The sequence below is a fragment of the Paenibacillus sp. sg306046 genome (assembly GCF_059821225.1).
This window is the reverse complement of record NZ_JCAMRT010000007.1, coordinates 173,014-230,684: the sequence shown is the minus strand read 5'-3', so window position 1 is coordinate 230,684 and position 57,671 is coordinate 173,014. Positions and strand designations below refer to the sequence as shown.

Below are 57,671 nucleotides of genomic sequence, written 5' to 3'. Positions count from 1 at the left end.
TGGCTGCCTGCCGCTCGCCCGCTACACGCCAGGAATCGGCGCGCGCTTATGCTCGGTCTTCAAATATTGCTTTTCCAGCTTCGCTTTGGCTTCATCCGCAATCGTCTTGCCCTCCAGATAATCGCTGTTGTCGCCATAGGTGATACCGAGCTCCTGCTCGTCGGTCTGGCCGTCCCACAATCCGGCGGTAGGCGCTTTGTCCAGTACGCTCTGCGGGACACCAAGTGTCTGCGCCAGCTGGCGCACCTGACGTTTGTTCAGCGTGCTGAGCGGCGTCAGATCGACAGCTCCGTCACCATATTTGGTGAAGAAGCCGGTAATCGCTTCCGAAGCATGATCCGTGCCGACAACAAGCAGGTTCAGCTCAAACGCAAGCGCGTATTGCATCACCATCCGCGTTCTCGCCTTCACATTTCCTTTGCCGCCGCGGCTCAAATGCTTGTGAACGCCAATTGCCTTCAAGCCATGCTCGGCCTCCAGTGCAATTTCATTCACAGCCTCCTCGATGTTCGTCTCGATCCGGTAGCTCAGCTGGAACGCCTCCGCTACTGCGTAGCTGTCGGCAATATCGCTTTGCTCGCCGTAGGGCTGGAACACACCGACCGTCTTGAACTCGCGTCCTCGCTCCGCGGTCAGCTCATCGGTAGCCCGCTTGCACAGCCCCGTCGCCACCGCGCTGTCGATCCCGCCGCTGATCGCGATCAGCAGACCGTCCACGCCGGCCTTGTCCACATACGATTTCAGAAAATCAACCCGCTTGCGAATTTCTGCTTCTACTTCGATTTCCGGCTGCACGCCAAGCTTGGCGATAATGTCCTGCTGCAAACTCATCATATCCCACTCCTGTCTTCATAGGTCGCGTGATGAACGGTCAGCCTTGGACTGAGCCCGTCCTTGTCAATTATGCTTACAAGTATACCACGATGAAGGGATAAGGAAAAACAGGAATGACGCAAGCAGGCAGGGAGCAGCCTCGTTTATTTCACCGCGCCCTGAGTGATGCCCTGGATAATAAACCGCTGTGCGAACAGGTAGACGACGAGAATGGGGAGAATATTCATGAGAATAGCCGGCAAAAATTTCTCGTAATCCGCCGAATACGTGCTGATGAATACTTGAGCGGCAAGCGGAAGCGTCAGGTTTTCCATGCCTGCGTTCTGCAAAATGATGACCGGCAGCAGAAAATCATTCCAGATCCACAATACGTTCAGAATTCCGATCGTGACGGAGGTAGGCGTCAGAATCGGCAGCACAATGCTGAAGAAGGTCTGGAGGCGGGTGCAGCCGTCGATCAGGGAAGCCTCCTCCAGTTCCAGGGGAATGCTTTTGATGAAGCCGTGGTAGATGAAAACCGCCAGCGCCGTACCGAAGCCGATGTACATATAGATGAGAGTCAGCTTGGGATTGGCTTGAATCCATCCCAGCTTGCTGCCGTATATGGATACGAGCGGGATCATAATCGCTTGAAACGGAATGATCATGGAGGCAACCATCACAAAAAACAGGTTTTGATTGAGCTTCGTATTGTTCCTGACGAAATAGTGAGCTGCCATGGACGAAAAAATCCAAATCAGTGCTACGCTGACGACAGTAATGACCATGCTATTGCCAAAGCTGCCCCAATAATTCATCTGCTTGACGGCAACCGCGAAATTGTCGATGCTGAAGGAGGTCGGCAAGGAAAAGGGCGAAGCGATCATTTGGGCATTGGTCTTGAATGCATTAAACACCAGCAGCACAAACGGAAAAACAAACAGGATCAGAGAGACCGCCAGCACCGTATAGACGGCAGCCTGCCGCAGCAGCATACGTGTTCTCATCAGGCGGAAACCTCCCATTTTTTGCTGAAATAAACCTGTAAAATCGTAGCTCCCGCTACCAGAAAAAAGAGCGCGAACGCCTCTGTTTGGCCCAAGCCGTAGTCGTAGCTGATAAACGCCTTGTTGTAAACATGCATGGAAGCCATTACCGTGCTGCCAAAAGGTCCGCCCTTGGTCAAGGCATAGTTCAGATCGTACACCATAAAGCCCCGCTGTAGCGTGAGAAAAACGGTCACAATAAAGGAAGGAACCATAAGCGGAATAATCATCCTGGTCAGCTTCGTCCAGGCATTCGCCCCATCGAGAGTGGAGGCTTCCTGAATGTCGTGGGGGACAGCCATCAAGCCAGCCACAAAGATCACCATCATATAGCCGGAATATTGCCAGACGGATACGACGACCATGGCCCAGAAGGCTTTGGTTTCATCGCCAAGCCAGGAGGTTTCAAACAGGGCAAGCCCCAGCTTCTCGCCGATGCCCGTAAAGAAGCTGTTGAAAATAAACTGCCAGATAAAGCCGAGCACAAGGCCGCCGATCAGATTAGGAGCAAAAAAAGTGGTCCGAAAAAAGTTTTGTCCTTTTATGCCGGACGTAACCAGATACGCCAGACCAAAAGCAATCACATTTGTCAGCGCAACCATAATAACCACATATTTGACCGTCAGCCACAGGGAAATCCAGAAGGCTTTATCCTTAAAAATCGAGATGTAATTCTCCACGCCGACAAAGGGCATGTGAGCCGCTATGCCGTCCCAACGGAAGAATGTTAAATATATGCCGTAAAGGAACGGGATGATGACAACGGTCGAAAAAGCCAGAACCGCAGGACCTGTGAAAATAAGCTGATTCTCCAAACGCTTGAGCGGACTCTTCTCAGCGATCATGATGGTGCTCCTCCTCCTCTTCCGCCGATGGAACCGGTAAGCCGATGGACGGATGAATCCAATCCACCGGCTTACCGGTTCACCCGCTTATCGTTTCATGCCGGACCGCAACCGGACCGCTGTATTACTTGACATTTTTCCAATAATCTTGAATTTCGCCGGCAAGACCTGCACGGTCGATTTTGCTCACCAGATATTTCTGCATGGAGGCGCCCAGCACTTTCCAATGGTCTCCCGGCACGTAGTTGCCTGCGAAGGGAAGCGACTTGCCCGCATTACTGTAGGCTTTAATGGATTTCGCCAAGGAATCCTTCGGCTCCAGGGTGATGTTCTTGAATGCGGGAATTACGCTGGCCTTATTCACCAGAAAGTCCTGTCCCGCCGGATCATACACGATCCATTCCAGAAATTTCCTCGCGGCCGCCTGCTGCTCCGGCGTATTGACGGATTGATCAATAAAAATTTGCTTGGTCGCTCCGATGGCAACCGACTGGTTCGCCTTGTCCCCTGCATGGCCGCTGACCGGAACCGGCATGAAGCCAAATTCGCCATTCGGACTGGTCTTCTGAATTTCCCCTGCCGTCCAGTTGCCGTTGAACGTCATAGCGGCGCTTCCTTTGGCTACCTCCGCCGCTGTCTGCTCATACGTAACGGTCAGCGGGGCTTTCTTGGCGCTGTTATACTTTGCCATAATATCGAAGGTATCCAGCAAGCCCGTAAAGGCAGCATTGTCGGCAAGCTTCGTTTTGCCCGCCTTCAGGGAAGCCAGAAAGCTGGCGACGTCTCCGTCAGGCTGGTTGGCATAGGCAAGAGCCAGGTAGTGATTGCCCAAGGACCAGTCCATGCTGCCAATGGTGAGCGGAGCAACGCCGGAATCTTGAATTTTCTTGAACAATTCCTCCAATGCTGCCGGGGTGTTGACGCTGGCAGGGTTGAAGGCTTCTCCTGTCGCCTTGTCAAGAACCGCTTTATTGTAAATAAGGCCGTAGCCTTCAATTGCAAAAGGAAACGTAACGATTTTGCCGTCGATGGTTTCTTTCTGGGTCAAATCCGCTACCCACTTCTCACCGGAGAGGTCCGCGGCCTTATCCTTGAATTTCAGAATGTCGCCGGTATCCATCATGGCCAAGGTAGCAGGAGCGCCGGAGGAGTACAGCACCGATGCCTTCTCGAAGGGGGATTGTCCGGTGTTCGTCCCCAGCACTTCGACGGAGATGCCCGGATTCACCTTCGTGAAGGCGGCTGCCGCCTCCTGAAACTGCGTCTGGATTTCAGGCTTGGAGTTTAACAAGGTGATCCTCACCGCCTTGTCCGCCGGTTTGTCGCTTCCTTCTCCGGCGGCCGGCGCATTGTCCTTGGAGCCGCAAGCGGAAAGGATCATGGACAACCCCAATGCCATAGCTAATGCCGCGAAACCTGCTTTTTTCATGCTCATCCCTTTTCCCCCTAAATGTAAGTAAAAATGACTGGAAACCATGCCGGCCAATTTCCGGAACGAGCCTTGCTGCAAGTTTCTCCGGCCTCTCCGGAAGCACAGGCTTGTCAGCGTGCAGCGCTTATGGAACCGCTCTCAATTCGGAACGAACATTCCTGTTCAAAGCTCTATTCACGCTATCCCGTGCAGCTGGAGACGAATATCCCGCTCTTCCCGCAAATCGTATGTCAAAGGTTTGTCATACGCCCATCTTACATCAGGACCCGCCGTATGTCAAAGGATTGACACAAAAATTTTCGTCCCGTATACTAAACCCAAATTGACCGTTTGATAACGCTTTTATCAGAAAGGGAGACTGTTTCAGTGGCTATTAAAAACGAGATCATGCTGATCACCTACGCCGACAGTATGGGGAAAAACCTGAAAGAAACGTCCGAGCTTCTTTCCAGGCATTTTAAAGGAATTATCGGCGGCGTTCATCTGTTGCCCTTCTATCCCTCCTCCGCGGACCGGGGGTTTGCGCCGATGACGTACGAGGAAGTGGATGCTGCCTTCGGCAACTGGGAGGAAGTGGCCAAAATCGGCCAGGACTTCTACCTGATGTACGACTTCATGATCAATCATATTTCTCGCAGCTCCGTCTATTTCCAGGACTTCGCGGAAAAGAAAGACGCCTCTCCGTACGCGGAGCTGTTCATCCGCTACAAGGATTTTTGGCCGCATGGCGCGCCTACCCAGGAGGAGGTGGACCTGATCTACAAGCGCAAGCCGCGGGCGCCTTCCGTAGAGGTTGCCTTCCCGGACGGAACCGTCGAGGAGGTGTGGTGCACCTTCGACGAGGAGCAGATCGACTTGAACCTGCGATCCGAGACGGCCAAGGCCTTTGTCCGCAAAAATCTGATCGACCTGGCCCAAAACGGCGCTTCCGTTATCCGCCTGGACGCCTTCGCCTATGCGACCAAGAAGCCCGGAACCACTTGCTTCTTTATCGAGCCGGATATTTGGGAGATGCTGGACGAAGCCAAGGCGCTGCTGGAGCCGTACGGCGTTGATGTCCTGCCTGAAATTCACGAGCATTACTCCATCCAGCTGAAGCTGGCGGAACAAGGTCATTGGGTCTACGATTTCGCGCTTCCGATGCTGGTTCTGCACGCCTTGTACGCAGGCACTAACGAGAGACTGTCCCACTGGCTCAACATTTGTCCGAGAAAGCAGTTCACCACCCTGGACACCCATGACGGAATCGGCGTTGTCGACGTTCGGGGTCTGATGAGTGACGACGAAATTGAGGAAACCAAGGAATACCTGTTCACCAAGGGCGCCAATGTCAAGAAAATTTACAATACCGTGGCGTATAACAATCTGGATATTTACCAGTTGAATTGCACCTATTATTCCGCTCTGGGCCATAACGACGATGCTTATGTATTGGCCCGCGCTATCCAGTTTTTCGCGCCGGGTATTCCACAGGTTTATTATGTGGGCTTGCTGGCCGGTGAGAACGATATTGAGCTGCTGGAGCAAACGAAGGTCGGCAGGAACATCAATCGCCATTATTATACGGTTGAGGAAGTGGAGCAAAATCTGGAGCGTCCGGTGCTGCAGCGCCTGTTCCGGCTGATGCGTTTCCGGAATGCCCATCCGGCTTTCGACGGAGACGTCGCCATCGTTCCGCAAGCGGAGAAGAGGCTGCTGGAGATCAGATGGACCAAGGACTTCCATTATGCCGTACTCCGGGCCGATCTTGGCGCCCATCAGTTCAAAATCGAATACACGGATCAAGAACGCGGCCAGGTTGTGGAGCTGGCGGGGATACACAACGACTAAGCGCCGCCCTCAGGTTTACCTGTCCTGCAAAACGTGCTATCCTTCCTGTAGCGCTTTCCATATTTCTTCAGGCAGAGGGATAAGTTGATGCCAACTATACATGATGTAGCACGCCAGGCAGGCGTTTCCGTCACAACAGTTTCGCGTGTGTTGAACAACCGGGGATATATCAGCGAGGAAACCCGCAGGAAGGTCTACGAGACGATGGAGGAGCTGAATTACCAGCCCAACGAAATCGCCAGGTCTCTGTTAAAGAAGCAATCCAATATTATCGGTCTCATTGTTCCGAACGTGTCGAATCCGTTTTTCGGCCAGCTGGCCGCTTACGTGGAGTTCTATGCTTACCAGTTTGGCTTCAAGCTTCTCTTGTGCAACTCCCATATGGACCCCTCCAAGGAGCGGGAATACATCGAAATGATGAAGAAAAATCGGGTGGACGGCATCATTATGGGCAGCCATACGCTGGAGGTCGACGATTACCGAAATCTTCCCCACCCTATCGTTACCTTCGACCGGAAAATTGACCCGAGCATTCCCTGCATTTCCTCCGATAACTACACGGGGGGCCGCTTGGCCACCCAATTGTTACTTGATCAGGGCTGCGCCAAGCTGGCCCATCTATGCGGCAATCTGTCCCTCGATATGCTGGCAAACCGTCGGACGGATGCCTTCACCGAGATGGCGTCGGAGCGGAGCGTGGAGCATGTGGTCATCCAGACGGATATGAACGTATTCGATTACCTGCAATACGAGCGGATCATCCACCAGCTATTCCGCGAGCACCCGGATATCGACGGCGTATTCGCCACCAGCGATGTCATCGCATCTTTTGTCTGCAAAATTGGCCGCGCCTTGAACCGCCCCATACCGGAACAGCTAAAGGTAGTGGGATACGACGATATCCAGCTTGCCTCCTGGTGCTCCCCTTCCATTACAACGGTCCGGCAGCCGATTGAGGAGATGGGCAAGCTTGCCATCGAGCTGATCCGCAGCCAGATCGACGGACAGGACGTCCGAATGGACAACGTGCTTCCCGTTCAGTTGGTCCAGCGGGAAACAACCCTATGATTGCCAAATACCGGAGGGAGGCGGCTTCCTATGACAACCATCTATACGATAGGCGAAGCGCTGATTGATTTTATTCCGACTCAAAAAGGCGTGCAGCTTAAAGAAGTGGACGGCTTCGAGAAGGCGGCTGGAGGAGCTCCGGCCAACGTGGCTTGTGCAGTAGCGAAGCTTGGCGGCTCCAGCGCCTTTATCGGCATGCTCGGCAAGGACGCCTTCGGCGATTTTCTCTTGGATACGCTGGCGCATAACGGCGTGAACACCAGCTACGTATACCGTACGGGCGAGGCAAAAACAACGCTGGCCTTCGTCAGCCTGAAGGAAGACGGCGACCGGGATTTTTCCTTCTATCGAAACCCGGGAGCGGATATGCTGCTGTCGGAGGAGCATGTGGCCGATGTGCCTTTTCGCTCGGGCGACATCCTCCATTATTGCTCCGTCGATCTCGTCGAAGCCCCCGTCAAGCACGCCCACCGGAAGGCAATCCGCTCCATCACGGAGCAGGGGGGCATCGTCAGCTTCGATCCGAACGTCCGGCTTCCCCTATGGCCCGATCCGGAGGCATGCAGGCGTACGATTCTGGAATTCATTCCAATGAGCCACCTTCTAAAGATCAGCGACGAAGAGCTAGCCTTCATCACCGGTATCGAAGAGGAAAACGAGGCGCTGGCCTCACTCTTTACGGGATCGGTACGGCATATTATCTATACCAAGGGCGCGGCCGGCGCCGTTTGGGTATCCCGGGACCATTCGCTTGCCGTCCCCGGAACGAAGGTGGAGGCCATTGATACGACGGGAGCGGGAGACGCCTTTATCGGCGCGGTGCTGTATCAGCTGCAGAGCCGCGGCCTGGCTCTCGAAGACTGGAGCCGCGATACGGCAGCGGAGCTGCTGTCCTTTGCCAATGCCGCCGCCGCTTTGACAACTACCCGTAAAGGCGCTATTGCTTCATTTCCAAAGCTTGCGGAAATTTCGTTGCTGCAGCATCCGCACTTATAAATCACTTCGTGACAGGTGAGACGTGCAACAACGAGTTGTCCAAGCGGCATGTCATGCATTTCAGGAACGGGACCACATCCGGTGAAAGGAACGGCGGAAGACGGCCCTTCCCCGGTCTTCCGCCTCGGTGTTGGCTGCTAGGCAAGCCTTTAGCCGAATCCCGTATTCGGGTATACGGACATGGCTTCCTCTCCCGGAGCGTTCCTTGATCCCAAGCGTTCCCGGCCGCCTCGCGTACCGAAAATACTATCTGCCCAACGACGAAAGACCCGCTCTCTCCGCCTATCTGTCCTCCACTTGCTCCTATGGCACATTCTTAACCAATTCCCCCCCTTGCTCGTGTAGCCACAGGAAATTAAAAAAACGCCTCCGAGGAGAAGCCTCGGAGGCGCGGAAGATCATAACGATGATCAAGATAAGCTGCCTGATCCGTCGCCAGCCTGGACAAAACTGTCTTGTCCATCGGACGGCGCTCGGGCAGCAGGTGTCCTGACTTCGTCTTATTGCTCACTGGATACGAGGCTAATAGCAAATGGCGCCGTCGCGTTGGCATGCTCCCCGTTGCCGATCAAACCAAACGCGTTGTAGCCCCAAGCATAGCGCTGGCCTTGCAGCGTTACAGCTCCTGCGCTCATATAACCTGCGCTGATGGACGCCGCCGATCCATTCAGCGGCAGCAAAGCCGGCAGAGCGCGGTTCGTTTCGCCGCTGGCAGCGAGCTGCGCTTCGTTGTTCGCCCCCCACAGCCAAACGGCCCCATCAGCCGTCAACGCCATGCTGTGCAGCGCCCCAGCTGCGATTTGCGTAACCGCTCCAAGCGCCGGAACGGGAGCAGGCGTCAGGCGATCCTGGAAGGTTCCATCGCCCAGCGTCCCTTGACTGTTATTGCCCCAGGCATAAACCGCGCCATCCTCCTTCAGCGCCAGACTGTGTAAAGAGCCGGCCGCTACCGCTGCGACGCCCTCCAGCCCGTTCAGCTTCACCGGTACTTGCCGATCGGTCGTTGTGCCATCCCCCAGCTGACCATAGGCGTTGAAGCCCCAGCCATAAACTGCGCCGTCCTGATCGACAGCCAGGCTATAAAAGCTGCCCGCCGAAATGGACGTCACCGAAGCCAGTCCGCTGACCTGGACAGGCACAGCGCGGTTTTCCGCCGTCCCATCGCCCAGCTGCCCGTACCCGTTAAAGCCCCAGCTCCAGACCGTGCCGTCGGCCTTAAGCGCCAGCGAATGCTGCTCTCCAGCCTGAATGGCTACGACATCGGCCAAGCCTTGCACCTGGACAGGAGCCAGTTGATTATCAACGGTTCCGTCACCCAGCTGTCCGGCTGCATTGCCGCCCCAAGCCCAGACCGTCCCGTCCTTGGCTAGCGCAAGCGTGTGATGCTGCCCAACCGCAGCTGCACTTACCGGAGGCAGCCCATGAATCTGTACAGGCGTCAGACTCAGTCTGACGTCCTTCAACCCCAGTTGTCCCTGTTCGTTGCTTCCCCATGTCCACACTGTGCCGTCCGGCTGAATCGCTACCGTATGGTTGGCTTGTCCAGGCCCCATAATCAGGCTGTGGCCGGTCGTCTGCCGGGCCGCAACCGTGCTGGCTGTCACGCTATTGCTGAACGGGGACAGCTTGCCTTCCGCATCCCGGGCTCGCACGGTGAAGGTATAGGTTTGCCCGGAAGCCAGACCGCGGACGGTAGCCGCTGTCTGACCGTAAGTCACTTGGGCCACCGTTGTATGATCCTGAACAACTTCATAGGAAGCCGCTGCCGCGCCATTGTCAGCAGCCGTCCAGCTCAGGCTGATCGTGCCGGTTGTGCGATGCTTCAAGCTCAGCTCCGGCGCACTCAGGGCAAGCTGCACAGGCAGCGGCGCGACAGGCGCGTACACATTGCCTGCAACTGTATCCGCTCCATACACCTGCTGTGTGACCGCCGACGAAGCGGCAGGCGCTGCTTCACTATGGGCGGAGCGATTCTCTCCTGTCTCCGTGGCTGCTGCCGGAGCTTCCGCACCCGCTCCCGGCAGCACGGCATTGCCGTCCGCTTGCCCGGCCGATACGAGCGGGCTGTACGCCTGCAGCAGGACAATCAGCGCCAGCACGAGGCATCTTTTTTTCATCGAACCTGAATGATCCGCCAATTCCTTCGCTTCCTTTCGCTATAAGCTCATGATCTGATGAATCTATGTCTGGATGACAGTACGGGTTTACGACTACTGAATCACCACGCCGCCGCTTGCGTAGCCTGTCACGGTATTGATCATAGTTAATCCGGTAGCAGAGCTGGAGTAAACCAGCAGCAGCCGATCACCGGCGCTTACTGGAATGTTCAGACCTGCTGCGATACCACTGCTTGTCGTACCGAGAGTAAGGACTCCCGTCAACCCCGGAGCCATGGTGACTTCCGCGCCCGGAACAGGAGTAAACGTATTGCTTCCTGCCGGTGCCGAGAACAACTGTGCCTTTACGCTGACGGTCGTTCCAACCAATGACATAGCTTGCGTAGTACTGAAAAAGCCCGACAATGAGGTAATGGTGCCTGCGCGCGGAACGCTGAAGGCGTAGTTCAGATTAGTGCCTGCCGCTCCGGTCAGATCAATGGTTGACCCAAGTACGGTTGATCCATTCACGGAGCTGCCGAAGCCGATAAAGCTAGGGATGCCAGAAAGTCCGCCCACGAGCGTCGTCATGGCAATCGGCGTGCCTGAGCTGAACGGAATGATGCTTCCTGCTCCGTCTGCTCCGGCGGCTCCTGTCGCTCCGGTATCTCCAGTAGGGCCTGTGGCTCCTGTGAATCCAGTAGCTCCTGTTGCACCTGTCGCACCCACTGCTCCGTCTGCTCCTGTCGCGCCCGTTGGACCTGTCGGACCTGTTGCGCCGGTCGCTCCTGTGGCTCCGGTCGCCCCCTTGCTCACCAGCAGCGTATAGTCAGGGGATGTACCCGGCGTGCCCGTTGGAGAAGTGACATTTGCGATAAAGACATTACCGTTATAAAGAACCACTGTTCCAAAAGAATACGTTGGAGCAACAGCCGGATCGAACATTACTGCGCCGTCCAGGCCAGCTCCTGTAGCTCCCGTTACGCCTGTAGCTCCCGTTGCTCCTGTTGCCCCGGTCGCTCCCGTAGCGCCAATCGCTCCATCCGCTCCTGTTGCTCCTGTTGCACCAACCGCTCCAGCTGCTCCGGTCGCTCCTGTTGCACCAATCGCTCCATCCGCTCCGGTCGCTCCCGTGGCTCCTGTTGCGCCAATCGCTCCAGCTGCTCCGGTCGCTCCTGTTGCGCCAATCGCTCCATCCGCTCCGGTCGCTCCCGTAGCCCCGGTTGCGCCAATCGCTCCAGCTGCCCCGGTTGCTCCCGTAGCTCCGGTCACGCCAATCGCTCCAGTTGCCCCGGTCGCTCCAGTTGCCCCGGTTGCGCCAATCGCTCCAGTTACCCCGGTCGCTCCCGTCGCTCCGGTCACGCCAATCGCTCCAGTTGCCCCGGTCGCTCCCGTAGCCCCTGTTGCGCCAATCGCTCCAGCTGCCCCGGTCGCTCCCGTCGCTCCGGTCACGCCAATCGCTCCAGTTGCCCCGGTCGCTCCAGTTGCCCCTGTTGCGCCAATCGCTCCAGCTGCCCCGGTTGCTCCCCGCTCGCCTGACGAACCGGAATCACCCTTTGATCCAGTGTCGCCCTTCTCACCCTTTTCACCCGTTTCGCCCTTCTCGCCCGTGTCGCCCTTGTCACCTTTCTCGCCAGGGATCGACGGTTGCGCAACGGCTCCTCCTCCGATCACTTCAACGAAGCTCGCAGCATCGCCTTGATGGATGACAGTTACGAGATTGCCTTCAGCGATGCTCCGGCTTCCACCTGCTCCATACAGCACCGTATCTGCCCCGATTGCAAAACGAACGGCTTGTCCCGCGCTGCTTTGCAGTTCCAGGAAGCTATCGGACACAGCCGTGACAGCGCCTCTTGTAATCCGGTCAGAACGTACTGGGGCGAAAATTTCCGAGTTGGACAAAATAACGGCATATTCGGCCCGCGTCGTTACCTTCTTGGGCTTAAAGGTGTTGTCCGGATATCCGCTGACGACCTGACGATTAATGGCCGCATTGATGTAGCCGCGCGCCCAGTCAGAGATCGAGCCTGCATCGGAGAAAACCGGCGCAAAGCTGCTCAGCTTGCTGGCTTCCGCTTCCTTGCCCGTGGCCCGGATGACCAGACGCGTAATCCATTCCCGGTTAGCCGCTTCACGTCCCCATACGATGCCTGCCGGCTTCGTCTCCTCACTCGCTACGATCAATCCCATATCCAGCGCTTGCTTCACCCAAGGCTCCGCCCAGCCATCGACCGTAAACGGCAGGCTTGCACGGCTCGCCTCCGGTGTCGTGTAGCCGATAAACCGCAGCACCATGGCCACCGCTTCCTGATTCGTCACCGGAGCATCCGGGTTGAATTTCCCCGACTCATCGCCGATGCTGACGCCCATCGCCGCCAGCTTGGATACGTATTTGTGCGCCCAGGATGAAGGCTCCAGATCGTCAAATGTGGCTGCGTTGGCACGGGATGTCAGACCTCCCGAGTAAGAACCGAGCGGCGCGATCAGTTGGCTGAGCAGCATAAACGCTACCGAACCTTTATACAGCAACTGCTTGCTCGTTTTTTTGCTTGCCTGGGATTTTTTCATTGGACTCATAGATTATGCCTCCTGGTCGGATATCGCTAATTTTGTACTTAAATAAGCTCGATTCGAAGAAACACTCGGATGCTCAGGCACATAACGGGCTGCCTGCTCGTTATGGCTGTTTGCTTGCGCGTAACGGCCCAGCCGGTCATAGCACACGCAAAGCTGGAGATGCGGAAGCCATGTCCAGCTCGCCGGGTCAAGCCTCGCATTCGGATCAGTCGGCCGGATCAGCTCTGTGGCCAGCTTGTACCAAAACTCCGCCTCCTCCAGACGATCCGCGGACAGCTCGTAGTGCCCCAGCCTGCAGCAAATTTCCGCACGCGGCTTGCCATAGGTAAAGGATTGCAGCGCTTTAAGCCGCGCTTCCTGCATAAGCCCCAGCTGCTCCAGCGCTGCCGAAGCCCGTCCGCAAGCAAAGATGCGATCCTCCAGCCACCCGTCAGGCTGCTCCAGAAAGCTGTCATACTGCTCTATGGCCCTCCTCCACTGCCCGTGGTCATACAGCTCATTGGCGAAATATAGCTGGTCCCGGGTCGTAAAGGACGCTCCGCGCGCCAGCCGGTCCTCGTAGATCGCCAGATTACGGCCGGTTTGCGTATGCTTCCGGTCATGGGTCACGCCAAACTCGGCGTACAGCACCTGGCCGGCCACCGCCAAATATTCATGCACCTCGCCGATCCAGCGGAAGCCGCGGCTTCGCTTGACCAGCCGATTGCGGCGCAAGCTGGAGGTTACCCGGCCTTCGGTATCGCGCGCTAAGTAATAGTGCATGGATACCGCGTCGGTATTCCAGGGGAGCGCCGCTTTCAGCTGTCCAAGCTGATCCGAATCTTCCGGCAAGAAGCAATCGTCAGCATCCAGCCACAGAATAAATTCCTTGCTCGCCAAACTGAAAGCATAATTTCTGGCCTGGGCGAAGTCATCGACCCAGGCAAAATCATAAATGCAGTCGGTGTAGGCCGCCGCGACCTCCTTCGTCCGGTCCTCCGAGCCGGTATCGACGATAATGATCTCATCGACCAGTCCTTTGACGCTGCCCAGGCAGCGGTCAAGCGTCAGCTCTTCGTTTTTGACAATCATACACAAGCTGACGGAGACCGGGCGGCGCAGCCGGAACAGCTCCTCGTGAGGATCGAAGCCCCACTTCATGATGGCTTTGGCCCGGTTCAAGGTTAACCGGTTCCCGTACCAGTCCGGCTCCTCGGGAAATAGAGAAGGCGGCTCTGTTCGGATCGCTATACTGCCTTCCGCTATGTATAATTCGTAGTTGTTGGTCAAAGCCCGGTAGCAGAAATCGTCATCCTCGTACGCTTCAATTTCAAAGCGTTCATCGAAGCCTCCCAGCTCGTCGAAACGCTCCTTGCGCGCCAGCAGCAGGAAGCTGAGCAGTCGGGGAGAGGCTGTAAATTCATGGAGCTTGTTTAAGGTCAGCAAATCGACCATCTGAGCGATCTGCTCCAAATCGTTGTACAGGATCGGAATTTTCTGCGCTCCGCTGACATCATTCATCCGCGGACCAGCCAGAACGGCAGCTGGCCGCTCGTCCAGACAAGCCGCCAGCGGCTCCAGCCAGCCGCGCGTTACCCGCATCTGATCCCGCAGAAAGACGATTCGTTCGCCGGAGGCAGCGGCGGCTCCCAAGTTGTAGCCGGCCGCTACCCCTCTGCCCTTGTTATCCAGCAGCTGCGCCCCATAGGAGCGCTCCACATAGCCGGCCTGCTCAGCCGAACAGGCATCATTCACCACAATCAGTTCATAACCCGGCTCCGTATGCCGCTGCAAGGTATCGAGACAAGCAACGGTCAGGCCGAATTGCTGCGCGAGCAGGACGATACTGACTTTTCTGATAAACTCCCCTTCCTTCCCGTACGAACGCTAGGCTCCAGACGGAGGAAACCGTCCGCGCTTTCCCTCCGGCTCGCTGCGAAAACGATCCTCTGATCTGACAGACGCCGTGCGTTAAAACGAACATCACAGCAGACAACAACATTAACAATTGGCCAAGCTGTTTCTAAATGATGGTAACATACAACTCTGGACATTTTCTGGACATTCACTGGACATAGTCTGAACATCCGACGTTGGCTGAACCTAAACAAAGCCCCCAAAGCAGAAGCCTCGGAGGCGTTGGTCCAATCTCTTATCAAGCTGTTCCTTCTTGCATTACTGGCAATACGTCTCAAAAGCGCCGATCAAGTCGCCCGCGATCATCTCCGCCGAACGGTCTTCGATCTGGTGACGCTGGATGAAATGAACGAGCTGGCCGTCCTTCACCAAGGCAATCGACGGCGAGGATGGCGGGTACGGCGCAAAATACTCACGCGCTTTGGCCGTTGCTTCCTTGTCCTGTCCGGCGAACACCGTAAACAGCTGATCCGGCTTTACTTCATTTTGCAGCGCCTTGGCCACGCCCGGACGGCATTGACCGGCGGCACAGCCACAGACGGAATTCACAACGATCAGCGTCGTGCCTTGGTGATTATCCAGAACTGCTGCAACTTCATCCGGAGTGCGCAGCTCCTGTACGCCGATCCGCGTCAACTCATCGCGCATGGGTTGAACCATATCCTTCATATAATTCTCAAATGACATGGACATAAGTCTCACTCCTTCTATAAACTAAGAGGATAGTAACGATCATATGTCCCCATTATACCCGCGGCATCTGTTGAAAGCAAAGGCCGATTTCCCGGTTTGCTTAGACAGACGGACGGTTCGGGCCATTCAGCTTTTTGTCGGATGCCCCGGTCTCCGGCTTTTTTGGCGCGGCAGCTTGCTTGATCTGCTCCTTGGAGCTGCCGGTTTGTGAATCGGAATAGGCTGTCATTGCTCCTCCACCTCCTTTGGCATCCCTTAGTATGCATAAGACAGACAGCGGGCATTCCCGTTCAGGAAGACGAACGTAGAAATTGGCAGCGAAAAGAAAGCTTGTCCAGCACCCGAAACCCATACCCTCTCTGCTTCAGATCCCGGATAATTTCCGGCAGCGCCTGTACAGTCGTCCGCTTCACATCTACATCATGCAATAAAATAATCAGCTCTTGCTTGCCCAGGCTGTTCGTTCTGACCGCCTCTACAATCGCCTGCTTGCTCACCACAGTTGCCGCCGCATCCGTCGAGCTAACATTCCAGTCGAAATAAGGCAGCCCGGCTTGCGTCATTTCCTTCACCAGCTTGTTCATGATAAATCGTCCCCCCGCGCGCTGGCTCAGTCGGTTGTTCGACCCGCCGGGAAACCGCAGAATGTCCGGCTTACGGCCAGTTGTCTCAACTAGCAGCCGGTTCAGCCGCTCGACATCGGCTTTAAACGCTGCTGCAGAGCGGTAAATGGACCCATACGCATGCGAATACGTATGATTGCCGAGAGCATGGCCTTCTTCGACAATCCGCATATATAGCCGCCGGTAGTTGTCGCCTTCCTTGCCGATGACGAAGAATGTCGCTGGGACCTGCTGCTCCCGCAATATATCGAGAATCACGTCCGTATGGCCTGAAGGCCCGTCATCGAAGGTCAGGTAAGCAACCGGCGCCTTCGTTTCCACCCTGCCCCGGTCTACCGCGCGAACTGCCGCTGTCGTCATGCCGGATCGACGGGCAGGCACATACCTGACAGCTCCGTAACCCGCAATCATCCGTTCGCTGGTTAGTACGTGCTCCTCCGCGTCTGCGGCGCTCTGAACGGCCAGGACCTGCCGGAGGCTGCCGGACTGCGGCTTCTCCGCCTGTCCGCTCGATGCGCAGCCCAGCGTCCAGATCGGACTCAGGAACACGAGCCAGACGGCTGCCCAGCGCCTGATTTGGATGAGATACTTGTCATTCATCGTATTTCTTAATATTCTTCTTACTGAGTGTCCCATCGCGCTTCTCCGGCCCTCCTTGCCCGGCTTTCGGGTCTGCAAAGCCTATATCTGCTAGTATGGCCATCCTCGCAGGCTAACTCCATCCGCTTGATGCGTCCAACTTATGTAAGCTGCCACCGGAGCGCATGCAAAATAGACCTCGAACGGGACCTGGCTCCGTACGAAGTCTATCTGCTTAAACCTTTATCCTGCTTGCAACTAAAACAACGAAAGCCCTGCCTCTCTTCCATCCTTGCGGCTCCGAAGACCGCGCCAGTGTGAATCAGTTTTGTACCGCCTTGTGCTTCGATTCCTGTAATCCGAATGCTGCAAATGAATGAGACTTGTCGGAAAAACATGTGGGGAAACGACATCTGATCGAAATGCTAGAGGAATTGAAGCGTATGGAGGTGAATATAGAGGATAAATAGTATTTTTTCATTATATACCATTCCTGAGTTAAATGCAAGGACAAGGTTAGCCGAACAGGCCGCATTTTTCCTGCAGCTGGCTAATTTTGTTTCATTTCAAACGAAATTCCCACAAAATCGCGCAAAATCACGTTCATCGGGGCAAATTGGGGCAAAAGCTGCACTTAGCACCCGGCTTGCACCGCAAGCGTATCCCGCATGCCCTTGCACGACGTTTGAGCGGTTTCTTTCGTTTCGATATAATACATAGTAAGGCCTTATGATCAATCGTTTTACCATTCGGATTTCCAAGGAGGTGTACCTATCCGCCTGACGCAGGGGATAGGGAATGTTTGAGTAGTGACCCGTTACCCATATTGATTAACGCGGTTTTAATTCTGATTTTGGTGCTGTTGAACGGTTTTTTTGTTGCTGCCGAGTTTGCTTTTGTCAAAGTAAGAAATTCGCGGATCGACACGCTTGCGCAAGGCGGCAATATGAGCGCGCGGTTCGCCCAGAAAATTACCGGCAATATTAATGCGTATTTATCCGCATGCCAACTAGGTATTACACTGACCTCGCTTGTACTCGGTTGGGTCGGAGAGCCGACCATATCCAAGGTGATGGAGCCGATTTTGAGCGGGTGGCTGCAGCTGAGTCCTGCTGTCGTTCATGTCATCTCGTTTATTATCGCTTTTTCCGTGATCACCGCCTTCCATATTACGCTCGGCGAGCAATTTCCGAAGACCTACGCCATCCGCCAGTCGGAAAGCGTTACTTTGTGGACCGCCTTGCCCATGATCATCTTCTACAAACTGATGTTTCCGTTCATCTGGGTGTTAAACGGCGTCTCCAACTGGATGCTGCGTCTGGTCGGCATCGAGCCTACGCATGAGCATGAATCCGCACATACCGAGGACGAAATTCGCGTCCTGATGCAGGAAAGCCATAAGAGCGGCTTTATTGACAACACGGAACTGACCTTATTTGACAATATATTTGAGTTCGTGGAAACCAATGCCCGTGAAATTATGATTCCGCGCACCGAGATGGGCTGCCTGTACGCCAATCTGACGTTTGCCGAGAACATTGATATCGCGCTGAATGAAATGCGGACCCGTTACCCGGTCTGCGACCCGGATAAAGACAACATTATCGGCTTCGTCCATATTAAGGACCTGATGAAAAGCCGCGGTAAGATGTATGACATCCATACGATTATGCGCCCGATTATGAAGGTGCCCGACTCGATGCCGATCAGCAACCTGCTTAAGCTGATGCAACGCAAGAAATCGCAGATCGCCCTGCTCATTGATGAATATGGCGGTACGGCCGGTCTGGTCACCATTGAAGATATATTGGAAGAAATCGTCGGGGAAATTCAGGACGAATTCGATCCGGATCAACGCCCTCCTGTCGAGAAACGGGATGAGCACACATTTTCGATCGACGGCCGGATGCTGATTGACGAAGTAAACGACCAATTCGGGCTGGAAATTCAATCTGAGGATTACGATACGATTGGCGGCTGGATTTACTCCCAGGTGGAAATTCCGCCGAAGCGCGGGCAAGCCGTTATGTACGAGGACGCCTTCGAGTTTATTATCGAAGAGACGGATGATCTGCGGATCGCCCGACTGACGGTACGGAATGTGCAGGCGCTCAGCCAGTCACAGTCGGCCTGACGGGACCTTGCCTAACGCAGGCGCTTCTTCCCGAAAGACCGGCCCGAGCAGCATGAACGCTGCTCGGGCCGGTCTTTTCATGTATAATTAATGAAACACCTGCGTTAACCGAAGCTGAGGAGGCTTGACATGGCTTATGATGTAATCGTAGTCGGAGGAGGACCCTCCGGGCTGATGGCCTGCATTGCAGCGAGCGCCTACGGAGCAAGCGTGCTGCTGATCGACAAGGGGGACAAGCTGGGCCGCAAGCTCGGCATCTCCGGCGGCGGACGCTGCAATGTTACGAATAATAAGGATACGGAAGAATTAATCAAGCATATTCCTGGTAACGGACGATTTCTGCACAGCGCATTCGCCCATTTCAACAACCAGGACATTATCCGCTTCTTCGAGGACATGGGCATCAAGCTCAAGGAAGAAGACCGCGGCCGGATGTTCCCGGTGTCGGATAAAGCGAAAACAGTCGTCGAAGCGCTGATCAATCGCGCCCGCAGTCAAGGCGTCCAGATGCGGATCAACAGCCCGGTAAACCGCATTCTGTATGACGACAAGCGGGCCACGGGCATCAGGCTCGCTTCCGGCGAAACCATCGAGGCGGCATGTGTCATCATCGCGACCGGCGGCAAATCGGTGCCGCATACCGGCTCCACCGGGGACGGATACCCGTGGGCGGAAGCGGCCGGCCATACGATTACCGAGCTGTATCCGACCGAGGTGCCGCTTGTCTCGCGCGAGGCGTTTATCCAGAGCAAGGAGCTGCAGGGGCTGTCGCTGCGCGACATTACGGTCTCTGTCTGGAATCCGAAAGGAAAAAAGGTTGTCGAGCATGAAGGGGATCTGCTCTTCACCCACTTTGGCGTATCCGGCCCGACCGCGCTGCGCTGCAGTCAGTTTATCGTCAAGCTCAAAAAGCAATTTGAGACGCCTACGATCCGCATTACGCTTGATTTGTTTCCGGAACGAAGTGTAGACGAGCTGTATGCAGCTACGATGAAGCTGGCCGAGCAAGAGCCGCGCAAAGCGATCAAAAACGTGCTGAAGGGGCTGCTGCAAGAGCGAATGATCCCGATTTTGCTCAAGAAAGCAGAGCTGCGCGAGGACACCACCTACGACAATATTCCGAAGCAGCCCTGGATGCGACTGGCGGAGCTGCTCAAGGCCTTCCCGATCCAGATTGCGGGTACGCTGTCGATCGAAGAAGCGTTTGTCACGGGCGGCGGCGTCCATTTGAAGGAGCTTGATCCGAAGACGATGATGTCGAAGCTCAAGTCAGGGCTGTTTTTCTGTGGAGAAATTCTCGATATTCACGGATATACGGGCGGTTATAACATTACGGCGGCGTTTACAACCGGCTATACGGCGGGCATGCATGCGGCGCAGACGGCGAGCATGCTTGATGGGGTGCGTGGTTAGAAAGCTCGAAGCCTGGAACGTGAAAAACGAAAAGACGGCGCCCCTGCGGGTCACCGTCTTTCCTGTTCTTCGTAGGGCTCAATATGCACATGCACATTGCCGATATGATGCTGATCACGCATGCGGCGTTCGATTTCATCGCTGATATCATGGCTTTCACCGACGGACAGCTCGGCGCTGACCTCGACAACGACGTCCAGCAGCACGCTGCTGCCATGAATCCGGGCCCGCATATCTTTGATTCGTTTGACGCCTGGCGTCGCCTTGACCGTGTACTTAAACTCCTTCAACCGCTTGTCATCGAAGCCGTCGGTCAGCGTGTGGGACGCCTCGGAGAAAATATCCCAGGCTGTCTTCAGAATGACCAACCCTACCGCCAGCGCGGCAATCGGGTCGAGAATCGGCAGCCCGAAGCTTGAACCGATAATGCCGACGGCTGCTCCGATGCTGACCAGCGCATCCGACCTGTTATCCTGCGCGGCCGCCATTAGCGACTGGTTCTGAATGCGCCGGGCCAAACGGCTGTTGTACAGGTACACGCCCCACATCACCGCAGCCGCACCGAGCGAAACCCAGGCCGCAATCATGTTAGGCGCCTCGTGGCTGCCTGCCGTGAAGCTGCGAACAGCCTGCAGCACGACCTGAATGCCTGCGACCGCCATAATAAATGAAGCGACCAGCGCAGCAATCGTTTCCGCCCGCTTGTGACCATACGGATGGTCGTGATCCGGCGGCTTGCGCGAGATACGCAGCCCAATCAGCACAGCCAATGACACGACGATGTCCGTCGAGTTATTAATCCCGTCGGCGGCGAGCGCCTCCGAGTCGGTTATATACCCCATTGTAATTTTCAAGGCGGACATGAGAATATAAGCAATAATGCTGACCCAAGCGCCCTTCTCGCCTTCCTTCAAATGTTCATACGCGGTATCCACGGCGGTTCAATCCCTCCATCCTACTTCATCCAACACGGGTTCTCTGTTAAAGTCCATTCATCATAACAAACGAAAGTTGAGTGGGTCTAGAGAAACAGTGTTTTCCCGCCTTATAAAAATAGGTGTAGGGCAACTTTGTTTTCCCGGTCAAATGTTGTGGGACTTGTCCAACGGAGTTGGTCCCGCCCAAAGGCCAGTCGGCATCTAGAGATGAACGCCCGCATCAAAGCCGTCATAATCGTCTCCGGACGGATCAAACAAAGATTTATCCGAATAAGCGCCGCTTGATCCGTTGACATAAGCCGAAGCTGAGCGAGGCTGCTCCTCATCCTCCTGCACCAGATGCGCCGGGATCGGCACCAGGCCATCCGTCTCATAAGCCATTGCATAGGCGGCGGCCTCGTCCGGCGCCTCCCCTTGCTCCAGCAGACGGCCGCCATGCGCCTGGCCAATCTCCAGCGCCGAGGTCAGATCCTGACGTTCAACGCTAATGTGCAGCACCGTCCGATCCGTCTCGGTATGCAGGCTGACCCGGTAGCCAAGCTCCTCCAATGTATCCAGTGCCATGTACGCGTCATGATTGGTGCCGAATTGAAAGAAGATCGCAGTCGCAGACATCGTGTCCTTCCTTTCCTGATGCAAAAATATGGTTTATCGTAGCTTGCCCCAACCTGATCGGCTTATTCCAAGGCTGACTTGGGCAGCGAACCCGGAATCACTTCCGGCTCGGCTTCGGGCCGATCCCGGATCGCACTCATACCGTGGCGGACAACGGCATAGGATGGAAGCATAGAGTACTCAGTATAAAGGAGGCATGTAAATGTCCGCTTCTCCCTCGGAGCCCGCTCAGCAAAGCGAACCGGCCCCCGAAGATGTTAAGGCGCATAAGCCAATCGCTGCAGCCGCTTATATTTTGTTTTTCCTGCCGCTGCTGGCGGCCAGACAGTCCCGCTTCGCCATGTACCATGCGAATCAGGGGCTTGTACTGCTGCTGACCGCCATAGTGAGCAATCTCGTCGCAAGCCTGATCCCGCTGCTCGGCCTGCTGCTCGTGCCGCTAGTCAATCTGGCCGTGCTCGTCGTCGCGATTATCGGCATTATCAATGCGTGCAACGGCTTGATGAAGCCGCTGCCGCTGATTGGCAAGCTGACCTTGCTGCAGGCTGAAAGCTAAGCTGCAGCGCCGCTGACCACTTACCGAATCGCCCCAGCTCTCCGGTCCCGACGGGATGGAAGCGCTGGGGCTGTTTCGCATGGATTCCAGGGCAAAAGAGCGTTTGCCACAGGGGGGTGTAATTTGTTATCATTGACAAAGGGCAAAAGCTGTGTAATATTAGTAATTAACGTACCTTGCTTTATCGCTGAAAAGCTTAAAAGCCCAAAAGTCATCAAGCTGTTTGGTGAATTATGAGAGGAGTATCTCCATGAACAAAAATCAACACAAAATTTTGGATTGTACGATCCGCGATGGCGGATTAGTAAATAACTGGGACTTTAGCGTCCAATTCGTGAAGGACATGTATTATGGACTTAGCGAAGCTGGCGTTGAATATATGGAAATCGGCTATAAAAACTCCGCCAAGCTGCTCAAGGGCGCAGATGCCGGTCCGTGGCGCTTCCTGAATGAGGATTTCCTGAAGGAAGTCATTCCTACCAAGACCGATACGAAGCTGTCTGCGCTGGTCGATATCGGCCGTGTCGATGAGAAGGATATTTTGCCGCGCGAGCAAAGCCTGCTGGACCTGATCCGTGTCGCTTGCTACATCAAGGATGTCGACAAAGGTCTGGATCTTGTTGAGAAGTTCCATGACTATGGTTATGAAACGACGATTAACATCATGGCTCTGACTCATGTCATGGAGAACGACTTAAACGAAGCGTTCGAAGCGATTGCCAAAAGCCCGGTTGACGTTGTGTATATCGTGGACTCTTACGGCAGCATGGATTACAAGGATATCGACTACCTCGTATCCAAATTCCAGCGTCTGCTCCCAGGGAAAAAGCTCGGCTTGCACATGCATAACAATATGCAGCTTGCTTTCTCCAACACGATCATGGGCGCAAGCAAAGGCGTCGAGTTCCTTGACACATCCGTATATGGCATGGGCCGTGCGGCGGGCAACTGCCCGACCGAGCTGCTCGTCAGCCATCTGAAAAATTCCAAATACGATATTCGCCCGGTTCTGGGCATTATCGAGAAACATATGATTTCGATGCGTGAGAAATGGGAGTGGGGCTATATTATCCCTTACATGATCGCAGGTGTGTTGAATGATCACCCGCGTTCGGCTATGGCGATCCGCTCCAGCGACAACAAGGATAAATTTGTCGAGTTCTACGACAAGCTGACTTCCCCGGAAGCGATGCCTGCAGGCTCTTCCGACTAACCGTCCTGAATGATTGAGGCTGCGGTTTGATTCAAAAAAAACGGTTCTTCTTCCGCCATACAGCGGTTGAAGCACCGTTTTTTTAATCTTGAAAGCGATGGAACGGTTGAAACGATGAACGTTCCCGCTTACCGGAAGTCCGGCGGAATTCTCCGCGCCACACCGGTCAGAATTGCCGCCTCGATAATTGCATGTCGTACCTTCGTGACGACCTTTTCATTGAAGATACTCGGGATAATATATTGCTCATTCAGCTCGCTTTCGGTAACGACCGAAGCAATCGCACGAGCAGCCGCCAGCTTCATCGGCTCATTGATTCTCCGGGCCCGGCAATCCAGCGCCCCGCGGAAAATACCGGGGAACACCAGCACGTTGTTGATCTGGTTCGGATAGTCGCTTCGTCCGGTGGCGAAGACACGAACATGCGGGATCGCTTCGTCCGGCGCGATTTCCGGATTCGGGTTAGCCATCGCAAACACGATGCTGTCCGGCTTCATTTTTCGCACGTCATCGCCATTTAACAGGCCGCCGCGCGATACGCCGATGAACACGTCGGCATCTACGATCGCTTCCTTCAAGGAGCCCGGCTCTGCCTCAACCTGCGGCTGCTCGGCCAGCCACTGCCACATCGGATGCTCATACGTGCCGCCGCGTATAATGACGCCGTCGCGGTCGACCGGCACAAGCCGGGTGACTCCCGCGGCCAGCAGCATTTTGCAGATGGAGACACCTGCGGCGCCAACCCCGTTGACGACAACACGAACGTTTTCGATCCGCTTGCCGACCACCTTGAGCGCATTCAACAGTCCGGCGATGACGACAACGGCCGTCCCGTGCTGATCGTCGTGGAAGACAGGCACGTCCAGCTCATCGGCAAGCCGCGTTTCGATCTCGAAGCAGCGCGGCGAGCTGATATCCTCCAGGTTGATCCCGCCGAAAATCGGGCTAATCGCCTTAATCGTACGAATAATTTCCTCCGTATCCTTCGTATCGAGGCAGATCGGGAACGCATCGACGCTGGCAAGCTGCTTGAACAGCATGGCCTTCCCTTCCATAACAGGCGCTGCGGCATGCGGACCGATATCGCCCAGGCCCAGCACAGCCGTACCGTCGGTAATAACCGCAACGGTATTACGTTTTATCGTCAGGGAATAAGCTTTGCGCGGATTTTCATGAATCGCCGTACATACACGGGCAACTCCCGGCGTATAGACACGTGACAAGTCATCGCGGTTTTTAATCGGCAGATTAGGCTGCATATTGATTTTACCGCCAAGGTGGACGAGGAAGGTCCGGTCCGATACGTTGATCAGCTTGATCCCTTCATGCGTCTTGAGCGCGTCCACGACCTGCGATTCTGCGGTTTCAGCTACGTCTACCGTAATGTCGCGTACCGACGTGTCCTTGCCGGGGCGAATGACGTCAATCGACGTAATATCTCCTCCCGCTTTACTGATCGTTGCCGCAACGTCACCAAATGTCACCAGCTCATGGTTAAGCTCCACGCGCAAAATAATGCTTGTCTGTGCCATGCTTATCCCCTTCTTTCGCCCTAAAAGTGTGTCACGATCAACATATATGACCTATGAATAGCCTCATGGTATCATGTAAACGATTTTATTGGCAAATGAAAATGAGCTTGCACCCTGATTAGAAACATTTTTCACTTCGCGCTGCGCGCAACGGTCCAGGCACGCTCCAGCATAGCCGCATTCATCGCGCCGGGATGCTTCTCGCGGATGATGCCGTCAGCATCAACAATGAACGTAGCCGGATAAGCCTGAACCCGGTACAGCTTGCCTACCTCCCCATTCCGGTCAAGCGGAATCGGGAAGGTCAGCCCCCATTTCTCGACCCACGCCTTGACGACCGGCAGGCTCGCTTCGGTCTGCGTCTCATTCACGCCGAGGATAACAACGTCATCATGTTCATTATTTGTATAAAACTGCTGCATATACGGCATTTCTTCCTGACAAGGCGGGCACCACGTGGCCCAAAAATTAACAAACACCACTTTTCCCCGATAATCGGACAGCTTAACCTCCTCCCCGCTCAGCAGCGTCAGCGAAAAATCAGGCGCTTGCTGGCCGATCCGCAGCCCGACTTGGCCGGCTCCAGTTCCAAACGCGATCCCTCGATCGACCAGCTGATTGGATACCGTCGTCAGCACGGCGACAGCGATACCGAAGGCCAGTACCCGCTGCGTGGACGCTTTCACGGAAAACGGGCGTACGCCGGTCAGCCAGACGGCCAGCAGGATGGTGCCGAGCACGGCTTCGACGAACGAAGTCCATGCCTGCGGCCCGGCGATTAAGCCCGAAACCCATAAATAAAAGACGTACCCCCCCAAACCGGCGGCCAGCAGCGAATCTATATAAATGGGCCTGCCCATCCGGCGGCGCTCCAGTGCAAGTCCCGCGTAGCTGCACGCGGCAGCAAAGGCGATCACCGCTGCATAGCGGCCGCCGCTGAAGTACAGCAGTGAACGTGGATTGCTCCAAACTGCCGGCAAATCGGTTAGCACCCAGCCCCATTTCCAGACAAGCAGCCACAGCAATATGCCATTCAGCGCAATCGCTGTGATGCTCTGGCGCTCCGGGCGCTCGCGCAAGCGGAGGTGCAAGAGACCGTAGCCGACGGCCACTGCGGCCAAGATCATAAGCAGGTTGTGTTGGAGGACCAGCGGTCCCCATGTCCAAGCATCCATGTAACGTCCGTCTCCCTTTTCCTTCTTTGTTCCATTGTGAATTGTCGTACGTAACCTTGTCAACTATTGACCCGGCCAAGCACGCTGTCCCGACTTGAATACGGTGCTATGCACGGCCGGGCTCTCGGAGCAACACCACAACTAGAACCGCAGGAGGACCCATCTTATGAACAAAAAGCTTGTTGTCACCATCGTTACCGCCGCCATCGGCCTGAGCTCGTTAGGCGCCTTCGCCGGACAAGCCGCCGCAGCTACCGGCAAAATTGTCAGCAGTGTAAACTTCCGCAGTCAGCCGGACGCCGATGCGAAAAGCTACGGCTATCTCAAAAGCGGTGAGCGGGTCGATATTATATCCAAAGTAAATAACTGGTGGTACAAGGTCAAGGACGATAACGGACGGATCGGCTACGTATCCACCAACGACAAATACATTCAAGTCAGCGGCTCGACTTCGAGTTCAGGCTCCAGCTCGGGTTCCTCCGGCTCATCGGCGAGCGATTCCAGCTCTGTCCGCAGCAAGGTCATCGCCGCCGGCAAAAAGTACCTGGGCACCCCGTATGAATACGCCTCCGACCGCAGCAGCACCCGAACCTTCGATTGCTCAGCGTTTGTGAGACAAGCCTTTAAGGTGGGGGCAGGCATTACACTGCCAAGCAGCTCCCGCACCCAGGCGGATTATGTAAAATCTATCGGTAAAACAACAACAAACTGGAAAAATTTGAAGGCCGGCGACTTGATGTTTTTCATGGAATACCGCGGCGGTAAAGCTTCTGCCTATCCGTCCAATACGTCGAAACAGACAATTACCCATGTCGGCATTTATCTCGGCGACGGCAAAATTATGCATACATACTCGAAAGAGTCCGGCGGCGTCCGCATTGATACGATCAGCGACAAGCATTGGGAATACCGCTTCGTATTTGGCGGCAGCGCCTTGAAATAACAAGCGTCCGTCGTATGATCAACTGATAAATCGCAGCTCCGAATGCAGATCGCGGAGCCATACCTTGAACCGCCACTTCGTGTGGCGGTTCTTTTTGGCCTGGATTCGAGACTCCAGTCAGCTTTTGGCGCCGAATGAGCTTGTACGGCTTGACCTTCACGCTGCGTTAACCTGTAAGCTGAAGCTGAAGCTGAAAGCAACCTGAGAGGAGCTGCATGATCCAAAATGCCGAATCATGAGCACATTTATCAAAACCAAGCCGATTATTATGAATTAATGATCTCCAAGCAGCCATCGTTGGCCGAGCGGATCGGGCAAATCGTTCCGTATCAAGGACTTCAAGTGCTGGATGTCGGCGCAGGCTCCGGCCGCCTAACCTGCGAGCTGGCGCGTGACGCCGACTCGATCATCGCGACCGATTCGTCCGCCGCCATGCTGCAGGTGCTGCGACGCCGGATGGCTGGACGCAAGCAAACATGCCCGGTGCGCACCTGCAAGGCGGATCACCGCCAGCTGCCGATCGCCGACGCATCTGTTGATTTGACCGTCTCCGGCTGGAGCCTCTGCTACTTGGCTAACAGCACGCTTCCCGATTGGCGTGAAAACCTGACAGCCATGATGCGAGAGCTGGAGCGCGTTACACGCTCTGGAGGTACGATCATTATTTTCGAAACGATGGGCACCGGCTTCACCGAGCCGAATCCGCCAGCCTTTCTTCAGCCTTATTACGACTCGCTGGAGCACGCCTACGGCTTCTGTCATGAGTGGCAGCGGCTCGACTATACGTTCGACAGCGCCCCGCAGGCGGAATCGCTAACCCGTTTTTTCTTCGGCGATGAGCTGGCCGACATCGTCGTCCGCGAGCAGAGGACCGTCGTGCCCGAATGCGCCGGTGTATGGTGGAAGCAGCGATAAAAATATGAAAAAAGAGCGTGTACGCCGCTTTATGGCGCTGCACGCTCTTTTCCAGGTTTATGCCGAAAAAGGCGAAGGTGCAACCACGAGGAAACCCCCCTGCTTACCCTGACTTTAATCCTTTTAAAGCAAGCCCCACGAGCGTTCGGACGGCCGTTTCCTCCAAGGGCGCTCCTGTAACGAGCAGCCGATAAAAAATCGGCCCATAGATCAGATCAAGAGCGAGCTCGATATCCAGGTCGGCAGGCAATTCACCGCGCTTGACGCCACGCTCCAGCAGTTGACTCGCCTCCAGACGCCGCGGCTGGATATATCGTTGCCGGTAGGCTTCCGCCATGACCGGATCAAATTGCCCCTCGCCAATGAATTCCGCAATCATTTTCCCTTCCGAGGACACCATAAACTTTGATAAGTTGACCGCATGTCGTTCGACATCCTCCGGCACAGAGCCGGTATCCGGAACAGGCAGCCGGGCCGAAGCTGCAAACAGAAAGCTATCCAGCATAACGGCTGCTTTGTTCGGCCACCATTTATAAATCGTTGCCTTGCTCACCTGCGCCCGTTCAGCAATTTTTTCAATCGTAATTGTCGCATAACCCATGTCGAGCAGCAGTTCATAAGCAGTCGCCAAAATCGCCTGCTCCGCTTCTTTATTACGGGGTCTGCCTCTTTTTGCTGTTATTTGAATCGCCCCCTATTTACAATACTATACGTATCGTATATTATAAGAACTATAAATACTAAACGTTTCGTTCATTATATCACAAAACGAAGTTTAAATCGGCATCACCAGAGAGGAGCTTTTACTTATGAAACATGTCCAAGCCGAGCCTGCCCCCGTTGCCAAATGGATCGTTTTGCTGCTCGCCGTTTCCTGCGGGCTGATTGTCGCCAATCTGTATTATGCGCAAACGATCATCGCGCCGATCAGCGCCGCCACCGGACTCGCCCCGCAGGCCGCCGGGCTCATTGTTACGTTGACACAGGTCGGTTATGTGATCGGTCTGCTGTTTATCGTCCCGCTCAGCGATATGGCGGAAAATCGTCGCCTGGCTGTCAGCTTGCTGCTGCTCACCGTGCTTGCGCTGGCTGCAGCCGCCTTCGCGCCTTATGCTGCCGTCTTTCTGCTAGCCGCGCTTATCATCGGAGTCGGGGCCGTCGTTGCCCAAATTCTTGTCCCTTACGCCACCTATCTGGCGCCGGAATCGCAGCGCGGACAAGTCGTGGGCAACGTTATGAGCGGGCTGCTGCTTGGCATTATGCTCGCCAGACCGCTGGCCAGCTTCGTCACCGAATTGTTCGGCTGGCGCGCGATATTTGGCTTATCCGCTGCCGTCATGCTGCTGCTCGCCGCGCTGCTTTCCCGCGCTTTACCGGCACGGCAGCCAGCCCCTGCCCTTCATTATCGGCAGCTGCTGCAATCTATGGTTACTTTGGTACGCACCACGCCGGCTTTGCGCCGCCGCGCGCTGTACCAGGCATGTATGTTTGGCTCCTTCAGCTTATTCTGGACGGTTATTCCGCTTCGGTTGTCCGATGCCTTTCATCTGTCCCAGCAAGGCATCGCCTGGTTTGCTTTGGCCGGGGTAGCGGGCGCTGTTGCAGCTCCGTTTGCCGGCAGAATGGCGGACAAAGGACTCACTTACTTGTTCACCGGCTTCGCGATCGGGATCACAGCTCTTGCTTTCCTGCTGCTGACGTTTACTCAGGCCCATTCCCTTTTAGCCCTTGGCCTGCTGGTTATCGCAGCAATTGCGCTTGATATGGGCGTATCCGGCAATCTCGTGCTGGGGCAGCGGACCATTTATTCGCTCGGCAATGAGGCGAGAGGCCGTTTGAACGGGCTGTTTATGGCCATCTTTTTCATTGGAGGAGCGGTTGGCTCGTTTGTCGGAGCGTGGTCGTACGCGTATGGCGGCTGGACATTTGCCATGCTGCTTGGACTTTCCATGCCGCTGCTGGCACTCGGGTATTTCTTGACCGAAGCGAAGCCTGGCAAGCTGCAGCAGTCAGTCCCCGCAAGCATCAGAAACCGCCAGCCGAATTAACGGATATCTCTCGCCAAATTTTAGGCAAATAAAAGCCAGCCTACGCCAGGTACCTATACGTACCGACGCCGGCTGGCGGTTTTACTTTATCAGGCTCTCATCATGACCTCGCACTACAGTCCGAAAATCGCATCAATCATCGACTTCGTTTCGCCGCCCGGATACAACATATACAGCAAAATATACACAGCCACACCCGTAGGCGCAGTCAACAGCCACATGATGGCGGTAATTCGCCCAATCCGCTTATGCTTAAACCAGCGCTGCTTGAACGCGTGCAGCAGCGTCACGATCCCGAATACGCCAGCCAGTGTCGCCAACGTAATGTGGAAAAACAGAAACAGATGATACGCCAGCTTCAGCTCTTCCGGACCGCCGAAGCTCGTATTCCCGACAAAAATGGTTCGGCTGGCATAAATAATGAAAAACGCGAGCGCGAAGCCTGCAGCCCACAGCATCAGCTTCTCATGGGTCTGCCGGTTTCCTTTTATAATATGATACCAGCCAAATGCGACAAATATTGCGCTGATTACAATAAAGCTGGTACTAATCGTAGGCAGTAACACAGAAAGCTTCATAACAGTTCCTCCACGAGTTGCTTCTCTTCGTCAGTGTCAGGCATTAGGCGCGATTAACTTGACCGGCAGTCTGCAGATAAGCTTCATTCCCCAGCTCCTCTTCATCGTCCCGCTTCCGTTCTCTGCGATACCAGCGGAAGAAGGTATACGCAAGCGCGAAGCCGTACACGATCTCCTGAACGATTTTCATCACGACGCCGCCAAGCTGCTGGTCATCCAGCATCGGCAGGAGCAGCATGCTTTCCGGAACGGCCGCATACATGGCGTACATCGGCGTTTTGGCGAAAATAATGAGCGCACAGGCCGGTGTGAGCAACACCCCGTTGAGAAAAATGTAAGCCATTCGTTTCAGCTCGGACATCTGATTGTACTCAGGGAGCGGACAGAACACCGGAAACCAGAGCAAAAACGCCGAGAACAAGAATAGCGCCTTATAGGCAGCCAGCACAGGCGGATTTGACATCAAAGCATCCATAATTACAGGAATGTGATACACGGAAAACACAAAGTTAAACAAAAACAGCGCCAACAGAGGATTCGTGATGAGCCGGACAGCCCGCTTGATCCCTTCTCCTTGAATGGCGGGACGAAGAAGCCATCCCGGCAAGCCCATCAGCAGCAGCGGCGGCATCACAAGGTACAAGATGGATTGCTGCAGCATATGCAAGCTGAAAAAATAATGATGACCGTAGTAGGCCATCGGCGAGCCTTCCGCCACATACCAGCTCGCAATGCCCAGCCAGAAATACATTTGCAGCTTGAAGGATACCGGCTCGCTATCGGCAAACCGGGATCGCCACTTGTTCACGCAAAGCGAATATAACGTACCGAGCAGCAGCAATAAGATCAGCAAACCCGGACTCCACAGCGCGGCAAATGACCCCGCGGCCGAATGATCCACATGTGCGGCAACAGCCATTGGTTCCAACATAAGAGGACTCCTTCCTTCCCGCCAAACTTGGCACTGTGTCTAAATTGTGAATATTTTCACCGCAATAATCTAAAAAAAGAGGGGCTTCTCAACAAGTGACAAGCCGCCTCTTCTCCTCACAACTCCGTTTACCACCAAACCCAATATACAGCGGCTGCAAGAGCCGTCAGAGCAATAAAAAATCCAAAGCACAGTCCGATAATCGGAAAGAAATGGCCGCGATCCTTCATATGCATCCAATATCCCAGCTGGAACACGATCTGGATCAACGCCAATCCTACCAGAAACCAGATCAGAAATGACCGATCCAGTCCGCCGTACAGCACCACCGCAAACGACAACATAGTCAGTACAATCGAGATAATGTACGTAACGTAGTGATTACGCGGTCCTTCCAGCCGGTGACGGTGCTCACCTGCGGAGGAAGAAGCATGATCGTTCGACATGTTAAGGACCCACCTTTCCGAGCAGGTATACGACCGTGAAGATAAACACCCAAACGACGTCGATAAAGTGCCAGTACAGACCGGCTACATAATACTTCGGAGCGGTGACCGTTGTCAGACCTTTCTTGAAGCCTGAAATGATCAGCAGCGAAATCCAGAGCACCCCGAACGCGACGTGCGCGCCATGGAAGCCGACCAACGTGTAGAACGAGGTCGCGAAGGCGCTCTTCGAGAACGTGTGTCCTTCGTTTACATAGTGTACAAACTCATAAATTTCAAGACCAAGGAACGACAGACCCAGCAATACGGTAACAAACATCCAGCCTTGCAGCTTCTGGAAATCACCGCGGTGCAAAGCCATCGTGGCGAACACGCTGGTCAGCGAGCTCGTCAGCAGGATAAAGGTCGAAATCGCGACCAGGTCCAGCTGGAACAAATGCTCGGCCGTCGGTCCATCCGGAACCTGGTTACGCAGGGCGATAAAGGAAGCGAAGAGCGTACCGAACAATACGCACTCGCCGCCCAGGAACAGCCAGAAGCCTAAAACTTTATTTTTGCCTTCCAGCGTAGCTGTCTCAGCGTGGGGTGGCAGGGCACCGCCTACTTCGTGATGTGCTGCACTCATGCCTTAACCCCCTTATCATTAAGCTCTTCAGGCTCGATGTGGAACCCGTGATCATCATAAACCGAACGGAAGAACATGCAAACCAGCGTAAACCCTATTCCCGCAATACTGACCACATGCTGGTGGTACATGAAGCCATAGCCTGCGATAAACAAGCCCAGCGACATCAAGAACGGCAGGATTGACGGAGACGGCATATGAATCGAACCAATCGGCTCGGCTGGCGTCATTTCCTTGTTGCCGGCCATCTTCTCTTTCCAGAAAGCGTCATATCCGCGGACAAGCGGCGTTTGCTTAAAGTTGTACTCTGGCGGCGGCGAAGGAATCGTCCACTCCAGTGTACGCGCATCCCACGGGTCAGCCGGAGCTGTCGCCGGTTTGCGTGCTGCTGCGATAATGTTCAGCAGGAACACAATCGTACCGACGCCCATCAGGAAAGCGCCGATTGTACTGATAAAGTTTCCTTCTTCAAGACCGACCCCAGGCTGGAACGTAAACACCCGGCGCGGCATCCCCATCAAGCCGAGGAAATGCTGCGGGAAAAACGTCATGTGGAAGCCGATAAAAAACGTCCAGAAATGAATTTTGCCCAAGGTTTCGTTCAGCATGCGGCCAAACATTTTCGGCCACCAGTAGTACGAGGCTGCGAACAGACCCAATACAAGACCGCCGACAATAACATAGTGAAAATGCGCAACAACAAAATACGTATCATGATATTGGAAGTCAGCGGCCGGAACGGCCAGCATGACGCCCGTTACTCCACCCATCGTAAACGTCGGGATGAAGGAGGTTGCAAACATATTTGCCGTTGTAAACCGGATTTGACCGCCCCACAGCGTGAACAGCCAGTTGAAAATTTTGACCCCGGTCGGAATGGCGATCGCCATCGTCGCTACCCCGAATATCGCGTCCCCGACTGGGCCGATCCCCGTTGTAAACATGTGATGCGCCCAAACCATGAAGCCGAGAAATCCGATCAGCGCAGTTGCGAAAACCATCGAGCTGTATCCGAACAAACGCTTGCGCGAGAACGTGGCTACAATCTCAGAAATGATGCCGAAGGCCGGCAGGATCAATATGTACACCTCAGGGTGACCGAAGATCCAGAAAATGTGCTCCCAAAGTACCGGATTACCGCCCTTGGATACGTCATAGAAGCCGCCGCCAAAGATCCGGTCAAACATCAGTTGGATAAGACCTACAGTAATCGCAGGGAATGCGAACAAAATCAGCAGCGAGGTAATAAACGCCGCCCACGTAAACATCGGCATTCTCATGTAGGTCATGCCAGGCGCCCGCATATTGATGATCGTAACGAGGAAGTTAATCCCCCCGATCAGCGTACCAAGACCGGCGATCTGCAAACCAAGCACATAGAAGTCGACGCCCTTGAACGCACCTGTAGCATCAACAATGCCTGACAATGGCGGATAAGCCGTCCAGCCTGCAGCCGGGGCTCCGCCCAAAAACCACGAAGTGTTCAGCAGCACGCCGCCGAAGAAAAACAACCAGAATCCAAGTGCGTTGACAAACGGGAACGCGACGTCGCGCGCGCCAATCTGCAGCGGTACGATCGCGTTCATGAAACAGAAGATAACCGGCATCGCAGCCAAGAAAATCATCGTTGTTCCATGCATAGTCGTCAATTGGTTAAAGGTGTCGCCGATAAAAATTTTCTGATCGGGATAAAGCAGCTGAATCCGGATCAAAATTGCTTCGATGCCGCCCATCAGGAAGAAGATTCCGCCTGCGAGCAAATACAAAATGCCGATTTTCTTATGGTCAACCGTTGTAAGCCAGTCCATCAGCCCGGTGTGACGTTTTACCGAATGCGCATGAGCCACGTATTTAACCTCCTTTTTCCTTATTGCTCGTTACTGAGGCAGCTTCAACGAGTTCAAATATTTAACCAGATCATCAAGCTCTTTTTCACTGAGCGCTTTCTGGACGTTCGCCGTAGCTTCGTTGGAGAATGCAGGCATTTTCGCGCCTGGCTTAATCGATTGCGGGTCCTTGATCCATTCCTTGATCTTCTCCGGATCATGCGGCAAAATTCCTGCCACCTTCTCGCGGGAAGCAAAGCCGTTCAGGTTCGGACCTGCGCCCAGTCCTTGCGCGTTAACTGCGTGACAGGACAGGCAGTTGTCTTTAAACAGCTGTTCGCCGGCTCTTGCGTCCGCCGGAATAGCTGCCGGTGTTTTCATTTTATTGACCCATTGGTCGAAGTCGCCCTGCGATTTGGAGACAACCTTGAAGTCCATCAGGGAGTGCGACGCTCCACAGAGCTCCGCGCACTTGCCGAGGAACGTGTCGGCTTCATCCGCTTCCAGGTAATACACGTTGGTCGAACCAGGGTTCGTATCCATCTTGCCGCCGAGCGAAGGAACCCAGAACGAGTGCTTCACATCGGATGCAGTCAGCTCGAATGCGATCTTTTTACCGGTCGGAATGACCAAATCCTGAGCCGTAGCAATGCCTAGTGAAGGATAATCAAACTGCCACCAGAACGCGTGAGCGGTTACTTTAACATGCAGCGCATCCTTGTTGTCCCGATGGTCTTCCAGCAGCTTGAAGGTGTACTGCACCGTCGGCACAGCAAGCACGAGCAGCAGGATAATCGGAATGACCGTCCAAATAATCTCAAGCGTATGACTGCCTTCCACTTGCTTCGGTACGATGTCCTTCTCGCCCTTTTTCTTTCTGAAGCGGAACAAGACATAAATATACAGCACAAATACAACAACGACGACCGCGATCATGATGAAAAAGCTTAACTTCATCAAGAACAGCTGATCTCTGGCCACCGGACCCCTTGGCTTCAAGGCGGAAATCGTTTCGTCCCCACACCCTGTTAACAGCAGCAGCATCAACCCAAAAAGAGGGATAGATCGCCACAGATTTTGCCATCGAATCATCTTCTCAATCCCACCTTAAAAAGCAAGTATTTTTCGAACAAAATAGGTCATTTTTTTGTCAATGAACCTAATCACCATATTAACTATAAATTCGTGCCTGTTTTTTGTCAATGAATCTGGAGAAGTTCACAAATTGGACATAACCGCCGTTTTTTTCATATCTGACGCGGGTTTTCCCCCTTCGCCGACTCCCTTCCCCCCAAGTTGAAAGCGTTCCATCTACTGCTGCATGCGCCGTGATAAGCTCTATTTGGTTATTTCCACAAATCGGTTGTTTTATGCATCTTTTTGGCCTGTCGGCCGCCGCATCAAATCGCCTGAACAAACCCATGCTAAGCTCAAGGCGGAGCAATTCCGGCTACGAGCTTCTAGCGTCTGCAATTCCCCCCGATTCCTATTCATAAAAGGAGGTTATTCGTCTATGCGACTTCACCTGCTCAAGGCTGCGGCTGTCATCGCAGGGGTCTGTATGTCCCTAACGGGCTGCTTCAGCCTGTACGACGGCAATAGCGCCACCAACTACGGCAGCAAACGCGACATGCCCCGGCAGGATACATCGCGGGCTTACCAGACCGGACAGCAGTTCGCCCCCGTCAGTCATCGGATTTCCAAGCTGGAAATGAACCAATATTTGTCCGACCAGGTCGCGGCCATGGATGGCGTCAGCAGTGCGATTGTGATGATGGGCGACAATGTTGCGTACACCGCCATCACCATCGACAATACAGCCAGCGGAACGCGCGGCGGCGAAATCAGGGGTACGGAAACCAATAATTACGGTCTGGTAAAAGGGCTTTACAACCCTGCAACGCCGCTGAGCGATTACGCCGACCCGAATAAGCTGATCACAAGCAATGGCGCAGAAACGGAAATGCACCATGAGCACTTATCTCATTTGTTCAAGCAAAAAATCGCTGAGAAAATTCGTTCGCTGCAGCCAAGCGTCGCCGACGTTTACATCTCGGCCAACCGGGTAGTCGTCAATGAGTTTAACCGCATCGCGCAGGAAAGCTGGCACGGGCGTTCCCTGGAGCCGTTCCGGGCATCGTTTATTACGATGATGGAACGAACCTTCGGCACAGAGGCGACAACGCCTAACCAGGCTGAAGCCAATGGCCGCGAGCTGCGCTAACCACATCGAAACTGCCCATTGGCGTCTGCCGGACGCATTGTGCAGTTTCTTTTTATGCGGACATGCTGTAGAATGCAATATTAATAGGAAGAAAGTTGAATCCAACTAAAATGTACATCTAGGAGATCATATTAATGAAGAAAAACGAATTCACACAACTCGGTGTTAGCGAGCTGGTGTCGGACGCCTTGCAAAAATTCGGCTATAACGAGCCGACCCCTATTCAAAAGGAAGCGATCCCGGCCGTGCTGGCCGGCTCCGATCTGATCGCTCAAGCGCAGACGGGAACAGGCAAAACACTTGCCTTCGTCCTTCCGATTCTGGAAACCGCCGATCCGGCCAAATCGCATGTTCAAGCGCTAATCGTGACGCCGACCCGCGAGCTGGCGATCCAGATCACGGAGGAGGTTCAACGCTGGGCGCCTCTGCGGGGACTGAATGTTCTGTCCGCTTACGGCGGGCAAGACGTGGAGCGGCAAATCCGCAAGCTGGAGGGCAGCATTCATATTATTGTAGCAACGCCGGGACGGCTGCTGGATCATATTCGGCGGGAGACGGTTGCGCTGCACAAGCTGTCGGTGCTTGTGCTCGACGAGGCGGATCAGATGCTGCACATGGGCTTCCTGCCCGAGGTTGAGGAAATTATTTCGGTGACGCCGTCCCGCCGTCAGACGCTGCTGTTCTCGGCAACGATGCCGCAGCGTATCCGTGAGCTAGCCAAAGCCTATATGCGGCAGCCGCTGGAGATCGAAGTCAAGGCCAAGCGTGTGACGCTGGACGGCATCAAGCAGCTGCTGATCCAGACGACGGATCGCGGCAAGCTGGACACGCTGTGCCGGATCGTTGATGAGGAAGCGCCGTATCTGGCGATGATTTTCTGCCGGACGAAGCTCCGGGCAGGCAAGCTCAGAGCCGAGCTGGCGGAACGCGGCTATTCCTGTGACGAGCTGCATGGCGACTTGACCCAAGCCAAGCGGGAGCAGGTCATGAAGCGGTTCCGTGACGCAAAAATCCAGCTGCTGATTGCAACCGACCTCGCAGCGCGCGGACTCGATGTCGAAGGCATCACCCACGTCATCAACTACGATATTCCGCATGACGCGGAAAACTATATTCACCGCATCGGCCGGACTGGCCGCGCCGGGCAAACCGGCACTGCGATTACACTCGCTTCGCCGCGCGACGCCGAATACCTCGTGCTGATTGAACGCGGCATTAAAGCAACACTGCCCAAGCAGCAAGCCGGTCGGCCACAGGCAGGCACAGCGGAACGCAGCCGCGACGCAGGCGAGCAGCGCGAGGCCCGCACCTCCGGACGCGGCGGCTCGCGGCGGGACAACGAGCGCGGCGGACGCAGCACGGGCGGGCGCGGAGCTGAGCGCGGACGTCGCGGCAATGACCGCGAGTTCGGCGGACGCGGTGGCGGCGGCGACGCCAGACGCGGCAGCGAGCGGAGCTCGGGCGGACGCGGCCAAGGACCAAGCCGGGGACTGGCGCAAGGGCCGCGCTTCACAGCGGACAGCGACACGGTCAGCTTCACGAAGCTGCGCCCGCGCGGCAGCGCCGGTTCAGGCCGGGCGGAGAAGCCTGCGCCGCCGCGTGAGATCGAAGGCGGCGCTGGGCGCGATGGCGGCGACGGCTTCGCCAGCCGCCAAGGAGGTCGCGGCGGCCAGAGCAGCGCCGGACGCCAAGGGCAAGGCCACGGCGCAGCGCAGCGCGGCTCGCAGGGCGCCGCAGCTCGCTTCGGCGGCGGCGCTGGGCGCGATGGCGGCGATGGCTTCGCCAGCCGTCAAGGAGGTCGCGGCGGCCAAAGCAGCGCCGGACGCCAAGAGCAAGGCCGCGGCGCAGCGCAGCGCGGCTCGCAGGGCGCCGCAGCTCGCTTCGGCGGCGGCGCTGGGCGCGATGGCGGCGATGGCTTCGCCAGCCGTCAAGGAGGTCGCGGCGGCCAAAGCAGCGCCGGACGCCAAGAGCAAGGCCGCGGCGCAGCGCAGCGCGGCTCGCAGGGCGCCGCAGCTCGCTTCGGCGGCGGCGCTGGGCGCGATGGCGGCGATGGCTTCGCCAGCCGTCAAGGAGGTCGCGGCGGCCAAAGCAGCGCCGGACGCCAAGAGCAAGGCCGCGGCGCAGCGCAGCGCGGCTCGCAGGGCGCCGCAGCTCGCTTCGGCGGCGGCGCTGGGCGCGATGGCGGCGATGGCTTCGCCAGCCGCCAAGGAGGTCGCGGCGGCCAAAGCAGCGCCGGACGCCAAGGGCAAAGCCCGGGCCGCGGCGCAGCGCCGGGCGGGAAACGGCCGCAAGGCCGCACACCGGGCGGACGCCGCGGCCGTTAAGCCAAAGCGTGGCGGCGGCATGCACCGCCCGCGCGGTTAGTCAGGCCAGCTCGCCAGACGCTGGCCTTGTCCACCGCAGAGCCCCGAAATGACACGGGGCCGCTGAATGTTAGAAGCTGGGCCACTGATTGGCAACGATCAGTGGCCCAGCTTATGCAGCGAGGTGTCGGCAATCAGGCTGCCCGAGACGACAGCAGCGCAAGCGAGTCCCTTTGCCCCCTAAGGGTCATCGACTTTGAAACCGGATCAGCCTCCGCCCCCTTCGAGAGCAATGGAAACCGGGCCCATGGTCCGTCACACGTTCGTTCAGAGACCTTTTGCGATGGCCAGGGTCTTTTTTATAGGACGCTCGCTCATGAAAGCCTTTACCTCACCTCCGAAGTCATGTAATATGAAAAATAAGCCAAACGGCAAGGAACTGCACTTCACCATCGAAGGAGGGTTTCCATGTACGAACTGAAGGACAAAGAACTCATTTTTGTTTTCACCGGACCCAATGGCGCCGGACGCAGAACAGTAGCTCAGATGTCAGGCAGTACGCTAGGGATCAAGCAGGTTATTTCGTATACGACCCGCCCTCCCCGCTCATCCGAGGTTGACGGTCAGGACTACCATTTTGTCACGTCGGAAGCCTTCAAGGCCGCTGAAGCCGATCAAGCCTTTATCGAGGTCGTTGAAATTGACGGCAACCGGTACGGGATCAAATCAGCCGATGTCACGGAACAGCTCCAGACCTACGGAGCCGTGTACCTGGTGCTGAACCGCTATGGCGCGGAAACGCTGAAGCAAGTATACGGCGACAAAGCCGTGCGTATTTTCATCTACGCCGACCGCGATACCGTCAGGCAGCGTGAACAAGAGCGCGGCGATTCCCCGGAGCTGATCGACCGCTACATGTCTCATTATGAGGAAGAGATGGCTTACCGAGAATCCTGTGAGCACGCCTTCGAAAATACCGACTTGGCCCACACGGTATTTGATTTGACGAAGGCGCTCGATGAAAACTATTTACACCGCAACCTGCTGGATCTCGATTAACAACCTGCGCTTAGCTTAGCGCTTCTATCGCTGTTATTGCGTTAAGACCACAGCCCGATTCTCGGCGCTGGCGGTCTTTTTGATTGCATTTATACGTGTTCAGCGGAGTTCAACCGCTTTGATCGTTCAAGGAAACTTATGGCTGAAACGCAGTGGCGCAAGTTTTCTTAATGAATGCCACACTGGCGAACCATACTGATAATTAGAGAGATGAAGGAGGCGCCTGGATGGCCATTTTGTTTATTGAACCGACCCCTAGTCCAAATACGATGAAAATTACGCTGTCCGAAAAGCTCGACGATTCGGTCCGTCTGACCTACACCCGGCAGCAAGCCCATGAAGCCCCCGAGCCTTACAACCAACTGCTGGCGATCGACGGCGTGCGCGGCTTGTACCATGCCAGTGACTTTATTGCGCTTGATCGCACGCCCAAGGGAGATTGGCAGCACATTCTCGCCAGCGCGCGCCGCATTTTGGGCGAGGCCGCTCCGGCGTCCCGTCAATCTCGCTCAGGAGCTGGAGACGGCGTTAGCGGCGGTGCAGCGGACACGCAGCAGCAGCCGGGCGGTGGCGAAACGGCGGGGAACGGAGCGACTTTCGGCGAGGTGCTGGTGAAGCTCCAGCATTTCAGAGGCATTCCGCTGCAAATCCGCGTATCGGCTGGAGATGAGGAACGGCGGGCGGCTTTGCCTGACCGCTTCTCCCAGGCTGCCATTCGTGCGGCGGCCGCAGCGCCCAATTTGATCAAGGAACGCACCCTGGAAGATTGGGATACCCGGTACGGTGAGCTGGACGACGTGCTGGAAAGCATTGTATTAGAAATTGACGCCTCCTACGATAATGAACGGCTGGAGCAATTAGCAACCGAAGCGGCGGCTGGACGATTGACGGCCGGTGCGGAGGAGGTCGCGGCGGCCGGACGCAAAACGTTGTCCTATGCGGAAACCGAGCAGCAGCTCCGCTCCCCCGATTGGAAGCAGCGTTACGCGGCGCTGCAGCAAATTCAGCCGTCCTTTGAAACGCTGCCCTTGCTGACTCAGGCGCTTGCCGATGAACAAACGGCGATCCGGCGGCTGGCTACCGTTTATATCGGGGATCTCAAGGAGCCGGTCGTGCTTCCTTATTTATATGAAGCGCTGCGGGACAGCTCCGCATCGGTGCGCCGGACGGCCGGGGACACGTTGTCTGACATCGGAGATCCGGCTGCGCAGGATGCGATGATTGGCGCGCTGCAGGATTCGAACAAGCTTGTGCGCTGGCGGGCGGCCCGTTTCCTGTACGAAGCAGGCGACGCACGGGCGCTTCCCGCTCTGGAGGAGGCTTCCTCCGATCCGGAATTCGAGGTCAGCATGCAGGCCCGCATCGCCCGCGAGCGCATCGAAGGCGGCCATGCGGCAGAAGGCTCCGTCTGGCAGCAGATGACGCGCCGCAACGATACGTAGCGGACCAGCCGTTACCGGAGGCCGTGCGAAGCGCGAGTGGACCGCCATATCCCCTTCCCTACATCATCCGACAGTTCCTTCCCTATCCACAACGACGATCCGCAATCGGATTGCTCCCAAAGTCCCGCATGCACCTGCTCTCAGGCGCTGCGGGATTTTTCGTCGTTGTCGTCCAGGCCGCTAATGCCGCCCATGTCGTCGATGTCGTCGTTGTCGTCCATGCCGTAGATGCTGCCATACCGTCGATACCGCCGATGCGCTCAAGAAGAAAGCTCACTCTCGCAAACGAGCATATTCGCGGCTGCCGTTTGCTGGTATAATTAAGAAAAGCTTTGAAGATACATACGTGTTTTAACGGTAGCTTTTCTTGCGATTACAGAATCCTTCAGCTCCGCTGAAAACTTGTATATTCTATAATCTTGAGAAAAGCTTCGGATCGAGGCACTTTCCACGAAGCTGCATTCGTGTTGCTTCCATCATTCGACATTATGCTATTTTTTTACATAGGGAGAGATTGCTTTGCGTAAAATGATGACCTTATTGTCGCTAACGGCCGCAGCGCTGGTCGTGCCGGTTATGCCCGGCTCCCCTTCCGCCCTGCTAGCGCAAGCGTCGGCTGCCGCTGACTCGCCGCAGCTTGTCATTAACGGCTCGGTTGTTCAGGGGGAATCGGCCTTATTTCACGGAGGAGCGGCAGGATCCACGCTGTTTGCCCCTGCCAAGCTCGTGCTGGAGGCGCTCGGGTATACGGTGGCCTGGAACGCGGGGGAGCGGACGCTTGAGGCTCGTTTAAATGATGAACTCATCACCCACAAGCCCGGCAGCGCCATCTGGACCGTAAACGATGACCCGCTTGTATTCACTGATGCCTCCTTAACGAAGGAAGACACGCTTTGGGCGCCTGTGCAGCCGTTAGCCGAAGCGCTTGGGCAAGAGTTAAAATGGAGTTCGCTGACTTCGACGCTGTATATCAAGCCCTCCTTCGTCGCGTCGATCCGGGAAACGCTCGGCTACGGCTATACCCGGCTCAGCTATGAAGGCGATACGGTAGACGGCTTGCGCCACGGAGACGGGAAGCTGTACCTGGATGGCAAGCTCTGGTACGAGGGAAGCTTCGTCCGCAATAAGCTGGACGGAGGCGGACGGCTGTATGTGAACGGCCAGCTGCGTTATGAAGGCGGGTTTGTCCAGGACCAGCCGCAGGGCCGGGCGACGCTGTACCGGGCGGACGGCAACGTCTATGAAGGTGAATTCAGGCAAGGGCAGCAGACGGGCGAAGGAACATTGTACGATGCGCGCGGACAAGCCCGCTACCATGGCGACTGGCGCAACGGATTAATGGACGGCAAGGGTCAGGTGTTTGACGAGTCCGGCAAGATGACTTATTCCGGCGAAATGAAGCAAAATCGGCAGGAGGGCTACGGCGTTGCCTATGTGGACGCGACCAGCGAGCTGAGCACGATTTTGACGGGGCCGGGTGCGTCCAGCCGGGTGAAAGCTTACGAAGGCCAATGGGTGAACAATGTCCGTTCCGGCGCAGGCAAATCATTCGACAAAAAAGGAAATCTGGAGTACGTCGGCGGCTGGAGCCAGAATAAAAAGGACGGCGACGGCTTTACCTACAAACGCAGCCTGCTCACCTGGGTTGTGAAAAATGATAAAAATGAGCTGGTTCCCGAAGAAAAAGATACGACCGAGCTGAAGGCGTCCCGCTACCGCAACGGCGTGCTGATTGATCAGCAGCCTGAAGGATATTTGTACACCGGAGAGATGCTGTCTGACGGAACGCCGCACGGCACAGGCATTATGTATTACGATATCGGCACGCGCAAGGCGACGGCACAAGGTACAGTAACCGAATCGCCGATCTATTATGAGGGGCAGTTTGACCAGGGACGCCTGACCGGAACCGGGCAGCTGTTTAATAAGCAAGGATGGCTTGTCTATGAAGGCAAGGTGGAAAACGGCAAGCGAAGCGGCCGGGGCAAAAGCTACGAAAATGGCGTTCTCGTCTACGAAGGCGAATGGTCGGCTGACCAGATGTCCGGCTTGGGCCGCCGCTATACGTACGACAAATCGTTTACGGGCCCGACATTTACAGGCAGCTCGTCCTTCCTGATGCACGAGGGCCGCTTTGCCGCCGACAAGGAAACGGAAATGATTGCGGTGTACCGCCAGTATGGACAATTTAAGGACGGGCAGGCGGAAGGCTACGGCGCCGTCATGCTGCTCCACGACTATAAAAACGAAAGCGGCCCCAAGTCGCTCGACAAAGACCAGGGTTCCGCCTGGCTTATTTACGAAGGCGAGTTCAGCAGCGGTCTGCGCAAGGGACAAGGCAAGCTGTATGAAAACAATACGCTGGTGTATCAGGGCGAGTTCAATAACGGCGTTCGTGAAGGCGAAGGACAAGCGTATGAAGACGGCCGACGGTTTGTCGGGACGTTTAAGGATGATCTGAAGCAGGGCCCGGGTAAATTGTATGATGCCTTTGAAACGCTCCGCTTTGACGGTATGTACGATAAAGGCAAGAAAAACGGCTTCGGACGGCTGTTCACCGAAAACGGCGTGTTGTCTTACGAAGGCCAGTTCAAAAACGACTGGCGGCACGGCTATGGCAAGCTGTTCGGCAATGACGGCAAAACGCCTTATTACCAGGGCGAATTCCGTGAGGACAAAACGCTCAGCCAATATTTAGATGATCAGAAGAAAAGTAACCCATAAGGAGGTACGGCTATGACGATCAGAAAACCGGCCGTTGCGCTGTTTCTGCTGCTGTCGCTGGCACTGCTGTTTGTGACGTGGACGCGTGTCGAAGCAGCGGCGGGCGGGACGGATGCAGCGGGCGCTTATTCCGTCAGCGAGGTGACGTACAGCACCAGGCTGCTGTCGCTGACGACGTCGCCGGAGCTGAATCTCGGCTTCTCGCCATCCCGGACGAGCTACAGCGTCTCCGTCCCGACTTCCACGAGCCGCGTTACATTGTGGCCAACGGCGGAATCCAGCTCGGCCACGGTCACCATCAGCGGCAACGTCGTCGGCAGCAGCGGCTATCAGGTCGAATTGTCTAACGGCAGCAATACGATCGTGGTAGCTGTCGCGGCCCCCGGCTCATCGCCAACGTTTTACACGCTGGAAATTTTACGGACAGGCGGCTCGATTGATGCGGCGCTGAGCAGCTTGTCGTACAGCATAGGACGGCTGTATCCGTCCTTTGACCCGGACACGACCGAATATACGCTTTATGTAGACTATCCGGCAGAATACGTGTCGATTACCGCCTTCGTCCGCGCCCGAGGACTGGCCACCTTGGCTTACAACGGCGTCAAATTTCCGAACGGCACTACCATCGTAAACTCGAAGCCGCTGAAAACCGGCGCAACGACACTCGTCATCACGGTCACCGCGCAAAATGAAAACACCCAGGACTACACGATCACGATCAAGCGCGGCGACCAGTTAAACATTACCGTACCTAACGGCAGCAGCGGCACCTTCGATGTTCAGCCGATTGCCAGAGCGAATACGGACCGGCTCATCGAGCCTTTCGGCATCAAGCAAGTGCAGGTCCAGCTTGCCCTCGCTCCTTACAAAGCGGCGCTGCAAGCAAAAGGCGAGGAGCCGGTAACCATTGACGGCACGTCCAGCCAGCCGCGTCCGCATCTGGTCGCTCAAATTTTGCCGGAGCTGTGGAAGGCGGCTGGCGACTATGCCAAAACGCTGCTCATCCAAACCAATCAGCTCGACATCGCGCTCAAGCCCAATGCGCTGCCCCAAACTACGGTAGACGCGGCGGTCGATCTGACCGTGAAATCGGTCGAGCTAGCCTCGCGTGATGAATACGCTGCGGTCCCAGCTTCTGCCGACCGCGTCATCGGCGCCTTCGAGCTGAGGCTGGAATCGGTAGGCAAGGATACCGCACGCTGGAGCACGCCGCTGACGCTGGCACTGAAGCTTGATCCGCACAGCATCAAGCAGGCGGCCAAGCTGGGCGCTTACCGGTATGATCCAGCCGCGCGCACATGGACGTTCCTGGGCGGCGAGCTGAAAACCGGCAATCGGCTGGAATTTCGGGCGAGCGAGCTTGGCCTGGTAGCTGTCTTTGAAGAAAACCGTTCTTATACGGACATCGGCGGCCATTGGGCCGAGCCCATCATTACCATTATGACAGCCAAGCAAATTGCTGGCGGCGTCGGCGAAGGCCGGTTTGCTCCGAACGAGCAAGTAACACGGGCTGAATTCGCGTCTATGCTGGCGCGGGCGATGGAGCTGCAGCAGACAGCAGCCGTTCCCTTTCCGGACGTGCCAAGCGACGCCTGGTACCGATATGACCTTGCCAAAGCGCTGTCAGCCGGACTGATCGAAGGCACCGACAGCGGGTCATTTCTCCCGCAAGCGACTATTACCCGCGAGCAAATGGCTGCCATGATGATGCGCGCCTACAGCTTGAAGACCTCCATCAAGCAGCAAGATATTTTACTGCCGCCCGGCGTGAAATTTACCGATGAGGAGGACACGTCGGCATGGGCTTACCGGAGTGTCCGGCTGGCCGATGCGGTCGGATTGATGAATGGTTCGCCGGACGGCGCGTTTTATCCGAAGCAAACCGCGACACGTGCCGAGGCGGTTGCCGTGCTGTATCGACTGATGAATAAAGTGATGCCTTCCTGATTCCGGCATCCGGCCGCCAGTCACTGCGCTGTCCTTCGTGAAATGGAGGACAGCTTTTTTTACAGCTAACATTACACCCGCGGAATGACGAAAATAATACATAGCGATAGCCGCAACGGCTTGCCTGACCGCGCCTAACCCGACTTGCCAGAACTTACACAAAGGGGCGATTTACCATTGCGATGGGGACAGCGCAAACTGCGGATCATACGAATCCGTCTCATCTACCTGATCACCGGGCTGGTTGTTGCTTCCATGCTGGGAACCACTTGTATACAAACCGCGATTGGCTTTAAGTCCGACATGCAGTCGCTTTCTCAAATGACGCTCGACTTGAATCGGGTTACTGCCGCCAAGATGAGCGCGACGATCGACTCGCTGTTTATGTCGATGCATGCAAGCTTGAAGGCCGCCGCCAATTCCTTGACGCAGCAGACGCTGGAGGATCATATGCTGACGAGGCAGCTGGAGCTGATGAGGGAAAGCGGGGGCTACTTTGATTCGCTGTTTACAACAGATACGAACGGGACTATTGGGCATGCCGTGCCCGCCCCGTTCGATCTGATGCTGATGGGCCAACAGACAGCGCAGGATACCATTCAGCATTCCCTTGTGCTGCGCAGTCCCTATGTATCCCGGCCTTATCCCGGTCAGCTGCCCGGACAAGTTATGCTGATGATGACGAATCCGCTCTTCGACAGCAACGGCCGTTTTACCGGACTCATTGGAGGCACTGTGACCTTGCAGCTATCCAATATCATTAACAGCTTCCTGAGTGTGCCTGTAACCACTCCATCCGAATCGTACGTCTATCTGATTGACGGCAACGGCCATCTGATCTATCATCCGGAGCCGGATCGACTCTGGGACGATGTGACCGCTAACAAAGTGGTGCAAAAGCTGCTGCAGGGTCAAAGCGGTAGCAGTGAAGTCATTAATACACGCAACATCCGGTATTTGGCCGGCTATGCAACCATCATCCAGCCTGGCTGGGGAGTTGTCGTGCAGTCTCCTTACGAAGACATCTACCAGGTTGCCTTGCAAACCGCGAAACGGCAAATTTTGTATTCGCTTCCTTTTTGGCTTGTGTTTCTGCTGGCTGCCATTTTGCTTGTGCGTATGCTCTCCGTGCCGTTTATGGTGCTGTCCAAGGCAGCGGAGCAAATTGCCAAAGGACAACGGGTAAGCGAGCCGCCGTTCCGCAGCCATTGGAATACAGAAGCGAATCAGTTGACCCATACGATTATGCTTGCGATGCAGGTGCTGCAGGAACAGGCGGAGCAGTATGCTGCGCAGGCGCAGACCGATGCACTAACCGGCCTGACGAATCGGCGGATGATGGACTCCTACACCGGCTTATGGGTGAAGGAACAGCGAGCCTTCCGGATGCTGGCGATTGACATCGACCGATTCAAAGCGGTAAATGACACGTACGGCCATCAAGTCGGGGACGAGGTGCTTCGGATGCTGGCCGCCCGCATGCTTGCGGCTGTGGAGGACCGTGCGGTATGCTGCCGGTATGGGGGGGAAGAGTTTGTCGTCCTGCTGCCGGATACGACTGCCGAAGAGGCGTTGCAGATTGCTGAGCGCATTCGCAGCTCGATGGCGGCCTCACCCGGTCCAACAGGCAAGCCAGTCACGGTGTCGATCGGCATCGCCAGCTTCCCGTCCGACAGCGACAATATTCAGGAGCTGTTTCAATTCGCTGACCGCGCTCTGTACCAGGCCAAGCAATTGGGCCGCAATCGGAGCATCATGCACGGCCAGTCAGCGGACAACTAAGGCTGCAGCCGCTAAAGCCAATTAACGGATACAGAAAAAAGCAGCATAACCAACAGATGCGATAGTTGATGCGGGAGGCCGGTCATCCCGTGCTTCCGCTCCACATGCCGTGCATGCCGGTTGGTTTGCTGCTTGTTTTCGCATGCGTACATGCCTATCCCGAAGTCGAAAAGCGCCCCCTGGCTAACAGACAGCTGCTCCGCCTGCAAGCACAGCTATCATTCTCCGGCCAAGGCGCGCTTCTGACACCCTCATTCGTTACGGCTGGCTTTGCCCCGCCTGTGCAGCGGCTGCGGCTCCAATTCCAGTTCCATTTCCTGCTCCAGCTCCTGCTTCAACTCCTGTTCCAGCCCCAGCAGCGGCTTCGCCTCCGCCCGCTTGAAGCTGGTACATCCGGTAGTAGCGCCCCTGCAGCCGCATCAGCTCGTCATGGCTGCCGCGCTCGACAATTTCACCCCGGTGCAGCACCAGAATGAGATCCGCTTCGCGGATCGTGGACAACCGGTGTGCGATAATAAACGTCGTCCGTCCGGCACTGACAACCCGCAGCGCCTCCTGGATCAAGCCTTCCGTCTCACTGTCGATGCTGGCCGTAGCCTCATCAAGTATGAGAATGGCCGGGTCGAATGCGAGCGCACGCGCAAAGGAAATCAACTGGCGCTGTCCGGCCGACAACGTGCTGCCACGCTCGACGACAGGTTCGTCGTACCCGCGCGGGAGCTGTTCGATAAAGGGGGCTGCGCCGACATCGGTCAGTGACTGTCGGACCATCTCCGGCGTAATCCGCTCATTGTATAAGCTGACATTAAACTTGATGTCTCCGGCAAACAGGAACGGGTCCTGCAGCACAATTCCCATATGCTGACGCAGCGCCTGCTTAGACATCTGCTGAATATCGCGCTCATCAATGCGGATTTGTCCTTCCGTCGGATCGTAGAAGCCGAGCAGCAAATTCATAATCGAGCTTTTTCCGGAACCGGTATGACCGACCAGGGCAACCGTCTCGCCTTTCTTCGCTTCAAATGAAATATGGCGCAGCACAGTTTCACCCGGCTTGTAGGCAAAGGTTACATTGTCAAATACCACACGCCCCTCCGGACGCGGCGCAGCAGCGCTTGCAGCCACCGGCACAGCCGTCTCTCCCGGCTCCTCATCCAGTAGCTGAAACACCTTCTCTGACGATACAACCGCACGCTGCGCATTCATCAGCTGATCGAAAATGCCGATAATCGGCTGGAAAAACCGGCCTAGATATTCAATAAACGCGTAAAACACGCCAAATGAAATCGACGTTTGCAGCGATTGTCCGCCGAAATACCACACGGTACAGGCGGTAAACAACGCGCCGATCAAGCCAGTGAAGTTTCGCGAGGACAACGAAAACACCCGCATGTTTTTAATGTTGCTGATGTAGCGGTCCTCATTCAGCGTCTCGAATTCCTTCATGCGGCTTTTCTCCTGCCGGAACGCCTGCAGGATTGGCATAACCGCAATGGATTCACTGATCATGGCATTCATATCGCTCAGCCTTGCACGCATGACGGAGACATATTTTTTCGTGTACTTGAGATGTACGGCCATCACAACCGCAAACAACGGCAGGAACAGGAGCGTAATCAGCGCCAGCTGCACATCAAGAATAAACAACGCAATATAAATCCCGATAATCGTGATCGAGCTGACGACAAAGGTCGCCATAAAGCTGATAAATAAATCCCGCACCGCTTCGGTATCATTCGCAATCCGCGAGACGACTTGACCGATCGGGGTGTTATCGAAGTAGCGCACCGGCAGCCGCTGGATATGCTGCATCAAGTCCATCCGCATCTGCTGAATCATCCGCAACGCGGTCGCCTGCAGCGTGTAGCTTTGGACAAAGTGAAGCAGGCTGCCAGTGATCAACAGTGCAACGTACAGCCCCAGCAGCCGGAATGCCGGCCCAATATCGTGCTGATAAAACAAGGCCGTTTCGACGGCGGTCAGCTTGCGGGCCGAAACCTGGTGGCCGGTCTGATCGCCATTCCCGACCCGGCCGAGCAGCACAGCCTCGCCGGACGCATCCGCCTCCCGCTCCACCGACCAGCTCACTTCATCGCCGGACGGAGCGTTCACCAGATACATGCCGGCGCCGATCTGCACGATGCGGGCATCCCTGCCCCCGGCAAACGGATCGTTCTGGAACGTTTTACCCGCCGTGTAGGCATCCATCCAATCCGAACGGATGTACACGGAATCTCCGAATTCGACCCGCTTCACCTCAGCGAGCCCCGGATCACTGCCTGCTTGCTGACCCGGCAGCGCGGCAGTCTTGTCAAACTGCTTCCACGGCAGCGCGATGCTGCCGATATGGCGGTCAATCATCGTCTTGGCCAGATACGGCCCGGCCAGCTCCGCGCCAACAGCCAGACAGAGCACCACCAGCGCGGCGGCAATCCGGTATTTGTACGCCAGCGTATAACGGAGCAGCCGCCGGATTACCGACGTTTTGACCTTGGGATTGTCTTTCATCGACCCTGTGCTCCTTCCCTTCAACCCTCGTGAAGTGCGGCTTAGCCCGTTGAATCCAGCAGCTTCGCTTCCATCTGCTGCCGGTCGAACTGCTCGCGGTACCAGCCGTTCAGCAGCATCAGCTGCTCATGATTGCCCTCTTCCATCATTCGCCCTTCCTCCAGCACAATAATCCAGTCGGCATGCATCACCGCCGATAGCCGGTGGGAGGCGATCAAGGTCGTCTTTCCCGCCCGTTCGGCGCGAATACTGCGAAGGATGGCGCTTTCGGTTCTGGCGTCAACCGCCGACAACGAGTCGTCCAGCAGCAATATTTCCGGATCGGTCAACAGCGCCCGGGCAATACTTACCCGCTGCTTCTGACCGCCTGACAGCATGACGCCGTTTTCGCCGACAATCGTCTCAAGACCTTGCGGCAGATGCCGCACATCCTCGGCAAAGGACGCCATGGCAATCGCACGAGCCAGCTCCTCGTCTGTCGCCTCCGGCTTGCCGAGCTTGATGTTCGCTTTGACCGTCTTCGACAGCAGCAGATGCTCCTGGGACACGTAGCCGACCCATTGGCGGATACGCTCGGACGCCAGCCGCTCAACCGGTATACCGGATAACAAAACCGTCTCCGGCTCTGTCGGATAATAGCGCAGCAGCTGCTTGAGCAAGGTGCTTTTGCCGCTGCCTGTGCGTCCGACGACTCCGAGCGTCTGGCCGCGGGCCAGCTTAAACGATACGCTGCTCAAGCTGTCATAGGAAGCATCCGGATAACGGAAGGTCAGCGAGCGGAACTCAATTCCTTCCGGAGCTGTCACAACAGCCGCTTCGGCAGGGTCCTGTACATCCGCTTGCTGGGCCAGGCTGGCCGTCAGCCGGTCTACCGAGGCGCTGCCGCGCTGCAGCACGTTGACAAATTCGCCGAACGCAATCATTGGCCAGATCAGCATGCCAAGATAAATATTAAAGGAAACAAGCTGCCCGAGCGACAGCTCGTTATGAAAAACCATATACGCGCCATAGCCATTGCCGATCGCAAAGCTCAATCCGACAATGGATGAAATGACCGGGTGAAACATCGCATTAATAAACGCGACACGCCGGTTTTTCTCCATCACATCGGTTGTCACCCGGCGGAACGCTTCCAAATCATGCGGCTCCTGCACATAAGAGCGGATGACCCGCAGCCCGGAGATGGATTCAAGCGCCTGACTGTTCATGGTGCCGAAGGCAGCCTGGGCCGCAATAAACCGCTTGCGCATCTGTCGGCCAAGCACGCCGATCAGCAGCGACACAAACGGCAGCGGAATAAGCGCCACCAGCATCAGCTTCCAGCTGATGACGGTAATCATCGTGATGGTCACCACCAGCGTTCCGACAATCGTATTAACCAGCGTCATGACGCCATAACCGGCAGTCTGACCAATCGCCACAATATCATTAGTGGCCAGCGCCATCAGTTCTCCCGTACTGTTCCGCTGGAAAAACGACGGCGTCATCCGCAGCAGATGCGTCAGCAGCCGCGTGCGCAGCAGCCGCTCCAGCAGCGAAGAATTGCCGAATAGCGTTGTAATCCAGATGTATGTCATCACATACAGCAGCACGGCCAGACCGATCAGCAGCCAGACGCTGCTTTGCAGCTCGGCGGATGTCAACGTCCCGGTCCGGATGCGGTCGATGACCGTTCCGATCATTTTCGGCGGAATAATGTTCAGCACGCTGACCGCCGACATCAGTACAATCGCCAGCAAGTACCAGCCCCAGCGGGCACGAAAAAACCACAATAATTGCCTGATAAAGGCCATACGACGCTCCTCTCTTCCTTGTTTGCAGCCAGCAGCCTGCAGCTCAGCAGGCTCTGGAAGTACAAGTACATTTGTTCGCATACCTTCTACTATATCACAAACTTTCCAGCCTGCCACCGGATTTTTTCCTTGGCAAGAGAGCTTTCCATCAGCAGCTCAGGACAGACGTGCATGTACGGCCCTCCATGCCCTTCCAGCGGCCGTTCCCCGCCGCCTACAAGCCGCCGAGCTTGGACCATAACACAGCCAGTACAGCCGCTACCGCAAGGGAGGGCAGCAGGTTGGCCACTTGAAGCTTGCGCAGCTCCAGCAAATTGATACCGACACCGATAATCAAGATGCCGCCGACCGAGGTCAATTGCGCGATCACCGTTTCCAGCAGCGTCGGCTCCAGCAATGAAGCAATCCACGAGGCGCCAAGCGTAATCCCGCCCTGATACAGCAAAATCGGCAGTGCCGAAAACAGCACTCCGACGCCCATTGTAGATGCAAAGACCACCGACAACAGCCCGTCCATTAATCCTTTCGTATATAGGATGACATGGTTGCCGCGCAGCCCGCTATCGAGCGAGCCGAGAATCGCCATCGCCCCGATGCAGTAAACGAGGGTCGCGTTGACGAAGCCCTCCGCCAGCCTGCCCCTGACCTGCTCGCCGCAGCCCTTCGTTCCGGCCCTTGCAGGCAATCTGCTAACAATGGCGTACACGAGCCGCTCCAGACCTTGTCCAAGCTGCTCCAGCCTCCGTTCCAGCCTGACCGCTTCGCCGAGCAGCCCTCCGATCGTCAAGCTGAGCACCACCAGCAAAAACTGATGCGACTTGAGCGCCATCGACACGCCCAGCGCGATCAGCGACAAGCCGATGCCATGCATCAGCGTCTGCTTCATGCTGTCGCTCATTCGGCCAATCAGCAGGCCAATCGCACTTCCGGCAACAATCGCCGCCGCATTCACTAAAGTTCCCCACAATATCACCGTTCAGCACATTCTTTCCTTGAAATTAGGCTATTATCATACCGCGGCGTCTAAGCACGTCTATCGCAACGTTTCTTCTGCCGACTCCCACTCCAATCCGCTCCGCTCAGCCGGCTCCGCTACATTGTTCGCTGAAATGACTTGTGCCAGGCAAGCAAGCTAAGTCCGGCCAGCACGGCCATGTACAAGTAAATCCCGTAAGCAAACCAGGTCGCCGCGAAATGAAGCCCGATAAGTACGCCGAGCAGCAGCAGCAACGGAATAATTTTGAGGCTGTCGGCTTGCTTCACGCCAAACGGTTGAGTGAACGGCAGCTTTTTGTCCAGCATAAGCCAGCATAACACGACATAAAGACAAGAGCTAAGCAAAATGACGAGCAAGTCCGGAATGACCCGGACACCAAACAATAGCGCGAACAGTACGCTAACTCCGGTATACACCGGAGCATACAGCTGGACCATGAACGCTTTCAGCGTTCCCTTGAAAAAAGGAGCCGAGCTGCTGAGCGGCGCTGCCTGGAACAGCCATGCGGCCTTATCATTCGCCGAATACCGCAGCAGCATCACAACAGACGGAATAACAAGCATAGAGAAGTACGCCGTCAAATAGGAATGTCCGGTTGCAATCTGGGACCAGCCGCCTTCACGCAAGCCGCTCAACAGAAACAGAAACGGGAACGCAATCGAGAAGCCCAGCGACGGATATACCCGCAGCTTGAATTCGCGCTCATTGCGCATCATGGCGGACGCGAATTGAAAGAAGCTGCGTTCCTCCCGGCTCCGGCAAATAAGCTGTCCGGCCCGCCGCATCCACTGACCAGCTACCTTCTTTCGCCCTGCTCCCTGGTTGGAAAGCTTCTGCAAGCCCCGTTCGAATGCGGGCATCAGCCAAATATAAAGCAGCAGCAGAGCAAGCGGGGCAAGCAGCACCAGCAGCGAGAAAGCCGTGACGTATCCCCCGCCGCCTTGCCCAAGCAGCAGTTCAAACGGTGCAGCGAACCAGAATGGCGGGACGAGCAGCTGCCACCAGGCTGGCATAAGCTGGAAGCTCAACAAGCTGGAAAATTCAAACGAACGGATTGCGAGCTGATAGCCGACCGTCAGCGTAATCGTCATCATAATCTGCACATAGTTGATCATATCCTTAAGCTTCTCGCCGTCGAAAAAACGTAAGATAACAAAATAAGACAACGCCGTCAACCCGATAATCAGCACATCCAGCAGCATGATTTCCAGCAAAAATAGGGCCAGAAACCCGACGCCATGTCTGAGCGTGCCCGCAACAAGCGGGGCCAGCGTCAGAGCCGCCGTCAAAAAACCGAGATACAAGCCGACATGAATCGCCTTGGCCGTATTTACGGTTCGCGGCGTAATCGGCCTGGCCAACAAAATCGGCTTGTCGCGGATATCAAGCAGTACCGTCGAAAAATCGCTGATCATCGCGGTCATCAGCATAAACAACAGCACGCTGAATACAAGCGTCATCTGGAACATATAGTTATCGCCCAATATAATAAGCGGGACTGTAATCAGCCCCATTAACGCATACATCCAAAGCGACTTGAAGAAATGATTTTCTTCCTTCTCAGCGGCTTCCTTCTTCCGAGACTGATTAAACATCGTCGGTATGCGACGGCGATCCATCGTCAGCTTAACCTGCAAAATTTTGCGCAGCATCGTATAGTCCACGCCCAATCGTTCGAACAGAGGCCGAAGCAGGTCCAATACACGCAGCGTTCGGTAATCGCGCATCGCTAGTCCTCCTGTACGATGGAGACGAACTTTTCAGCAATTTGTTTATGCTCATGAAAGCCGGTCAGCTGGTTGAAAATCTCCTCCAGCGTTCCTTCCCGCGATTGCTGACGCAGCTCATCAAAGCTGCCGTCCGCGGCGACCTGCCCCTCATGAAGCAGGATAATCCGGCTGCTGATTTTCTCAACAACCTCCATAATATGGGATGAATAAAAGATCGTTTTGCCTTGTGCAGACAGCTGCGACAGCATCTCCTTGACGATCATCACACTATTGGCATCCAACCCGCTTAACGGCTCGTCGAAAAATAGCAAATCCGGGTTATGCAGCAAGCTAGAGATCAGCAGCACCTTTTGACGCATCCCCTTGGAGAAGGAAGCGATCCGGCTATGATACCGGGCTTCCAGTCCGAATATTCCCATCAGCCTTCTGGCCTTATCATCGGCCAACTCGCGGCCCACCCCGTACAGTTCTCCGACAAAGGTCAGATATTCGCTGGCCGTCAAGCTGTCGTACACCTCCACAACCTCCGGCACGTACCCGATTTTACGCTTGTATTCCGTATGTCCATCGGCGATATCGCGTCCAAAAATTCGCACCTCGCCCGTATAACCTTGCACGAGACCCAGCATAATTTTGACGGTGGTGCTTTTGCCTGCGCCGTTCGGCCCGATATATCCGATGATTTGCCCCGGGTACACATCCAGATCAATTCCTTTGAGAATATAGCGATCCTCGTATTTCATCCGCAGCTCGCGCAGCGACAATACCGGTTCAGTTGTAAGCTCCATCATACTTCACCCGTCTCTCTGATTTTCGTCCAGACATAACCCCCATATTGTACCATGCTGTACTTGCCCGGTCTAACCAGGCAAGCCGTTTTATGATACGCTAGAGTCAGGAAAGCGGGGTGACCAGACTGATTTGGAAAAAGCTATATTCGGAATATTTACTGATCCCGCGCGCGTTCCGGCTGCTTGTCTTGTGGGGCTGGATGGCGGTCTTCTTCTATGTCGGCTTTCGGTTCGACTGGTTCATCTGGTGACTCGCTCCTGCCGGAGCTGTTCACCCCCCTAAACGCTGCGGATAACCCGGCTGCTCCTGCGGCATACTACTAAGCGACTTGCAAGCGACAAGGAGGCAGCCGGAGCATATGGCCGAGAATAAAAACATGCAGCCCGTTTCGGGCGAAGAAGTCGAAACCGACGGCATTTATGAAAATGAATGGGGCCGTGAGGAAACGTTAAAACGCGGGGATGAATTTCCTTACGATCCCGTGATGGGTCAGACAGAGTGGGAGCTGGCAAGCTTGCCGCTAGAAAGCCAGGAAAATGAGCTGTATCAGGATACAAAGCCCGACACGAAAAAAAGGTTACATCTGAACCTCGGCACCAAGGAGCAGGAGGATTAAGCCCGACTACGTCTCCATCCGCTTACCGAAATAGGTACTCGCAGACAAAAAACAACCTTCTCTTTCACCCCTCAAGGTGAAAAAGAAGGTTGTTTTCATCTGTGCAAGCTTTCAATCCGTTCAGGACCGGCGGTCGGGCTTAGTCCGCATTCATAATTTTGATCAAATTCGTGGAGCCCGACTTGCCGACCGGGACGCCGGCGGAAACGATGACCAGATCGCCGCTTTGGACGATACCGGTCCGTTTGCCATTGGTGATCGCAGAAGCGAACAGCTCATCCGTCGTTTCTACCGGATCGCCCAGCACCGGCGTAACTCCCCAAACCAGGCTCAGACGACGCAGCACGTGAACGTTCGGAGCGACTGCGACAATCGGAGCGCTTGGACGATATTTAGCTACCATCCGCGCCGTAAAGCCGCTCTCCGTTGACGTCACAATAGCCTTCGCCTGCAGCTCCAGCGAGGAGCTGACGACAGCCTGGCTAATCGCTTCCGTCACATTCGTTTGCTGCAAAGCGGCGCGCTTCGCAAACATCTCGCGGAAATTCATCGACGCCTCCATCCGGCTGGCGATCGACGCCATCGTGCGTACCGATTCCAGTGGATATTTACCGGCGGCCGTTTCCCCGGACAGCATAACGGCATCGGAGCCGTCCAATACAGCATTGGCGACGTCGCTTGCTTCGGCGCGGGTAGGACGCGGATTCGACTGCATCGAATCAAGCATGTGGGTCGCCGTAATGACCGGCTTGCCTGCCAGATTGCTCTTATGAATCATCTGCTTCTGAATATGCGGCACTTCTTCAACCGGCACCTCGACGCCAAGATCGCCGCGCGCGACCATCAGGCCGTCCGACGCTTCCAGAATCGCATCCAGCTCATCGACGCCCTCCTGGTTTTCGATCTTGGAAATAATCTGAATATGTCCCGCGCCCAGCTCCTCCAGCAAACGGCGGATTTCCAGCACATCCTCGGCTTTCCGTACGAACGAAGCCGCGACAATGTCAACGCCTTCCTCCACGCCGAAGCGAATATGCTCGACATCGCGCTGTGTGACGCCCGGCAGCGACGTTTGGGTTCCCGGCAGGTTCACGCCTTTGCGCGGCTTGATAACGCCGCCGTTCAGGATGCGGGTATGAATTTCCGTGCCTTCGATCGTTTCCACGTTCAGCTCGATTAATCCGTCATCCAGCAAAATGCGCGTCCCCGGCTTGACGTCCTTGGTCAGGTCCGCGTAGTTGACCGCGATCCGCCGCGCGTCGCCTTCGATCAGCTCCGTCGTCAGCGTCAGGCTGTCCCCCGTCTCCAGCATATACGAGCTGTCCTTCAGCTTGCCGATCCGGATTTCCGGACCTTTAATATCAAGGAGCAC

Annotated in this window: 46 protein-coding genes (1 of these 46 running past the window's edge); 19 read left to right on the top strand and 27 right to left on the bottom strand. The window is 55.7% G+C overall.

From position 1 onward, the window contains the following. Positions 1 to 21 precede the first annotated feature (21 nt). The 4 genes from nadE to AC6ROY_RS09880 form a co-directional block, all read right to left on the bottom strand. Complete coding sequence (gene nadE, locus AC6ROY_RS09895) at positions 22 to 831, bottom strand: NAD(+) synthase (RefSeq protein WP_500100142.1); 810 nt, start codon at positions 829 to 831, stop codon at positions 22 to 24. 146 nt (positions 832 to 977) lie between these two features. After that, positions 978 to 1,820 carry a carbohydrate ABC transporter permease gene (locus AC6ROY_RS09890; protein ID WP_500100141.1) on the bottom strand — a complete coding sequence of 281 codons (843 nt, stop codon included), beginning with the start codon at positions 1,818 to 1,820 and terminating at the stop codon, positions 978 to 980. Then, the gene (locus AC6ROY_RS09885; protein WP_500100140.1) at positions 1,820 to 2,704 is read right to left on the bottom strand and encodes a carbohydrate ABC transporter permease; all 885 of its coding nucleotides are present in this window, start codon (positions 2,702 to 2,704) and stop codon (positions 1,820 to 1,822) included. The genes AC6ROY_RS09890 and AC6ROY_RS09885 overlap by 1 nt, the downstream gene beginning before the upstream one ends. A gap of 124 nt (positions 2,705 to 2,828) precedes the next feature. Continuing rightward, a complete protein-coding gene (locus AC6ROY_RS09880) occupies positions 2,829 to 4,133 on the bottom strand; it encodes an ABC transporter substrate-binding protein (RefSeq protein ID WP_500100184.1) in 1,305 nt (434 codons plus the stop codon). A gap of 369 nt (positions 4,134 to 4,502) precedes the next feature. Here AC6ROY_RS09880 and gtfA point away from each other — a divergent pair, with 369 nt between their 5' ends. The 3 genes from gtfA (at position 4,503) to AC6ROY_RS09865 (ending at position 8,030) form a co-directional block, all read left to right on the top strand. Then, positions 4,503 to 5,966: a sucrose phosphorylase gene (gene gtfA, locus AC6ROY_RS09875; RefSeq protein ID WP_500100139.1), complete on the top strand. Its 1,464-nt coding sequence runs from the start codon at positions 4,503 to 4,505 to the stop codon at positions 5,964 to 5,966. An 87-nt stretch (positions 5,967 to 6,053) separates the two neighbouring features. After that, complete coding sequence (locus tag AC6ROY_RS09870) at positions 6,054 to 7,034, top strand: LacI family DNA-binding transcriptional regulator (RefSeq protein WP_500100138.1); 981 nt, start codon at positions 6,054 to 6,056, stop codon at positions 7,032 to 7,034. A gap of 30 nt (positions 7,035 to 7,064) precedes the next feature. Then, positions 7,065 to 8,030, top strand: coding sequence for a carbohydrate kinase family protein (locus tag AC6ROY_RS09865; RefSeq protein ID WP_500100137.1), 966 nt, complete (start codon positions 7,065 to 7,067; stop codon positions 8,028 to 8,030). 500 nt (positions 8,031 to 8,530) lie between these two features. Here the strand turns inward: AC6ROY_RS09865 and AC6ROY_RS09860 are convergent, their stop codons facing one another. From AC6ROY_RS09860 to AC6ROY_RS09835, 6 genes are all read right to left on the bottom strand, one after another. Continuing rightward, positions 8,531 to 10,168: an RCC1 domain-containing protein gene (locus AC6ROY_RS09860; protein ID WP_500100136.1), complete on the bottom strand. Its 1,638-nt coding sequence runs from the start codon at positions 10,166 to 10,168 to the stop codon at positions 8,531 to 8,533. A gap of 72 nt (positions 10,169 to 10,240) precedes the next feature. Continuing rightward, positions 10,241 to 12,703: an exosporium glycoprotein BclB-related protein gene (locus tag AC6ROY_RS09855; protein WP_500100135.1), complete on the bottom strand. Its 2,463-nt coding sequence runs from the start codon at positions 12,701 to 12,703 to the stop codon at positions 10,241 to 10,243. 3 nt (positions 12,704 to 12,706) lie between these two features. Beyond that, the gene (locus tag AC6ROY_RS09850) at positions 12,707 to 14,500 is read right to left on the bottom strand and encodes a glycosyltransferase (protein ID WP_500100183.1); all 1,794 of its coding nucleotides are present in this window, start codon (positions 14,498 to 14,500) and stop codon (positions 12,707 to 12,709) included. Between the two features lie 357 nt (positions 14,501 to 14,857). Continuing rightward, on the bottom strand, positions 14,858 to 15,292 hold the full coding sequence (locus AC6ROY_RS09845; protein WP_500100134.1) for a BrxA/BrxB family bacilliredoxin: 435 nt from the start codon (positions 15,290 to 15,292) through the stop codon (positions 14,858 to 14,860). Between the two features lie 100 nt (positions 15,293 to 15,392). Beyond that, positions 15,393 to 15,521, bottom strand: coding sequence for a hypothetical protein (locus AC6ROY_RS09840; RefSeq protein ID WP_500100132.1), 129 nt, complete (start codon positions 15,519 to 15,521; stop codon positions 15,393 to 15,395). Between the two features lie 61 nt (positions 15,522 to 15,582). Beyond that, positions 15,583 to 16,551 (bottom strand): polysaccharide deacetylase family protein, encoded by a 969-nt coding sequence (locus AC6ROY_RS09835; RefSeq protein ID WP_500100131.1) that lies wholly within the window; start codon positions 16,549 to 16,551, stop codon positions 15,583 to 15,585. A 745-nt stretch (positions 16,552 to 17,296) separates the two neighbouring features. Between AC6ROY_RS09835 and AC6ROY_RS09830 the strand changes: the two genes are divergently transcribed. Next, positions 17,297 to 18,628 (top strand): hemolysin family protein, encoded by a 1,332-nt coding sequence (locus tag AC6ROY_RS09830; protein WP_500100130.1) that lies wholly within the window; start codon positions 17,297 to 17,299, stop codon positions 18,626 to 18,628. Positions 18,629 to 18,757: 129 nt separating this feature from the next. After that, entirely contained in the window at positions 18,758 to 20,041 is a 1,284-nt protein-coding gene (locus AC6ROY_RS09825; protein WP_500100129.1) for a BaiN/RdsA family NAD(P)/FAD-dependent oxidoreductase, read from the top strand. A gap of 50 nt (positions 20,042 to 20,091) precedes the next feature. On the opposite strand, the gene AC6ROY_RS09820 is transcribed toward AC6ROY_RS09825, so the two are convergent. Then, entirely contained in the window at positions 20,092 to 20,976 is an 885-nt protein-coding gene (locus AC6ROY_RS09820) for a cation diffusion facilitator family transporter (RefSeq protein ID WP_500100128.1), read from the bottom strand. 204 nt (positions 20,977 to 21,180) lie between these two features. Then, positions 21,181 to 21,594 (bottom strand): hypothetical protein, encoded by a 414-nt coding sequence (locus AC6ROY_RS09815; RefSeq protein WP_500100127.1) that lies wholly within the window; start codon positions 21,592 to 21,594, stop codon positions 21,181 to 21,183. Between the two features lie 202 nt (positions 21,595 to 21,796). Here AC6ROY_RS09815 and AC6ROY_RS09810 point away from each other — a divergent pair, with 202 nt between their 5' ends. Together AC6ROY_RS09810 and AC6ROY_RS09805 are read left to right on the top strand one after the other, a co-directional pair. Continuing rightward, a complete protein-coding gene (locus tag AC6ROY_RS09810) occupies positions 21,797 to 22,150 on the top strand; it encodes a magnetosome magnetite crystal formation protein family (protein ID WP_500100125.1) in 354 nt (117 codons plus the stop codon). A gap of 250 nt (positions 22,151 to 22,400) precedes the next feature. Next, positions 22,401 to 23,363 carry an aldolase catalytic domain-containing protein gene (locus tag AC6ROY_RS09805; protein ID WP_500100124.1) on the top strand — a complete coding sequence of 321 codons (963 nt, stop codon included), beginning with the start codon at positions 22,401 to 22,403 and terminating at the stop codon, positions 23,361 to 23,363. 128 nt (positions 23,364 to 23,491) lie between these two features. Here the strand turns inward: AC6ROY_RS09805 and AC6ROY_RS09800 are convergent, their stop codons facing one another. Further along, positions 23,492 to 24,895 (bottom strand): NAD-dependent malic enzyme, encoded by a 1,404-nt coding sequence (locus AC6ROY_RS09800; protein ID WP_500100122.1) that lies wholly within the window; start codon positions 24,893 to 24,895, stop codon positions 23,492 to 23,494. Between the two features lie 131 nt (positions 24,896 to 25,026). Further along, positions 25,027 to 26,070 carry a TlpA family protein disulfide reductase gene (locus AC6ROY_RS09795; RefSeq protein ID WP_500100121.1) on the bottom strand — a complete coding sequence of 348 codons (1,044 nt, stop codon included), beginning with the start codon at positions 26,068 to 26,070 and terminating at the stop codon, positions 25,027 to 25,029. 166 nt (positions 26,071 to 26,236) lie between these two features. On the opposite strand from AC6ROY_RS09795, the gene AC6ROY_RS09790 reads away from it, so the two are divergent. Together AC6ROY_RS09790 and AC6ROY_RS09785 are read left to right on the top strand one after the other, a co-directional pair. Beyond that, positions 26,237 to 27,013, top strand: coding sequence for a C40 family peptidase (locus tag AC6ROY_RS09790; protein ID WP_500100120.1), 777 nt, complete (start codon positions 26,237 to 26,239; stop codon positions 27,011 to 27,013). Positions 27,014 to 27,238: 225 nt separating this feature from the next. Further along, positions 27,239 to 27,928 (top strand): class I SAM-dependent methyltransferase, encoded by a 690-nt coding sequence (locus AC6ROY_RS09785; protein WP_500100119.1) that lies wholly within the window; start codon positions 27,239 to 27,241, stop codon positions 27,926 to 27,928. Between the two features lie 103 nt (positions 27,929 to 28,031). On the opposite strand, the gene AC6ROY_RS09780 is transcribed toward AC6ROY_RS09785, so the two are convergent. Further along, entirely contained in the window at positions 28,032 to 28,610 is a 579-nt protein-coding gene (locus tag AC6ROY_RS09780; protein ID WP_500100182.1) for a TetR/AcrR family transcriptional regulator, read from the bottom strand. 127 nt (positions 28,611 to 28,737) lie between these two features. On the opposite strand from AC6ROY_RS09780, the gene AC6ROY_RS09775 reads away from it, so the two are divergent. Continuing rightward, on the top strand, positions 28,738 to 29,976 hold the full coding sequence (locus AC6ROY_RS09775; RefSeq protein WP_500100118.1) for an MFS transporter: 1,239 nt from the start codon (positions 28,738 to 28,740) through the stop codon (positions 29,974 to 29,976). A 113-nt stretch (positions 29,977 to 30,089) separates the two neighbouring features. Here the strand turns inward: AC6ROY_RS09775 and AC6ROY_RS09770 are convergent, their stop codons facing one another. The 6 genes from AC6ROY_RS09770 to coxB all read right to left on the bottom strand — a co-directional run bounded on the left by AC6ROY_RS09770 (position 30,090) and on the right by coxB (position 35,474). Beyond that, a complete protein-coding gene (locus tag AC6ROY_RS09770; RefSeq protein ID WP_500100117.1) occupies positions 30,090 to 30,554 on the bottom strand; it encodes a DUF420 domain-containing protein in 465 nt (154 codons plus the stop codon). A 43-nt stretch (positions 30,555 to 30,597) separates the two neighbouring features. Continuing rightward, positions 30,598 to 31,485 (bottom strand): cytochrome c oxidase assembly protein, encoded by an 888-nt coding sequence (locus AC6ROY_RS09765; RefSeq protein WP_500100116.1) that lies wholly within the window; start codon positions 31,483 to 31,485, stop codon positions 30,598 to 30,600. Between the two features lie 128 nt (positions 31,486 to 31,613). Continuing rightward, positions 31,614 to 31,931 carry a cytochrome C oxidase subunit IV family protein gene (locus tag AC6ROY_RS09760; protein WP_500100114.1) on the bottom strand — a complete coding sequence of 106 codons (318 nt, stop codon included), beginning with the start codon at positions 31,929 to 31,931 and terminating at the stop codon, positions 31,614 to 31,616. Between the two features lies 1 nt (position 31,932). Further along, positions 31,933 to 32,556: a cytochrome (ubi)quinol oxidase subunit III gene (locus AC6ROY_RS09755; RefSeq protein WP_500100112.1), complete on the bottom strand. Its 624-nt coding sequence runs from the start codon at positions 32,554 to 32,556 to the stop codon at positions 31,933 to 31,935. Beyond that, a complete protein-coding gene (gene ctaD, locus AC6ROY_RS09750; RefSeq protein WP_500100180.1) occupies positions 32,553 to 34,364 on the bottom strand; it encodes a cytochrome c oxidase subunit I in 1,812 nt (603 codons plus the stop codon). The genes AC6ROY_RS09755 and ctaD overlap by 4 nt, the downstream gene beginning before the upstream one ends. A gap of 69 nt (positions 34,365 to 34,433) precedes the next feature. Next, positions 34,434 to 35,474: a cytochrome c oxidase subunit II gene (coxB, locus tag AC6ROY_RS09745; protein WP_500100111.1), complete on the bottom strand. Its 1,041-nt coding sequence runs from the start codon at positions 35,472 to 35,474 to the stop codon at positions 34,434 to 34,436. Between the two features lie 421 nt (positions 35,475 to 35,895). Here coxB and AC6ROY_RS09740 point away from each other — a divergent pair, with 421 nt between their 5' ends. From AC6ROY_RS09740 to AC6ROY_RS09710, 7 genes are all read left to right on the top strand, one after another. Then, positions 35,896 to 36,606 carry a YhcN/YlaJ family sporulation lipoprotein gene (locus AC6ROY_RS09740; protein ID WP_500100110.1) on the top strand — a complete coding sequence of 237 codons (711 nt, stop codon included), beginning with the start codon at positions 35,896 to 35,898 and terminating at the stop codon, positions 36,604 to 36,606. Positions 36,607 to 36,740: 134 nt separating this feature from the next. Then, a complete protein-coding gene (locus AC6ROY_RS09735) occupies positions 36,741 to 38,930 on the top strand; it encodes a DEAD/DEAH box helicase (RefSeq protein ID WP_500100109.1) in 2,190 nt (729 codons plus the stop codon). A gap of 447 nt (positions 38,931 to 39,377) precedes the next feature. After that, entirely contained in the window at positions 39,378 to 39,968 is a 591-nt protein-coding gene (locus tag AC6ROY_RS09730) for a guanylate kinase (protein ID WP_500100107.1), read from the top strand. A gap of 227 nt (positions 39,969 to 40,195) precedes the next feature. Further along, positions 40,196 to 41,410, top strand: coding sequence for a virulence factor (locus AC6ROY_RS09725; protein ID WP_500100106.1), 1,215 nt, complete (start codon positions 40,196 to 40,198; stop codon positions 41,408 to 41,410). A gap of 528 nt (positions 41,411 to 41,938) precedes the next feature. Next, positions 41,939 to 44,134, top strand: coding sequence for a stalk domain-containing protein (locus tag AC6ROY_RS09720; RefSeq protein ID WP_500100179.1), 2,196 nt, complete (start codon positions 41,939 to 41,941; stop codon positions 44,132 to 44,134). A 12-nt stretch (positions 44,135 to 44,146) separates the two neighbouring features. After that, the gene (locus AC6ROY_RS09715; RefSeq protein ID WP_500100104.1) at positions 44,147 to 46,081 is read left to right on the top strand and encodes an S-layer homology domain-containing protein; all 1,935 of its coding nucleotides are present in this window, start codon (positions 44,147 to 44,149) and stop codon (positions 46,079 to 46,081) included. Between the two features lie 177 nt (positions 46,082 to 46,258). After that, positions 46,259 to 47,863, top strand: a complete 1,605-nt coding sequence (locus AC6ROY_RS09710; protein WP_500100103.1) for a sensor domain-containing diguanylate cyclase — start codon at positions 46,259 to 46,261, stop codon at positions 47,861 to 47,863. 258 nt (positions 47,864 to 48,121) lie between these two features. On the opposite strand, the gene AC6ROY_RS09705 is transcribed toward AC6ROY_RS09710, so the two are convergent. From AC6ROY_RS09705 to AC6ROY_RS09685, 5 genes are all read right to left on the bottom strand, one after another. After that, positions 48,122 to 50,371 carry an ABC transporter ATP-binding protein gene (locus tag AC6ROY_RS09705; RefSeq protein ID WP_500100102.1) on the bottom strand — a complete coding sequence of 750 codons (2,250 nt, stop codon included), beginning with the start codon at positions 50,369 to 50,371 and terminating at the stop codon, positions 48,122 to 48,124. A 41-nt stretch (positions 50,372 to 50,412) separates the two neighbouring features. Then, complete coding sequence (locus tag AC6ROY_RS09700) at positions 50,413 to 52,164, bottom strand: ABC transporter ATP-binding protein (RefSeq protein ID WP_500100101.1); 1,752 nt, start codon at positions 52,162 to 52,164, stop codon at positions 50,413 to 50,415. A 214-nt stretch (positions 52,165 to 52,378) separates the two neighbouring features. Then, positions 52,379 to 53,137: a DUF554 domain-containing protein gene (locus tag AC6ROY_RS09695; protein ID WP_500100100.1), complete on the bottom strand. Its 759-nt coding sequence runs from the start codon at positions 53,135 to 53,137 to the stop codon at positions 52,379 to 52,381. Between the two features lie 119 nt (positions 53,138 to 53,256). After that, entirely contained in the window at positions 53,257 to 54,888 is a 1,632-nt protein-coding gene (locus AC6ROY_RS09690) for a hypothetical protein (RefSeq protein WP_500100098.1), read from the bottom strand. A 2-nt stretch (positions 54,889 to 54,890) separates the two neighbouring features. Next, positions 54,891 to 55,682 (bottom strand): ABC transporter ATP-binding protein, encoded by a 792-nt coding sequence (locus tag AC6ROY_RS09685; RefSeq protein ID WP_500100097.1) that lies wholly within the window; start codon positions 55,680 to 55,682, stop codon positions 54,891 to 54,893. Between the two features lie 116 nt (positions 55,683 to 55,798). Here AC6ROY_RS09685 and AC6ROY_RS09680 point away from each other — a divergent pair, with 116 nt between their 5' ends. Beyond that, positions 55,799 to 55,933 (top strand): hypothetical protein, encoded by a 135-nt coding sequence (locus tag AC6ROY_RS09680; protein WP_500100095.1) that lies wholly within the window; start codon positions 55,799 to 55,801, stop codon positions 55,931 to 55,933. A 108-nt stretch (positions 55,934 to 56,041) separates the two neighbouring features. Then, positions 56,042 to 56,299, top strand: coding sequence for a hypothetical protein (locus AC6ROY_RS09675; RefSeq protein ID WP_500100094.1), 258 nt, complete (start codon positions 56,042 to 56,044; stop codon positions 56,297 to 56,299). Between the two features lie 139 nt (positions 56,300 to 56,438). Here AC6ROY_RS09675 and pyk read toward each other — a convergent pair whose 3' ends face one another. Continuing rightward, positions 56,439 to 57,671: the 3' portion of a pyruvate kinase gene (gene pyk, locus AC6ROY_RS09670; protein WP_500100092.1), read on the bottom strand. Its footprint extends 195 nt past the window's final position; only the last 1,233 of its 1,428 coding nucleotides appear in the window; the start codon falls outside the window, past its right edge — the gene reads right to left on this strand; its stop codon occupies positions 56,439 to 56,441.

What these genes read in the sequence shown, in the direction of transcription:
- AC6ROY_RS09690 (WP_500100098.1), bottom strand. Translation starts at nt 54,888, where the DNA reads ATGCGCGATTACCGAACGCTGCGTGTATTGGACCTGCTTCGGCCTCTG.
- AC6ROY_RS09795 (WP_500100121.1), bottom strand. Translation starts at nt 26,070, where the DNA reads ATGGATGCTTGGACATGGGGACCGCTGGTCCTCCAACACAACCTGCTT.
- AC6ROY_RS09870 (WP_500100138.1), top strand. Translation starts at nt 6,054, where the DNA reads ATGCCAACTATACATGATGTAGCACGCCAGGCAGGCGTTTCCGTCACA.
- AC6ROY_RS09800 (WP_500100122.1), bottom strand. Translation starts at nt 24,895, where the DNA reads ATGGCACAGACAAGCATTATTTTGCGCGTGGAGCTTAACCATGAGCTG.
- AC6ROY_RS09825 (WP_500100129.1), top strand. Translation starts at nt 18,758, where the DNA reads ATGGCTTATGATGTAATCGTAGTCGGAGGAGGACCCTCCGGGCTGATG.
- AC6ROY_RS09815 (WP_500100127.1), bottom strand. Translation starts at nt 21,594, where the DNA reads ATGTCTGCGACTGCGATCTTCTTTCAATTCGGCACCAATCATGACGCG.
- AC6ROY_RS09675 (WP_500100094.1), top strand. Translation starts at nt 56,042, where the DNA reads ATGGCCGAGAATAAAAACATGCAGCCCGTTTCGGGCGAAGAAGTCGAA.
- AC6ROY_RS09785 (WP_500100119.1), top strand. Translation starts at nt 27,239, where the DNA reads ATGCCGAATCATGAGCACATTTATCAAAACCAAGCCGATTATTATGAA.
- AC6ROY_RS09735 (WP_500100109.1), top strand. Translation starts at nt 36,741, where the DNA reads ATGAAGAAAAACGAATTCACACAACTCGGTGTTAGCGAGCTGGTGTCG.
- AC6ROY_RS09730 (WP_500100107.1), top strand. Translation starts at nt 39,378, where the DNA reads ATGTACGAACTGAAGGACAAAGAACTCATTTTTGTTTTCACCGGACCC.
- AC6ROY_RS09700 (WP_500100101.1), bottom strand. Translation starts at nt 52,164, where the DNA reads ATGGCCTTTATCAGGCAATTATTGTGGTTTTTTCGTGCCCGCTGGGGC.
- AC6ROY_RS09805 (WP_500100124.1), top strand. Translation starts at nt 22,401, where the DNA reads ATGAACAAAAATCAACACAAAATTTTGGATTGTACGATCCGCGATGGC.
- AC6ROY_RS09835 (WP_500100131.1), bottom strand. Translation starts at nt 16,551, where the DNA reads ATGGGACACTCAGTAAGAAGAATATTAAGAAATACGATGAATGACAAG.
- AC6ROY_RS09685 (WP_500100097.1), bottom strand. Translation starts at nt 55,682, where the DNA reads ATGATGGAGCTTACAACTGAACCGGTATTGTCGCTGCGCGAGCTGCGG.
- AC6ROY_RS09840 (WP_500100132.1), bottom strand. Translation starts at nt 15,521, where the DNA reads ATGACAGCCTATTCCGATTCACAAACCGGCAGCTCCAAGGAGCAGATC.
- AC6ROY_RS09715 (WP_500100104.1), top strand. Translation starts at nt 44,147, where the DNA reads ATGACGATCAGAAAACCGGCCGTTGCGCTGTTTCTGCTGCTGTCGCTG.
- AC6ROY_RS09770 (WP_500100117.1), bottom strand. Translation starts at nt 30,554, where the DNA reads ATGAAGCTTTCTGTGTTACTGCCTACGATTAGTACCAGCTTTATTGTA.
- AC6ROY_RS09865 (WP_500100137.1), top strand. Translation starts at nt 7,065, where the DNA reads ATGACAACCATCTATACGATAGGCGAAGCGCTGATTGATTTTATTCCG.
- AC6ROY_RS09890 (WP_500100141.1), bottom strand. Translation starts at nt 1,820, where the DNA reads ATGAGAACACGTATGCTGCTGCGGCAGGCTGCCGTCTATACGGTGCTG.
- AC6ROY_RS09760 (WP_500100114.1), bottom strand. Translation starts at nt 31,931, where the DNA reads ATGTCGAACGATCATGCTTCTTCCTCCGCAGGTGAGCACCGTCACCGG.
- AC6ROY_RS09765 (WP_500100116.1), bottom strand. Translation starts at nt 31,485, where the DNA reads ATGTTGGAACCAATGGCTGTTGCCGCACATGTGGATCATTCGGCCGCG.
- AC6ROY_RS09855 (WP_500100135.1), bottom strand. Translation starts at nt 12,703, where the DNA reads ATGAGTCCAATGAAAAAATCCCAGGCAAGCAAAAAAACGAGCAAGCAG.
- AC6ROY_RS09725 (WP_500100106.1), top strand. Translation starts at nt 40,196, where the DNA reads ATGGCCATTTTGTTTATTGAACCGACCCCTAGTCCAAATACGATGAAA.
- AC6ROY_RS09885 (WP_500100140.1), bottom strand. Translation starts at nt 2,704, where the DNA reads ATGATCGCTGAGAAGAGTCCGCTCAAGCGTTTGGAGAATCAGCTTATT.
- AC6ROY_RS09880 (WP_500100184.1), bottom strand. Translation starts at nt 4,133, where the DNA reads ATGAAAAAAGCAGGTTTCGCGGCATTAGCTATGGCATTGGGGTTGTCC.
- AC6ROY_RS09775 (WP_500100118.1), top strand. Translation starts at nt 28,738, where the DNA reads ATGAAACATGTCCAAGCCGAGCCTGCCCCCGTTGCCAAATGGATCGTT.
- nadE (WP_500100142.1), bottom strand. Translation starts at nt 831, where the DNA reads ATGAGTTTGCAGCAGGACATTATCGCCAAGCTTGGCGTGCAGCCGGAA.
- coxB (WP_500100111.1), bottom strand. Translation starts at nt 35,474, where the DNA reads ATGATTCGATGGCAAAATCTGTGGCGATCTATCCCTCTTTTTGGGTTG.
- AC6ROY_RS09720 (WP_500100179.1), top strand. Translation starts at nt 41,939, where the DNA reads ATGATGACCTTATTGTCGCTAACGGCCGCAGCGCTGGTCGTGCCGGTT.
- AC6ROY_RS09705 (WP_500100102.1), bottom strand. Translation starts at nt 50,371, where the DNA reads ATGAAAGACAATCCCAAGGTCAAAACGTCGGTAATCCGGCGGCTGCTC.
- AC6ROY_RS09790 (WP_500100120.1), top strand. Translation starts at nt 26,237, where the DNA reads ATGAACAAAAAGCTTGTTGTCACCATCGTTACCGCCGCCATCGGCCTG.
- AC6ROY_RS09810 (WP_500100125.1), top strand. Translation starts at nt 21,797, where the DNA reads ATGTCCGCTTCTCCCTCGGAGCCCGCTCAGCAAAGCGAACCGGCCCCC.
- AC6ROY_RS09740 (WP_500100110.1), top strand. Translation starts at nt 35,896, where the DNA reads ATGCGACTTCACCTGCTCAAGGCTGCGGCTGTCATCGCAGGGGTCTGT.
- AC6ROY_RS09845 (WP_500100134.1), bottom strand. Translation starts at nt 15,292, where the DNA reads ATGTCCATGTCATTTGAGAATTATATGAAGGATATGGTTCAACCCATG.
- AC6ROY_RS09755 (WP_500100112.1), bottom strand. Translation starts at nt 32,556, where the DNA reads ATGAGTGCAGCACATCACGAAGTAGGCGGTGCCCTGCCACCCCACGCT.
- ctaD (WP_500100180.1), bottom strand. Translation starts at nt 34,364, where the DNA reads ATGGACTGGCTTACAACGGTTGACCATAAGAAAATCGGCATTTTGTAT.